Below are 57,467 nucleotides of genomic sequence, written 5' to 3' on the forward strand. Positions count from 1 at the left end.
CGGGGCTTTTCTACGACGTGCGGCGCAATCAGTCGAAGTCGAACAGGTCGAACACGGATTTCTTGCGGCGCTGGCCGTCGTGCTGGTAGCGATCGTCGTGCGTGCGGCGATCGTGCCGGTCACGGCTGTCATGCGATCGGGCGTCGCGCCCCCACCCGCCGTCGTGGCCGCGCGGTGCTTGCGCATCGTGCCGCACGGGTGGCTCGTCGCGATGCGCTGGCGCATCGCCGGTCTCGCGCGCGATCAGCTTGTCGAGCTCGCCACGATCGAGCCACACGCCGCGGCAGGTCGGACAGTAGTCGATCTCGATCGACTGGCGCTCGGCCATCAGCAGGTCGGGCGTCTTGCAGACAGGGCATTTCATCGCGCTCCTCCTTTCCGTGCGAATTTCGTCTGGATTCCAGATGACGCGCGTGACGCCGGCCGCCGCAGCGGCAGCCGTGTCACGCGCGGTGTCTCAATGGCCTTCCGTCGATGCCGAACGCTTCGCCTTCGCGCGCCGCGCCAGCATGTTCATGCCTTCGACGAAAGCCGAGAACGCCATTGCCGCGTAGATGTAGCCCTTCGGCACATGCGAACCGAAACCTTCGGCGATCAGCGTCATGCCGATCACGACCAGGAACGACAGCGCGAGCATCACGATGGTCGGGTTGCGGTCGATGAAGCGCGCGAGCGGCTGTGCAGCGAACAGCATCACGGCGACGGCGACGATCACGGCGACGAACATGATCGGCACGTGCTCGGTCATGCCGATCGCGGTCACGATGCTGTCGATCGAGAACACGATGTCGAGCATCACGATCTGGCCGATCGCGGCCCACATCGTCAGGCCGACCGCCCCGCCCGAACCGCCCGCGCCTTCACCGTCGCGCGACACGTGGTGATGGATCTCGGTGGTCGCCTTCCATACGAGGAACAGGCCGCCCGACAGCAGGATCAGGTCACGCCACGAGAACGCATGGTCGAACAGCGTGAACACGGGTTCGGTGAGGCTCGCGATCCATGCGACGCTGCCGAGCAACGCGAGGCGCATCACCAGCGCGAGCGCGATGCCGAGGCGCTGCGTGCGGGCGCGCTGCGCCTCGGGCAGCTTGTTGCTGAGGATCGAGATGAAGATCAGGTTGTCGATGCCGAGCACGACTTCCATCACGACGAGCGTCAGGAGCGCCGCCCAGACGGCGGGGTCAACGGCAAGCGTCAGCAGGTAGTCCATGAAATGGGCCGATACGAAAGTGGAAAGCCCGATCATAGGCCGCCCCGAACTTCGAAAAAATCAGAGAGAATCTGACTTTTGGTTCGGTTTTTACGAAATATCGATCCGATGCTCAATTTCCGACATCTGTACTACTTCTGGGTCGTCGTGAAGGAAGGCGGCTTCGCGCGCGCGGCCGCGCGGCTCGACATGGCCGTGCAGACCATCAGCGCGCAGGTGCGCGAGCTCGAAAAAGCGCTCGGGCACCAGTTATTGCGTCCGGCCGGGCGCGGCGTCACGATGACCGACGCCGGCCAGGCCGCGTTTGCGCGCGCGGAGGCGATCTTCGAGATGGGTCGGCTGATTCCCGACGAAGTGCGCGCGGCGGCCAGCCAGCCGACCGTGCGGCTCGCGGTCGGCCTCGCGGACGGCATCTCCAAGCTCGCCGCGCACGCGATCCTGGCCCCCGTGCTGGCTACCCCCACGCTGCGGCTGCTGTGCCATGAAGGCGAGCACGATGCGCTGCTCGCGGAGCTGGCGCTGCATCATCTCGATCTGGTGCTGGCCGGCCAGGGCGCGCCGTCCGGCTCGAACCTGCGGGTGACGAGCGAGCGGCTCGTCGCGTCGCCGGTCGACTGGTATGGCCCCGCGGCGCTCGTCACGCCGGCCGCGCGGCAGCACTTTCCGGCGTGCCTCGCCGACCTGCCCGTGCTGTTGCCGACCGCCCATTCGGCGCTGCGCGCGCGCCTCGACCGGTGGCTGGAGGATGAACGGATCGTGCCGCGCGTGGCCGGCGAATTCGAGGACAGCGCGCTGATGGCCGTGTTCGCCGCGCGCGGCCTCGGCGTGTTCCCGCTGAGCGAACTCGGCGCGAACGACGCGTCGCTGCTGCGCGGATTGCGGCGGCTCGGGCGTGCCGGCGACGTGACCGAGGAGATCCACGCGATCCGCTCGCGGCGCGGCGAACACCATCCGCTGACGTCGCAATTGCTGGCCGCGGCACGCGGCGCGTCGGCCGACTGAAGCGAGCGCGACATCAAACGAAACTATAATGACGCCCCGGCCTTACGAGATTGCCGCGCGCTTCATCCAGGCACCGCCGTTGCGCGGCCTCTCGCCAAGCCTTCTGAAAGACGCCATGCACAACCGATTTCGCCTGTTTTCCGTTTCGTGCGCGCTCGCGGCCGCGACCGTGCTGGCGGCGTGCTCGTCGCCGCCCAAGCCGATCTACCAGCAGGAACAGTTCGACGCGACCAGCAGCCCGTACGCGCACACGTTCCACTCGAAATCCGACGCGGCCTGCGAGGCCGCGCGGCGCGCGCTGCTGAGCCAGGGCTATGTGGTGTCGTCGTCGCGTAACGATGCGGTCGACGGCAGCAAGAATTTCCAGCCGAACAACGACATGCACGTCGTGATCGAGTTTCACGTCGTGTGCGCGGACGCGAACGCGGACGGCACGTCGAGCATCGCGTACGTGAACGCGGTGCAGGATCGCTACACGCTGAAGAAGTCGAATACGTCGGCCAGCGTGGGCTTGAGCGTGTTCGGCTCGCTGTCGCTGCCGATCGGGTCGAGCGACGATGCGCTCGTGAAGACCGCCAGCGAGACGATTCCCGCCGGCGTGTTCTATGAGCGCTTCTTCAATCTCGTCGAGCATTTCCTGAAGATCGACCCGGCCCGCCGCGACCGCGCGACCGTCAAGGCCGCCGAGAAGGAACCCGTCGCGCCGCTGCCCGAACCCGCGCCGACGCCGCAAGGCGAGCCGATGAAGATGACGACCCCGGTCGTGCCGACGCCGCCCGCGGCGCCGGTGCCGCTTTCGTTGCCGGCCGCCGCGTCGGCCGTGGTTGCGCCGGCGGCGATGCGGGCTGCCGCGCCGGTGGCGGGGTCGAGTGCGGGGTCGGGGTCGGCTTCGGGTGGGACGGCTGCAGCGGCCGCGCCGTCGACGCCCGCACCGGCGTCCGGGCCGGCATCCGCGCCGGTTTCGGCTCCCGTGCCGGCTTCCGCGCCTGCATCCGCTTCCGGTCCGGCATCGTCACCCGCCGCTTCGGCACCGGCCGCTGCAACGCCGACACCGGTCGCACCGGCGCCTGCGTCCACCGCTTCGGCCCCCGTATCGGCATCGGCGCCCCCGAGCGCATCGCCCGCGCCTGCCGCCGCCAACCCCGTCGCGTCGTCCGCACCGTCAGGCGCAAGCGCACCGGCCGTGCACTGACCGGGCGTCCGTATCGTCGCGCCCGGCTCCATCGGGCGCCGCGCGACGATACGCACCCTTCTCCATCATTCATCACGGGAATTTCCGCGCTGCGGGCTGCATACCCGTTGCTTCGATGCTTCGCGACGGCGTATGCGCAGCCGATGCCGACGTTCGCCGGGATCGACTGCCGTCCGGCCGTCATCCGACAGGCCAGCTAGTTCCTGCCACCCTGCCTTCTGCATCGCCGCACGCAGCGTCTGCATCGGCTCGACGGTGGCCGTCGCGTCATGGCAGACGATCGCAGAGATATTCGTCGTCGACCACCATCCGGCCGTCCCATGACAACCCGCCTGGCGCCGCCCGCCCCACCTACCGCAACGTCGCGCGCAACGCCTGCATCTGCTCGACGGTCGCCGTCACGCCGCCGCAGACGATCACGGCGATCTCCTTCGCCGCCGCCAGCACGGCCACCGGCCGCTCGAGCGCGGCCAGCGCGGCACCGCACGCGGGCTCGACGACGATCCGGTGCTCGTCGAGGAAACGCAGCGATGCGGCCACCGCCTCGGCATCGGACACGACGACCGGGTGAATCGCGTGTCGCGCCGCCCATTCGACCGCCGCGTCGCACGGCCGCTTCGCGCCGAGCGACGTCGCGATGCTCGTGATCGCCGGCAATTCGACCGCATGCCCCTGCGCGAGCGAGCGCGCATAGCAGTCGGCGCCTTCCGTTTCGGCCGCGACCACCGGCACGTCGTGCCAGCCGTTGCGCGCCAGCCCTTCGAGCACGCCGCACAGCAGCCCGCCGCCGCCCACCGCGACCACGATCGCGCCGGGCTTCGGGCCGGCCGCCGCCATCTCGTCGATCATCGTCGCGTGGCCCTGCCACAGCACGCGATCGTCGAACGGATGCACGAACGCGTCATGCTCGCCGAGCGCCGCCTGCGCGAACGCATTCGCCTCGGCCCAACTCGCCCCGTGCACGACGAGCTCGGCGCCCTCGACGCGGATCAGCTCGCGTGCGCGGGCCGACGCGCTTTCCGGTACGACGACGAGCACCGGCACGCCGAGTTCGCGGCCGCAATACGCGACCGCGATGCCCGCGTTGCCGCCCGACGACGATACGAACCGCCGCGCGCCGGCCGCGTGCCGCGCTTCGCAGACGGCGCCGATGCCGCGCAGCTTGAACGAGCCCGACGGCTGCAGCGCATCGAGCTTCAGCCGGATGGTCCTGCCGAGCCGGCGGGAGGCGATTGGCGAGCGGAGATAAGGGGTCGGGATATGAAGCGGCATGGGGCGGGACCAATGGGAACGGGGGGAACGCACGCGGCGTGCAACGGCGAGCGGCGATGGCGGTCATCGTACGGCACGCCTACCATGCTTTCCAATACCATCGAATGGCGTTTGCTATGCTCCACAGGTATATCAATGAACCTGAATGGATGCCGCATGCGCCAGATCGAATTGCGTCACCTGCGCTACTTCGTGGCCGTCGCGCGAGCCGGCAGCGTGATGGCCGGCGCCCGCGCGGCCGGCATCGTCCAGCCGGCGCTGTCGCGACAGATCCGCGAACTCGAGGACGCGATCGGCACGCCGCTGCTGGTGCGCCGCGCAACGGGCGTCACGCTCACGGCGGCCGGCGCCAGCTTCCTGCAGGACGCGACCGGCCTGCTCGCGACGCTGCAGGACAGCCGGGAGCGCGCGCTGCGCAGCGCGGCCGGCCAGTTGGGCGAGCTGCGGCTCGGTGCGTTGCCGAACTGCCTGCCGCTGCCCGTCGTCGGCACCGTCCTCAAGGCGTTTCGGGACGCGTGCCCGGACGTGAAGCTGTCGATCGCGCCGATGCTGTCGGCCGAACAGGCGAACGCGCTGATGCGCGGCCAGCTCGACGGCGGGATCATGGCGTGGCGTCGGGACGAGGCGCCGCACCTGTCGGGCGTGCGGCTGCTGAGCGACCGCTTCGTGCTCGCGATGCCCGCGCCGCCGGGCGGACGCGTCACCGCGCCGCGCACGCTGGCCGACGTCGCGAACGAACCGTTCGTCTGGTTCGACGCGCAGCGCTCCGCCGCGCACCACCGGTTCCTGATGGCGCAGTGCCAGCAAGCCGGCTTCACGCCGCGCATCGCGCAGGTCGGCAGCGACATTCCCACGTTGATCGGCCTCGTCGCGGCCGGGATGGGCTGTGCTTTCGTGCCGGAAAGCGCGTCGCCGACCTGCCCGGACACGGTCCGGCTCGTCGCGCTCGACGAACTCGCGAGCCGCTTCGACATCGAGTTCGTGTTCGACGGCGCAGCCGTGCCCCCGTCGCCTGTCGTTGCGCGGTTTCTCGAAGCCGTGCGTGACGCGACCGGCGAAGCGGGCTGAGCGGGCTGAATGTCCAGCAAGTGCGGCGGCCTCGCCCGGCACTCGAGCGAGCCGATTCGCGGTGCCGAGTGACGGGCGCAATCCCCTTCCCCCAACCGTCGCTTCGGCTGCCGAAACACGCTAAACAACCGCATCTTTTTTGCGCAAATTCTTACAAAACGACGACACCGGACGCCGCAGCACCGGTGTTTTTAAATTGGCACCAAAAACGGCCGTTTAACGTCGCTTCGAATTGTCATGACCCGAAATATACTGCGCGCGCATCCAACCCTCGTGCCAAAGAGAGGATGCGTTTCCGCCCCGGTCACGGTCCCCCTGTGATCGGGGCTTTTTTTGCCCGCGGGCCTTGTCTGCAAAGGGTTTTCGGCGACGATACGCGATTCCCCCGGCGTGATGCCGGCCGCCTGTCCGGCCCGTCCGATCCGCGCGGCCACCCATCGCCGGGCAGTCGATGAGCGGCTTCCGGATCATCCGGCGGGAGCGACCGTCAGTCCGCGTCGAAGCGCCGATGGACCGCGATCTGTCGGCCTGAAGCCACTCGCCTGACTTTACAAATATCTTTCACAAAAGCAGCGCTTTCATCCGCCGCGCCACCCGGCTTCAAGCGCCCCCTGCATTATTGACATGAAATCAAGATAATTTCGTCCGGACACGGCTTTTTCCGCAAAAGTCATGCAGGCACACTTCTTCCTGTCCTCAACGGTCCGTGCCGTTCGTTGTTTCTCGACTACAGGAGCCCATTGCGTGAACCCCACGACTCCCTCTCCTTCCCGCCCCGGGGGCAGCGCCGCGCTGCCGCTGCTGGCACTCGCCGCCGGTGCGTTCGGCATCGGCACGACCGAGTTCTCGCCAATGGGCCTGCTGCCCGTGATCGCCGACGGCGTGCACGTGTCGATTCCGCAAGCCGGCATGCTGATCAGCGCCTATGCGATCGGCGTGATGGTCGGTGCGCCGCTGATGACGCTGCTGCTCGCGCGCTGGTCGCGCCGTTCGGCACTGATCGCGCTGATGTCGATCTTCACGATCGGCAACCTGCTGTCGGCGTTCGCGCCGGACTACACGACGCTGCTGCTCGCCCGCCTCGTGACGAGCCTCAACCACGGCGCCTTCTTCGGACTGGGCTCGGTAGTCGCGGCCAGCCTCGTGCCGCGCGAAAAGCAGGCGAGCGCGGTCGCGACGATGTTCATGGGTCTCACGATCGCGAACGTCGGCGGCGTGCCGGCCGCGACCTGGCTCGGCCAGATCATCGGCTGGCGCATGTCGTTCGCGGCGACCGCGGGCCTCGGCCTGGTTGCGATCGCCGGGCTGTTCGCCGCGCTGCCAAAGGGCGAAGCCGGCAAGATGCCCGACCTGCGCGCGGAACGCTCGGTGCTGACGCGCCCCGTCGTGCTCGGCGCGCTCGGGACGACCGTGCTCGGCGCCGGCGCGATGTTCACGCTCTACACGTATGTCGCGCCGACGCTCGAACACCTGACCGGCGCGACGCCCGGCTTCGTGACCGCGATGCTGGTGCTGATCGGCGTCGGCTTCTCGATCGGCAACATCGCGGGCGGGCGCCTCGCCGACCGCTCGCTCGACGGCACGCTGATCGGGTTCCTGCTGTTGCTGATCGCGACGATGGCCGCGTTCCCGGTGCTCGGCCGCACGCATGCGGGCGCCGCCGCCACGCTGCTCGTATGGGGTGTGGCGACGTTCGCGGTCGTGCCGCCGCTGCAGATGCGCGTGATGCGGGCGGCCCACGAAGCGCCGGGGCTCGCGTCGGCCGTCAACATCGGCGCATTCAACCTCGGCAACGCGCTCGGCGCGGCGGCCGGCGGCGCGGCGCTGTCGGCGGGCTTCGGTTATGCGGCCGTGCCGCTCGTCGGCGGACTGATCGCCGCGGCCGGACTCGCGCTCGTCTTCCTGCAGATCGCGCAGCAGCGCCGCGCACCGGCCGCCGCGAATTCGTAAGCGCGACATGTCGCGCACCGGCGAGGCATGCCGGACCGCCGATCCGTACCGACACACGCTCACGGCCGCGCAATGCGGCCGTTTTCGTTTTCAACGGTCGATTTCGATCCAACGCCCCTCAATCGGGAAAAATCCCGCATCTCCAGCAATCTATCGGTGCCCCCTATTCAATACGTTTGCGGAATGACAAACGAATCAATTCAATCCAATGATTCACTTTCATTTCTTCTTCACCGCATCCGGCCCATTACTTACCCCATTCGCCTCAGGCCGACTCAACCGGCCCAACCAGTCCGCCAAATAGTCTCGAAACCCGCATGAATTACCCGTTTTTGCTGCGATGCAAGGTAATGACGGATGCGAATCACATTCGAAAAACCGAAAAACGAAACGCTCTTCACCTTTATTCAATCAATAGTCCGATTAAATGTAACAAAATGAAACATAGCGAAATTAAAGATTGAAAGAATTGCCGATTCGTATCAGGATTTGCGATAAAGCAGCACGATCAAGCGCGGCATAAATCCAACGAAAAATCGATCGATGAGGGATCAGTGTGAAAATCGCCATCGCTTCCATGACATTGTCGCTCGCGCTGTCCATCGGCCTGTCGACATCCGCCGCCGACGCAGCCACCTATTCGAACGGCACCGCGACCGCGACCTTCAACGTCACGCTCACGCTGCAGCCGAACTGCACGATCGCCGCGAACCCGCTCGCGTTCGGCACCAACGGGGTGCTGGCCACCGCGATCAACCAGCAGACGACCGTCAGCGTCACCTGCACCAATACGACGCCGTACAACGTCGGCCTCGACGCCGGCACGGTCACGGGCTCGACCGTCGCGAGCCGCCTGATGGCCGGCACGGCCACCGGCAACACGACGACGACCGTCGGTTTCCAGCTCTACCAGGACGCCGGCCGCACGACGATCTGGGGCAACACGCAAGGCACGAATACCGTGGCCGGCACCGGCACGGGCGCCGCGCAATCGCTGACCGTCTATGGCCAGGTGCCCGCGCAGGCGACGCCGAAACCGGACACCTATCAGACGACCGTCACCGCAACCGTCTACTTCTGACCGGCGCCGCATCGCATGATCGCATTCCGTCGAACGCTCGTCGCGCTGCTGTGCGCGGCCGGCGCCGCGCACGCCGCGTCGCTGCAGATTTCCCCCGTCACGATCGAGTTCGGCGCCGACGACACGGCCAGCGGCATCACGCTGCGCAATCCGGGCGAACGCCCGGTGTACGGACAGGTGCGCGTGTTCGTCTGGAACCAGACCGATGGCCAGGACGCCTTGACGCCCACGCAGGATCTGCTGGCCAGCCCACCGCTGATCGAGGTCGGCACACAGGCCGAGCAACTGATCCGCGTGGTGCGCGCATCGCGCGTGCCATCCGGCACCGAGCAGGCCTATCGGCTGCTGATCGACGAATTGCCGCCGCCCGGCGAAACGCCGGCCAACGGCGTGTCGATCCGGCTGCGCTATTCGATTCCGGTGTTCGTCGAGCCTGCCGCCGACGGCGCGCCGCGACTCGACTGGGCGCTGCTGCGCAACAACGGCGGCTGGGTGCTGCGGGTGCGCAACAGCGGCACGCGGCGCGCGCAACTGGCGTCCGTCGAACTCGTGACCGCCGACGGGCATACGGTCCCGCTCACGCGCGGCCTGCTCGGCTATGCACTCGCGGGCCGCACGGGCCAGTGGAGCGTGCCGCTGCCGGCCGGCGTCACGCTCGGCGGCAAGGTCACGGTGCGGGCAGCCGTCAATTCGCAGCCGGCCAGCGCGGTCGTCGCGGTGGAGCCGCCGGGCTAGTCCGCCGGTGCGCCGCCCGGCCCGTCCCCCTTCGCCGCACACCGGCTCGGTCCCGGCCAGCGGACGCGGTGCGCCGCGACGCTCCCCGCGCACCGCGGTCGCGGCCCTCGTGGCGGGCGGCCTCTTCGCGCTCGGCTGGGCGCATGCGGACGAACCCTCGGCGCTCGTGATGACCGACAGCACGCACGACGTGATCCTCGAAGTCAGCGTCAACGGCGAGAACACGACGCTGCTCGCGCACTTCCGCGAACGCGACGGCCACCTGTCGGCGAGCGGCGCCGACCTGCACACGATCGGCGTCGCGACCGACCGGCTCGGCATCGCCGACGCCGCGACGGTCGACCTCGACACGATTCCCGGCCTGCGCTACCGCTACGACGCGGCACGCCAGCGCGTCGAACTGCAGATGCCCGATACGCTGCGCCGCCCCTACGCGATCGACAGCCGCGCATTGCCGCCGACGCAGGCGGCCAGCGCGTCGCGCGGCCTCGCGATCAACTACGAGGCGTACGCGCAGACGCTCGGCGACCGGCAGTACTCGCTCTACACCGACGTGCGCTACTTCGATCCGGGCGGCGTGTTCGACACCACGGGCGTCGCGACCTTCTACAACGGCCAGCGGCGCTACACGCGCTTCGATACGTCATGGAGCCACTCGGACCCGGCACGGCCGAGCACGACGCAGATCGGCGACGCGATCTCGGGATCGCTCGCGTGGACGCGCTCGGTGCGCCTCGGCGGCTTCCAGTGGCGCAGCAATTTCGCGCTGCGCCCCGATCTCGTGACGTTCCCGATCCCGTCGCTCGCGGGCTCCGCGGCCGTGCCGTCGGCCGTCGACCTGTACATCAACAACGTGCGCCAGTACACCGGCAACGTGCCGAGCGGCCCGTTCATCATTCACGACGTGCCGGGCATCACGGGCGCCGGCCAGGCGACCGTCATCACGCGCGACGCGCTCGGGCGCACCGTCGCGACGTCCGTGCCGCTCTATGTCGATACGCGGATGCTGTCCGCCGGGCTGTCGAGCTATTCGTTCGAGGCCGGCTTCCTGCGCCGTAACTACGGGCTGCAGTCGTTCGACTACGACGCGCGGCCGGCCGTCAGCGGCTCGCTGCGACGCGGGATCAGCCAAGCGCTGACGGTCGAAGGGCATGCGGAAGCAACCGGCGGCGTGGTCAACGCGGGCGTCGGCGCGCTGCTGCGCCTCGGCTACGCGGGCGTCGTGAGCGGTGCGGTCGCGGGCAGCGCCGGCCGCTTTCCGGGCACGCAGGTAAGCGCCGGCTACCAGTTGATCGAACCGCGCTTCTCGATCAACGCGCAGACGATCCGCGCGTTCGGCCGCTACGGCGATCTCGCCTCGCGCGACGGCGCGACCGTGCCGGCGGCCACCGATCAGGCGACGCTCGCGCTGCCCTTCATCCGCCGCCAGACACTGTCGCTCAGCTACATCGGCTTCCGGATGCCGCAAGGCCCGAGCGCGAGGATCGGCACCGTGTCGTACACGCTGGGCCTCGGCGATCTCGCGTCGCTGACCGTGAGCGCGTACCGCGATTTCGCGCAGCAGGGCGCGAGCGGCGCGTTCGTGTCGCTGAACGTCGGGCTCGGTCGCAACACGTCGATCAACACGACCGTCGGCCGGCAGCGCGGCCAGTCGAACTACACCGTCGACGCGAGCCGCCCGCCCGACTACGACGGCGGCTGGGGCTGGGGCGTACAGGCCGGCGGCACGGGCGCGGTGCCGTACCGGCAGGCGCAAGTCCGCTATCTCGGTCATGCGGGCGAAGTCATCGCGGCCACGCAGAACATCGACCGCCGGACCGGCGCGTCGCTCGACGTCAGCGGCGCACTCGTGTTCATGGACGGCAGCCTCCTGTTGTCGCGCCGCATCACCGACGGCTTCGCGCTCGTGTCGACCGACGGCGTCGCGGGCATCCCGGTGCTGCACGAAAACCGCGTGATCGGCACGACCGATCGTGCCGGGCACCTGCTTGTGCCCGACCTGAATGCGTACCAGAACAACCGGATCGCGATCGATGCGATGAAGCTGCCCGCCGATGCGCGGATCGCCCGCACGTCGATGACGGTCGTGCCGCAGGCGCAATCGGGCGTATTCACGCATTTCGGCGTGTCACGCTATCGCGCGGCATCGGTGATCCTGCACGACGATACCGGCCGCCCGCTGCCGGCCGGCGCGCGCGTGCATCACGCCGAAAGCGGCGCGGATACGATCGTCGGCTACGACGGGCTCACGTTCATCGACGGACTGAAGGACGACAACCACCTCGCGATCGACTACGGCACGCAGCACTGTGTCGCGGCATTCGCGTTCACCGCGCCCGGCAACGGCACGCTGCCGACCATCGGGCCCCTCACGTGCCGGGCCGCGCCGTGAGGATCGCGCTGCTGGTTCTCGTCGCCTTTATCGCGTGGTGCGGTGCGCCCCGTCACGCACAGGCCGAAAGCTGCACGGCGACCGCATCGACCGTGAGCTTTGGCTCGGTCAGCCCGATTTCGAACGCGCCGGTCGCCGCGACCGGCACGGTCAGCATCACCTGCACGTGGTCGGCCGTCTCGCTGACGCCGAACGTGCTCGTGTGCCTGAACCTCGGCGGCACGAGCCCGCGCAGCCTCGTCAACGGCAGCAACGCGATGCAATACGACCTCTATCTCGACGGCGGGCATTCGGTCGCATGGGGCTCGGTGTATTCCGGCACGACACCGGCGTCCGTCACGCTGGTCAAGCCCGCGCTCGGCACGAGCGCGTCCGCGACGGTCACGGTGTACGGACAGATCACCGGGAACCAGCCGACCGTCCCGACGACCGGCAACAGCACCACGACCTACTCGCAGACCTTCGGCGGCAACACGACGTCGATCAACACCGGGTTCTACCTGCTCGGCGCGCCGACCTGCGCGTCGCTGACGACATCGAACGGGACCTTCCCGTTCAGCGCGACGGCAAATGTCGTCAACAACTGCAACATCAGCGCGACCAATGTGAGCTTCGGCACCGCGAGCCTGCTGTCGGGCTCGCTCACGGCGAGCGGTTCGATCACCGCGCAGTGCACCAACGGCGACGCATGGCAAATCGCGCTGAACGGCGGCGGCAGCGGCAGCGTGACGGCGCGCCAGATGCAGCGCAGCGGCGGTGGCGGCGCGATCGACTACGGGCTTTACACGGACGCCGCGCGCTCGATCGCGTGGGGCGACGGCACGGGCGGCAGTTCGACGGTCACGGGTGTCGGCACGGGCACGTCGCAGGTCGTGACCGTGTACGGCGCGGTGCCGGCGCAAACGACGCCTGCGCCCGGCAACTACAGCGACACGATTACCGCGACGATCAGTTTCTAGCGTTCAGGGGCATGAACGGGCGCGGGCGCACGCGCCGCGCCGCCCGCTCAAAACATGACGGTCCATGCGGACGGCGCGCCCGCACCCACGCCCACGCCGCGCGACGCCGACCGCGCATCGGGCAGCGGCGCGTGGCTGAGCATGAACGGCGTGCCGTGCGCGCAACTGACACTCGGGATGCCGGTATCGGCGACGCGCTGCGGCGCGCCGGTGCCGATCGTGCACGTTTCCGGAATGGTGAGACTGACGCGCAGCGGAATCGAGGGCTCCGTCGCGTTCGCGAGGGACCCTACGCCGGGCGCGGCCAGCGCGAGCGCGATCGCGATCGCACCGCGTCTGATTGGGTCGGCTGTCATCGTACGGCTCTCCTTCGTGCATCCATTCAGCATATGCACGAATTATCGGCGTGCGGGCGGAAAACCTGAACCCGCACGCACGTGGCCGTACCCCGCCGCGCCGGTCAGCGCGCGGCGGCGAACCCGCCGAAAAACGCCCGCGCGTTCGCGTCGAGGCTGGCGAGGTGATAGCCGCCTTCCTGCACGATCACCGTCGGCAACCCGAGCGCGCCGATCGCGCCGCCGAGCCGCCCGAAACCGTCGGTCGTGACTGCCACCTGCGATTGCGGATCGTCCTTGTAGATATCGAAGCCGAGCGCGAGCACCAGTGCATCGGGCTGGAACCGCGCGAGCGCGCGCAGCGCGTCGTCGAGCCGCTCGAAGAACGCCGACTCCGGCGCGCCGTGCGGCATCGGCAGGTTGAGGTTGAAACCGTCGCCGGCCCCGGTGCCCGTCTCTTCCTCATAGCCCGCGACGACCGGGTAGAAGTTGGTCGGGTCGCCGTGGATCGACACGTACAGCACGTCGTCGCGGCCGTAGAAGATCTCCTGCACGCCCTGCCCGTGATGCATGTCGGTATCGAGGATCGCGACCCGGCGGTGACGGCCGAGCAGCGACTGCGCGGCGATTGCCGCGTTGTTCAGGTAGCAGAAGCCGCCGGCCGCGTCGCGACGTGCGTGATGGCCGGGCGGCCGGCACAGCGCGTACGCCTCGCGCGCGCCGTCGTTGACGTCGGCCGCGGCCGCCAGCGCGCCCTGCGCGGACCAGTACGCGGCGCGCCACGTGTTCGCGCCGACCGGGCAGCTGCCGTCGGCGAGGTAGCGCGCGGCTTTCGCGAGCACGCCGCGCAGCGGGTTCGGGTCGCGCACGAACACGTTCGACATCACTTCGTCGCCCCAGTCGTCGGGCATCTGCTTCCAGTCGCGATGCGCTTCTTCCAGGAAGCGCAGGTAGTTCATGTCGTGTACGGCCGCGATCGGCGCGGTGCCGCGGTCGGCCGGCTCGCGCACGTCGAAGTCGAGCGACCGCACGGCCGCGACGAGCCGCGCCGCGCGCTCGGGGACTTCCTGTGGCTCGCGCATCTGGCCGCGCGACAGGTAGCTGCGCGGATGGTGCAGCAACTGCTCGGGATGGAAATAGGTTTTCATCGTTCGCCCTCGTCGGTGTTTCGATTGATCGGCTTGCCGGCTCGCCGCGTCATGCGTGCTGTGCGGCGGCCGCCACGGCCACGCCCGCCGCGACGCCGGCGCGCGCGAGCACCGCATGCAGCAGCACGTTCGTGCCGCGCGTCACGTCATCCGGCAGCGCATCCTCGGCTTCGTTGTGCGACAGGCCGTCGACGCACGGGATGAACACCATCGCGGTCGGCACGCAACGCGCGAGCAGGATCGCGTCGTGCCCGGCGCCGCTGACGATCCGTTCGTTCGTATAGCCGAACGCTGCCGCCGCCTGCGCGACCTGCTCGACGCAGTCGCGATCGAACGGCGTCGCCGGGCTGCGCCAGCAGGTTTCAATCGCGACCTGCACGCCGCGCGCGGCGGCGACACGCGTGCACGCGTCGCGCAAATCGCGCTCCATTGCATCGACTTGCGCATCGTCGTGATGGCGGAGGTCGACCGTGAACGTCACGTCGCCGGCAATGGTGTTGCGCGATGCGTTGCGGATGCCGACCTGGCCGATCGTCGCGAGCCCGCGCGGTGCATGACCAGCGACGATCCGTTCGAGTTCGAGCGCCATCTGCGCGCTCGCGAAATACGCGTCCTTGCGATACGGCATCGGCGTCGTGCCCGCATGCGCGGCCACGCCCGTCACCGTCACGTCGAGCCAGCGGATCGCCTGCCCACCCGTGACGATGCCGATCGTCGTACCGTTCGCCTCGAGCACGGGGCCCTGCTCGATATGGGCCTCGAAGTACGCATCGACCGCGCCGCCCATCGCACGCGCGCCGCGATAGCCGCATGCGTCGAGCGCCGCGCCGAGCGTGACGCCGTCGGCGTCCTGCTTCGCGAGCGCTTCGTCGAGCGGCAACGCGCCCGTGAACACGGCCGAGCCGAGCATCGCCGGCGCGAAGCGCGCGCCCTCCTCGTTGGTCCAGGACACGATCTCCAGCGGCTTGTCGGTCGCGATGCCCGCGTCGTTCAGCGTGCGCACGAGTTCGAGCGCGGCGAGCACGCCATAGACGCCATCGAAGCGGCCGCCTTCGGGCTGCGTGTCGAGATGGCTGCCGATCAGCACGGGAGCCGCCTGCGCATCGGTGCCGTCGCGCCGCGCGAACAGGTTGCCGACGGCGTCGACGCTCACCGTCATTCCCGCGTCGCGGCACCACTGCGCGAACAGGTCGCGCCCGCGACGATCGTCGTCGGTGAGCGCGAGGCGCCGCACGCCGCCGCGCGGCGTCGCGCCGACACGCGCCATGTCCACCAGGCTTTGCCACAAACGCGCGCCATCGATTTCCAGCAGGTCTTTCATATGTACTCCGGATGAATTCTTTTGATGAGGGTCACTGCGAGCCGAGCGCTTCGGCGGCGGCCGGCCGTGCCGCGCGGCGGGCGTCGAGCGCGACGATGCACAGCAGCGAGATGCCGGCGAGACACGTGTAGAACACCGCGAGCGGCCACCACTGGCCCGCGAAGCGATGGGCGAGCCACGTGCCGACGAGCGGCGTCAGCCCGCCCGCGATCGCACCGCAGATCTGGTAGGCGAGCGAGATCGCCGAATAGCGCACGTGCGCAGGGAACACGTCGCTCACGAAGCCCGCGATCACCGAATAAAAGCCGGCCATGCAGACCACCGCGAGCGCGATGCCCGCGATCAGCGACGCGGACGTGCCGCCCTGCACGAGCATGAACATCGGATACGGCGACAGCATCGCGAGCAGCGCCGCGAGCTTCAGGAAGCGCGCGCCGCCGATGCGCTCGGCGATCCACGCGGCGATCGGCTGCGCGACGAACTGGATGATCGCGACCGCGAACAGGCTGTCGAGGATCAGCGAGCGCGACACGCCGACGTACTGCGTCGTGTACGCGATCATGAACGTGTTCGTGAAATAGACGCCTGCGATGCCGATCGTGTTCGCGCCGATGCAGAGCGCGACGAGCCCCGATGCGGAGCGGAACACTTCCGCGACCGGCAGCTTCACCGTGCGGTGGGCTTCCTTCACGCGCGCGAATTCCGGCGACTCGTTCACGCCAAGCCGGATCAGGATGCCGACCACGAGCAGCACCGAACTCGCGAGAAACGGCAGACGCCAGCCCCACGCGAGGAAGTCGGCCTTGTCCATCGACGTGACCGCGCGGAACGCGATCAGCGACAGGATCAGCCCGGCCGGGCTGCCGAGCTGCGCGAACGACGCGAAGAACGTGCGGCGCCCCTGCGGCGCATGCTCGCCCGCCATCAGCACCGCACCGCCCCATTCGCCGCCGACCGCGATCCCCTGCACCACGCGCAGCGCGACGAGCAGCACCGGCGCGAGCACGCCGACCTTCGAATAGTCGGGCAGCAGCCCGACGCAGACGGTCGCGACGCCCATCATCATCAGCGTCGTCATCAACGCCTTCTTGCGGCCGATGCGGTCGCCAAGATGACCGAAGATCACGCCGCCGAGCGGCCGTGCGAAGAAGCCGACCGCGAACGTCGCGAACGACGCCATCGTGCTGACGAAGCGGTCATGCGACGGGAAATAGAGTTCGCCGAACACGAGCGCGGCGGCGGTCGCGTAGATGTAGAAGTCGTACCACTCGATCATCGTGCCGATGAATGCGGCCGTCGCGGCGCGCGCCGGCTGGCGGGCGGAAGAAAGGGACTGGGTCATGCGGGCTCCTGATGCGCACCGCTGCGGGCGATGCGCAAAATCGTGTGACGGCCGTCTGTCGCGGCCTTGCGCCGCACGCTGCGGCACCCCTCCTTTATCGGCGACCGCAAATCATTAGTCAAATTTTAAGTTATTATTCGCTGTATAAATTTGGCTAATACACACCTTGACGGCTCGCCCGGAGACCCGATGCGCCCCGACCTCGCCCCGTTCCTGAACGACCGCCTCGACTGGAACCTGTTGCGCACCTATCTGGTGATCATCCAGGAGCGCAGCGTGAGCCGCGCGGCCGCGCGCCTGCACGTCACGCAGCCCGCGGTGAGCCAGGCGCTGCGGCGGCTCGAGGACACGCTCGAGCGCAAGCTGATCGAGCGGCGCGGCACGCATTTCGCGCCGACGCCTGCCGGCGAAGCCGTCTACCGGATCGCGAGCGACATCTACGGCGGCATCTCGCGCCTCGAAACCGAAATCGACGACAGCACCGCCGACCTGACCGGATCGATCCGGCTGCTGACGGTGAGCCGCATCGAGTCGCCCGTCTACGACGAATTCCTCGCGGACTTCCATCGCGCGTATCCGCGCATCGATCTGCAGATCGAAGTGATGCGCTCGTCGGACATCCTGTCTTCGCTGCTGCAGAAAACGGCCACGGCCGGGCTCGGCCTGTGCCGCACGCCGCACGACAAGCTGGAGATGCGCTGCTTCCTGCGCCAGCGCTATGCGATCTACTGCGGCCGCCATCACCGGCTGTTCGGGCAGACGCAACTGCGGATGGACGATCTGCTCGCCGAGAATTTCGTGTCGTTCACGAGCGACCAGATCGGCGACAGCCTGTCGCCGCTCACCGTGTTTCGCGACCAGAAGGGCTTCACCGGGCGCATCGTCGCGTCGTCGCCGAGCCTCGAGGAAGTGCGGCGGCTGATCTTCGCCGGCTACGGAATCGGCTGCCTGCCCGAACACATCGTGCGCGACGACATCGCCCAGCAGCGACTGTGGCGGCTGCCGCCCGACGACGGGCTCGTCGATGTCGACGTGTTCCTGCTGTGGCATCGCGATCGCAAGATGAACGCGGCCGAGCACGCGTTTCTCGACGCGATGGAGCGCTGCATGCAGCGCTATTCGCTGGCGGAGCGGTTAGGGAAGTAACGGCGCGAATGCGCGGGGAAAAACGCCGGGCACACACGGCCCGGCGCGTCGGCCGCGTCAGAACCGATGCACGATCCCCAGCTGCACACCCCGTGCATTCGCCCCCGGATACGCGAGCGGCAGGCCGGGGTTCGCTGCACCGGCGAGCGTATAGCTGGCCTGCTTGCGGTTGCGCAGGTACGACAGCGCACCGTAGAAGCTCGTGCGCTTCGACAGGTCGTACTCGTACATCAGCCCGACCTGGTCCGCATGGTTGCCCTGCGACGACTGGTCGTGCAGATACGCGTAGCCGAGCGCCACGTAGTTCGCCGGATTGAACTGGTATTTGACCGACAGCCCGTACACGCGCGAATCGATGCCGAGATCGGCCCACTTCACCGCGGAGAAGCCGCCGTACACGGTGGCCTTGCCGATCTCGTACGACGCGCCGGCCATGATCGTGCGATCGGTGGTGGTCGCGGTCGCGTTCTTCAGCCACTGGCCCGCGACGAACGCGCCGAACGGCCCGTGTTCGTAGGTCAGGTCGAACTGTTGGCTGGAACCTGCCGAGCGCACGCCGCCCGCATCGCCGAATCCGAAGTACAGCCCGCCCTGGAAGCCCGCGATCTCCGGGCTCTGGTACGACAGCGTGTTGCTGGTGCGGAACGCGAACACGGTCAGGTTGTCCATGCCGGACGCCTGCGTGACGCCGCCGAACGCATCCTGGCCGCCCTGGTCATTGAACAGCGGCGAATTCTGGCGGCCCGCGCGCACCTTGCCCCACTGCCCCGCGATGCCGACCCATGCCTGCCGGTTGAAGAGTCTGCCCGCACTCGCGAGCGAACCGTCGTTCGGATTGAAGCCGTTCTCCAGCGCGAACTCGATCTTCTGCCCGCCGCCGAGATCCTCGCCGCCCTTCAGCCCGAACCGGCTGCCCCACTGGCCGCCCGAATTGATCGCCGCCGTGTAGCCGTTGCCCGTATTCACGTACTGCGCGAATTCGTCGATCACGCCGTACAGCGTGACACCGTCCTGCGCGAACGCGACGCCCGGTCCGGCGACGCACGCCATCGCGATCGTCATGCGGAAACCGGCGTGCACCATCCGCGCCCGGGAATCGCTTCCGCGCGCTGTCGTTTGTTTAGTCATACTATTCAATGGTCAGAGAATGAAACGACACCGGGCGCGGCAGTCGCGCCGCACCGGCATCGCGGGAAAGAAAACCTGGGGGAGAACCGGGCGCGGGCGGCGCCCGGCTCGCGCGACAGTCAGGCCGGCAGCCGGCCGGCCCGATGCGCGTGACGTGTCGTCAGTGGTGAACTTCGCCGCGCTCGAGCGGCAGGATCAGGCGTTCGGGAATGCTGCGGCGCGATGCGCGTGCGCCGATGTAGTACAGCACGGCCGGCACGAGCAGGCCGAGGATCCACGAGATGTCGGTGCCGCCGAGCGCGTCGACGAGCGGCCCCGTGTAGATGTGCGTCGACATGAACGGCAACTGCACGAGGATGCCGACCACGTAGATCGTGATCGCCATCACGTTCCAGCGGCCATAGCGGCCGTCCGGATCGGACAGCGCCGGCACGTCGTAGCGCGAGCGCGTGAAGCAGTAGTAATCGACCAGGTTGATCGCGCTCCACGGCGTGAAGAACGCGAGCAGGAACAGGATGAACGCAGTGAATTCCTTCAGGAACGAGTGGCGGCCCGCGAGCGCGATGAGCGTGGATACGCAGATCATCCCGAAGATGTACACGAGGCGGCTGCGCGACGACACGGCGTGCTTGCCGCGAAAGCCGCTGACGATCGTCGCCATCGACATGAAGCTGCCGTACGCGTTGAGCGCCGTCACCGTCACCTTGCCGAACGCGATGCTGAAGTACAGCAGCGCGGCCACGGCGCCCGTCGAGCCGAGACCGACGATATACGCGACCTCATGGTGCGCGAACTGGCCGCCGGCCAGCGCGGCCGCAAACACGCCGAACACCATCGCCGCCTGTGCGCCGATCACCGAGCCGAGGCCGACCGCGACGAACGTCGCGACCGACGACGTCGAGCGCGGCAGGTAGCGCGAATAGTCGGCGACGTACGGGCCGAACGCGATCTGCCACGACGCGGACAGCGACATCGACAGCAGGAAGCTCGCGAGCGAGAAATGCTTGTTCGCGAGCAGCGCGCCGATGTCGTGGTTCGCGAACAGCTGCGTGAACATGTAGACGAACGCGGCGATGCCGACCACGCTGGCGATCCGGCCGACGGCGTGGATCGCGCGATAGCCGAACACGGTCAGCACGACGATCACGGCCGCGAACAGCAGGATGCCGGCCGCGTCGTCGATGTGCAGCAGCTGCGCGACGGCCTGCCCGGCCAGTACCGAGCCGCTCGCGGAAAAGCCGATGTACATCAGGCACACGAGCACGATCGGGATCATCGCGCCATAGACGCCGAACTGCACGCGGCTCGAGATCATCTGCGGCAGCCCGAGCTGCGGCCCCTGCGCGCCATGCAGCGCCATCACCGCGCCGCCGATGAACTGGCCGAGCAGCAGCGCGACCAGCGACCAGAACACGTCGCCGCCGAGCACGACCGCGAGCGCGCCCGTGACGATGGCCGTGATCTGCATGTTCGCCGACAGCCACAGCGTGAACTGGCTCAGCAAGCCGCCGTGGCGCTCGGCATCGGGAATGAAGTCGATCGAACGGACTTCGATCAGGCCGCCGGCTTTTCCACTGGGATTCGTTGACACGGGGAAATCTCCAAAATACTCAGGATCACAAATGGTTGGAACGAGACGGGAAGCTACGAGCCGCCCTTTCGGCTCGGCGGGTGCGGGGCGCCGTGGATCGCCGGCATGCGCCACGCACGCACGGTCTGCGCACTGGCGCGCAAGCGGCACGACGTGTGCCGACATTGCCAGCGGATGATCTTGTATATACAACTTGCGAGGTATCGGTGATTACCCGGAATCCGCAGATTTTCGAAAATGTCCGAATAAACGGGCTACGTTCGGCGTGTCCAGTCGAAAGACGGATGTCGGAATAATGAAAGCTCAGGCGCGTGCGGGCGATGCCTGATCGGGCTCGGCCGTCATGTCGGCGGCGGGCAGGAGGTTCAGCATGCGCCGGGCGGCCTCGATGTCGCGCACGTGCAGCCATTCGTCGTAGTCGTCGCGGCGCAGCATCACGACGCCCCGCTTCTCTTCGCCGGGCCGATGCATCCGCGCGAACAGCGGGTGCGTATCCGCGTTGACCGTGAGCATCGCCATGCCCACGCGCTCGCGGCCGTCGTCACCTTCGTAGCGCCGCCAGATGCCGGCGACACAGTACGGTTGCCAGCCGTCGACGCCGATCCGCTGCCACACGTTGCGACCGGTTTCGTAGCAGGGTTCGAAGATCCAGCGCACCGGAATCAGGCAGCGCTGGCCATTGCGCCACGCGTTGCCGTAGAGCCGCGACGAGCCGACCGTTTCCGCGCGCGCGTTCACCGTGTCGAGCTTCTTCTTTTTACGGCCGTTCTCGTCGAGCCGCTCGGGCTGCATGAATTTCGGCCAGAAGCCGAACACGGCCGCGACGACTTCGAGGCCGTCGCCATCGGCGCGCGCGATCGGCGCCGCGTAGTCGGGATACACGTCGGGCGCCCACGGGTCGCGGCGATACAGATCGCCGATGCCGATCTTCAGTTCGCTGATGCCCGGGTCTTCGTCGGGGGCGCGGTAGTGAGTGCACACGGCTCGGCGGACGATGGATGCAATGTCTCCATCGTAGATCAGCGCAGCGGTCGCGGCCGCGCTATTGTTTGGTATGACGAAACAGTTTTACGAATCTATTTTCCCGTCGCTCGCCGCCGGCGCGATGCGTACAGGCAGATCAGTTCCAGCGCGATCGTCGCGCCGGCCAGCGACGTGATTTCCGCATGATCGTACGGCGGCGACACTTCGACCACATCCATGCCGACCAGGTTGATGCCGTCCAGATGCCGCAGGATCTCGAACGCCTGATGGCTCGACAACCCGCCCGAGACCGGCGTACCCGTGCCCGGCGCGAACGCCGGATCGAGACAGTCGATGTCGAACGTCAGGTACACGGGATGGTCGCCGACCCGCTCGCGAATGCGCGCGGCGGTCGCGGCGGGCGTCGACGCATGCACCTGGCGCGCATCCTGGATGTCGAAGCCCATCGGCTCGTCGTTGGTCGTCCGGATGCCGATCTGCGCCGATCGTTCAGGCACGACCCACCCTTCCCGCGCCGCGTGATAGAACATCGTGCCGTGATCGATGCGCTTCACGTCGCGGTCGGGCCACGTGTCGGTATGCGCGTCGAAGTGCACGAGCGACAGCGGCCCGTGCACCTTCGCATGCGCCTTCAGCAGCGGATACGTGATGAAGTGATCGCCGCCGAGCGTCAGCATCGCGCAGCCGCGCGCGAGGATCGCATCCGCATGCCGCTCGATCGCACCCGGCACCGATTCGGGCTGCCCGAGATCGAATGCGCAATCGCCGTAGTCGACCGCGGCCAGCACGTCGAACGGATCGAACGACCACGGCCACGGGCGCTCCCACGCGATGCCTGTCGACGCAATCCGCAACCCGCGCGGGCCGAAGCGCGTGCCGGGCCGATGCGACGCGGCGGAGTCGAACGGCACGCCGGTGATCGCGAGGTCGACGCCGCCGAGATCGCGGCTGAAACGCCGACGCATGAAGCTCGTCGCGCCCGCGAAGGTCGGTTCGGCCTGCGTGCCGTAGAGGCTGTCGCGCGTGAAGGCGAAATCGTTCTGGCTCATCGTCGGATTCCTGTCTGGTGGGAAACGGCCGCGCGGCTCGCGACCTCGTGCCCGATTCTGCCGTCACGGCATCCGACGAAAAATATGAACTAACATAAGTCGACTTCACGAAACGCGATGTATCGCCATGCTGACCCAATTGAGAGACATGGATTTGCAGTTGCTGCGGCTCTTTCTGACGATCGTCGAAAGCGGCGGCTTCAGCGCCGCGCAAGGCACGCTCGGCATGGCGCCTTCGACGATCAGCACGCAGATGGCCAAGCTCGAGACGCGCCTCGGGTTCCGGCTGTGCGATCGCGGCAAGAGCGGCTTCCGGCTGACGCCGAAGGGCGAGCGCGTGCTGCAGTCGACGCGGCGGCTCCTGCACGCGATGGACGTGTTCACGCGCGATACGCAGCACGTGTCGGGGACGTTGCTCGGCGAACTGCGCATCGGGCTGTCCGAGCGGCTCGCACCGGACGTCGTCGAATCGATCGCGGCGAGCGTCGGTCGCTTCCGCGAACGGGCGCCGGATGTACTGATCGAGATGATCGCGGTGCCGCCCGACGAACTGGAGCGCAGGTTGCTGAAGGGCGAACTGCAGCTCGCGATCGGCTACTTTTCCGGCCACCAGGCCGGCCTGCACTACGCACCGCTGTTCGTCGAGCACCAGTCGCTGTACTGCGGCGCGCGGCATCCGCTGTTCGCGAAGAAGACCGTGTCGGTCAACGACATTGCGAACGCGAGCAACGTCGCGCGGCTCTACAAGACGAATACGTCGGGTGCGGCTCTGCGCAACGCGCAACCGACCGCGTTCTCCGAAAACGTCGACGCCGACGTGATCTTCATCCTGTCCGGCGCGCATGTCGGCTTCCTGCCCGACCACGTCGCGGCGCCGTGGGTCGACGCGGGCAAGATGCGCCGGCTGCTCGCGAGCAAGCTGAGCCATACGGTCGAATTCCAGCTCGCGACGCCAAGGAACTGCGATGGCAGCGAAGCGCTGGCGGCGTTCACGGCGGCGCTTGCCGAACAGTTCGGCGCGCTCGACGGTTTCGCCGATCAGTGACCGGCGCACGCCGCCCGTTTTGCGTCAGACGAGTTGGTCCGACGCAATGATCTGCACGCCCGGCCGCGCGTCGAGTGCCGCGTCGAGCATCGCGCGGGCGATCCGCGACGCGGGATTCACGCGCCACTTCGTCGGCAAAACAGGCCGGGCCACGTTCAACGCCGACACCAGCAGCCGCTCGCCGAGCCTGAATTCGTCGCGGCTGCCGCCGATCAGGCCGGGCCGTACGTAAGTGAGCGACGCGAACCCGACGCCGGCGAGCGCCTGCTCGACCTCGCCCTTCACGCGGTTGTAGAAGATGCGCGACGCCGGATCCGCGCCGAGTGCGGAATTCAGCACGTAAGCCGGTGTGCCGTGGCGGTGTGCGAGCCGCGCGACCGCGAGCGGATAGTCGTGGTCGACGCGCTGGAATGCCGCCTGGGAGCCCGCAGCGCGCATCGTGGTGCCGAGCGCGCAGATCACGGCATCGGCGTGCCACCAGTCGGCCGTGTCGGGCAGATGATCGAAATCGACCTCGAGCGCACGCATTTTCGGGTGCGGCGACAACGGGCGGCGCGCGACGACGATCACCTGATCGACCCGCGCATCGGCGAGCGCGACTTCGAGGACGTGACGCCCGACGAGTCCGGTCGCGCCGACGAGCAGCAATTTCATGTCCGATCCTTGCGTGTAGAGCCTGCGTTGGCGAGCCGGGAACGGCCCGGCTTACGGCTTCCCCCATGATCGTCGGCCGACTCGGCGCCGACAACCCTCCAACATCTCCAAAAGTTACAGGGTGCGCTACAAACCCGCCGCCTGTCGCGACACGCTCGGCGCGACACCCGTCCAGCGCTTGTACGCCTGCGAGAACGACGACATGTCGCTGAATCCCAGTTCCTGCGCGATTTCCTTGATCGACAGCCGCCCTTCTGCGATCAGCGCCTGCGCGCGGGTCTTGCGCACCGCGCTCGAAATGTCCCGGAAGCACGCGCCCTCCTCCTGCAGCCGGCACTTCAACGTGCGCTCGCTGGTGTTGAGCAGCGTCGCGATGTCCTTCAGCTTCGGCGGCCGGTCGAACGGGCGCGTGGCCAGGTACTCGTTCAGGAACGACACGAGGTCGACGCGGAGCGCGCGAAGGACGGCCGGCCGATCGTGCTCTACGGACTCAGCGCCGGCGGCATGCTCACGTATCACGTGGCTGCGCTGAACGGCAAGGTCAAGGGCATCGTCGGGATGACCTTCCTCGACCAGCGCCTTCAGCAGGTGCGCGATGAAACCGCGCGCAACGTGTTCGTGAGCCGCGTCGGCGGCCCGATGATGCATCTCACCGCGATGACCCCGCTGAAATCGATGCGCGTGCCGGTGACGCTCGCCAGCAAGATGTCCGCGCTCGTCAACGATCGGGATGCGCTGAAAGTATGGCTGTCTGATCGCACCTCCGCCGGCAACGCGATGACGATCGCGTTTCTCGATTCCTACATGTCGTACCGGCCGGCGGTCGAGCCGGAGGATTTCGCCGTGTGCCCGATCCTGCTCACGCAACCGGCCGCGGACCGCTGGACGCCGTTGCACCTGAGCGAACCGTTCCTGCAGCGCGTGCGGAAAGTGCCGGTGAAGGTCGTCATGCTGGACAATGCGGGCCACTATCCGCTCGAACAGCCGGGGCTGTCGCAGATGGTCGAGGCGATCGATGCGTTCTATCGGGAGGTGACGGCAAAGTGAATGCCGGGCGCGGATCGCCTAGAACACCGTTCGAACGCCGACCCGCAACACGCCCTGCCGCGCGCCCGACGATGCGGTGAACGTACCGCACACCGATGCGATCACGTCCTCGCCGCCGCTCGCCTGTTGATACACGGCACTCATGTAGACGTCGGTCTTCTTCGACAACAGGTAATCAAGCGTGATGCCGGCCTGGTTCGAATGATTGCCGGTCAGTTGCCGGTTGCCCTTCGCGTACAGGTAGTTCGCATACGCGAAGAAATCCGGCGCGAACCGGTACAGCCCGCCGATCTCGTAGGTGTCGACGTGCGCGCCCGTCAGCGTGTTGCGCGTATTCACGTACAGCGCGTCGAGCGCGAAGTCGCCGAATGTATAGCGTCCGCCCGCGCCGGCATTGCGGATGCCGAGGTGCCCGTTGTCGATTCCCTCTTCTTTCGAATACGTGTACGCCGCATCCAGCCGCAACGGCCCGTTGTCGTAGGACACGCCGAAGCTCGACAGGCTGTTGCTGCCGGTCTGCCCGGCGATGTTGCTGAAGCCATACAACGCGCCGAACCGGAACCCGCCGTAATACGCGGACGTGAACTTGATCGCGTTCGGTGTTGCGCCCCCGCCCGCCGTACGCGTGTAGTCGAAGGTGCCGAGCGCCGCGCCCAGTTTCGAGAACGGGCCGCCCGGCAGCTGGTACAGGCTGACATACGAAATCTCGTGCCCCCAGCGATGCAGCGACAGGTTGTCGAACATGTAGTCGAACTGCCTGCCAAGCGTCACGGTGCCGTACGGCGTGACGATGCCGACATAGGACTCGCGTCCGGACAGTGCGCCGCCGCGCACCGTGCCGCTGTTGATATCGGGCTGCGACGCCATGAAGACGAGCGCCTGGAACCCGCCGCCGAGATCCTCGACCGTGCGGATCCCGATCAGGTTGGGCGCCTGGATGCCGGACATCGCCTGAACCAGCGCCTTGCCGCCCGAATTGCTCACGTACGAAATGCCGTTGTCGACCAGACCGAACAGCGTGACCGAACTCTGCGCGTGCACGTGGCACGACACCATCGCCAGCGCGACGGCCATTGTCTTCATTCTCACGGATGCTGTCTCCAAACCGTCAGTGTCCGACGCACCGTTCGCATACGAGCGAACCGCACGTCGGACTGTCATTTTTATTAGTAAAACTATCTAATTGGCGCGTGCGGGATATGTGTTCCCCGCTCGATGCGCCGCCGTGGGCCGGGTTACCCGGCGTCGACTGATGGATCGCGCGCGCCGTCGCCGGCCGAACCCGTCGATGACGGGAACGACTGGCGGCGAGTCGCGCCTGTTACAGCATCACGTTGATGACCTTCTTCTCGACATAGCTATACATTTCCTCGATCCCCTCTTCCCGGTCGACGCCGCTGTTCTTGAAGCCGCCCCATGGCACGCCGAGGAAGTGCGTGTTGCTGCCGTTGACGAACACGCTGCCCGCACGGATGCGACGCGCGGTATTGAGCGCCTGCCGGATGTCGTTGGTCCAGATCGCTGCCGAGAGCCCGTATTCCGTGTCGTTGGCCATCGCGACCACTTCGTCGACATCACGCCATCGTGCGACCGACAGAATCGGGCCGAAGACTTCCTCGCGCCACAGCCGCATCTCGGGCGTGACATCGGCATAGACGGTCGGCTCGACCCAGAAGCCTTTTTCGAAAGCGTGCCCGGGCGGGCGGCGGCCGCCCGTCATCAGCCGCGCGCCATGCGTCTGCGCCGGGTCGAGAAAGCTCATCACGTGTTCGTAGCTCTTGCGCGAATTGATCGGGCCCATGCCCGTGTCGGGCAACATCGGATCGCCGACGCGGATCGCGGCCACGCGCTCGACGACACGCGCGAGCACGTCGTCGTAAATGTCGTCGTGCACCAGCAGCCGCGAATTGGATCCGCACGACTGGCCCTGCCATGAGAAATTCATCCCGCGCACCGCGCTCTCGGCGGCCGCGTCCGGATCCGCGTCCGGAAACACGATCATCGGATTCTTGCCGCCCAGCTCGAGCGTCACGTGCTTGACGCCCACCTCCGCCGCGCTGCGCTGGATCGCCTGCCCGGTCGGCACGGACCCGATCAGCGCAAGACGCTTCACGTCCGGATGGCGCACCAGCGCATCGCCGACTTCCGCGCCCGTTCCGTTGACGATGTTGAACACGCCGGCCGGCAATGTCTCACGCGCGACCTCACCGAGCACGAGCACGGACAACGGCGACGTTTCGGGCGGCTTCACCACCACCGTGTTGCCGGTCACGAGCGCGGATGCGGTACGCGCCGCGGAGAACATCGCCGGATGATTGAACGCGGCGATCCGGCCGACGACGCCGTACGGCTCGTACACGGTCATGTGCAGATGGCGGCCGGTGGCCGGGATCGTCTCGCCGTGCAGCCCGTGCACGAGCCCCGCGTAATAGCGCAGGCTGCGCACCGTCTCGTGCATGCTCGCAAGCGTCGGCACGTAGGTGTTGCCTGAATCGAGCACCTCGATGCGTGACAACGCCTCCGCGCGTTCGAGCAAGCGCTCGCCAAACCCGCGCAACAGTTCGCCGCGCTCCTCGCCGGTGCGTTCGGCCCACGCGGGCCACGCGCGCTGGGCCGCATCCACGGCCCGCGCGACGTCCTTGCGCGAGCCGGCTGGCGCGCGGCCGATCACTTCCTCGGTAGCCGGGTTGATCGACGCCGCCCACTCGCCGGTCTCGCTTTCCACCAGTTCGCCGTCGATCAGCAAGCGGCCGGTTATCAACTGCTCGTCCATACTCGTCTCCTCGATGATTCGATTGCCGGTCAACGCGCGCCCGTGTGTTGCTCGTGCTGCACGCGCCGCTTCCACAGTGCCCACGGGCGCTCGACCTGTGTTTCGATGTTCGCGCACGCGGTCGCGGCTTCCTGCTCGCTCAGATAAACCACGTCGCCCAGTTGCAGCGCCTCGAGCTGCATGCGCGCATTCACTTCCGCATAGACCGCGCGATACACGGCCTGCTTGAGCGTCGGCGCGACCACGGTCGAACCGTGACCGCGCATCAGTACGAACGCCGCACTGCCGAGCCGCTGCGCCAGCGCCGCGCCGAGCGCGTTGTCGCGCACGAGCAGGTCCGTCGCATCGCCGGCGGTATCGCGAATCTCGAACACCGGCGTACCCGCGCCGAGAAATCCGCTCATGTGGCACACCGGCCGCAGCGGCGTGCGTTGCGTCACGCTGAACGGCAGCACGGTCGGCGAATGGCTGTGGACGATCGCCTGCACGTCCGGACGCGCTTTATAGATCTCGCCGTGGATGAAACGCTCCAGATAGACGGCGCGCCCGCCGGCATTGACCGGCACGCCGTCCAGCGTGAATTCGACGATGTCGTCGATGCCGACGGTGCCCGGCGCCATGTTGCGCGCCAGCAGGAAGCGCTGCGGATCCTTGTCGTGACGGACGCTGACGTGACCGAAGGCATCGACGATGCCCTGGTCGAACAGGATGCGGTTCGCGCAGACGAGATCCTCGACGAGCGCGGGATCCGGCGCATCGGCGGGACGCCCGGCATCGTCCGCATACGCGGCTGCGCCGCCGGATTGAAGATGAAGAGTACACATGGGTCGGCCTGTTTTCGGGTTGACTGGCAGTGCGCACGCCCGCTTCGCGTCGCGAGGCGGACCGTCAAGCACCCGGCCAGCTTAGGACCGCGCCGACCATAGGTCTATTAGCTATTGATCGCCAAACAGATAGCCCGATGACTATGAATTCGGGACGCCCGCTGCCGCGCCCGGCGACGCGGAATCGACGATGAACTGCACGAGTTCGGCCTGGAACGCCGAGAAGCGCTTGTCGTCGCGATGCACGAGATAGATCGGCACCTTCATCGACAGCTCCGGGCGATCGAGCACGACCAGCTCGCCGCGCTCGACCTCCGCACGCACCGCCGACGCGAACATGAAGCTCACGCCGAGGTTCTCGCGCACCACGTGTTTCATCGCCTCCGGATGCCCGAGTTCCATCACGACCTTGCGCTGTTCGAGGCCGCGCTCGCGCAGCAGCGCCTCTTCGAGCTCGCGGCGCGGCTGGTTGCGCGGCGTGCTCACGAACGGCACGCGGCGCAGGTCGAGATCGCCGGCCGGCTGCGCGGCCCACGGGCTCGACGCGCCGCACACGAGCAGCAGTTCGTCCTCCCACACGGGAATGGTCGCCAACCCTTCGAGATCCTGATTGGCCGCGATCAGGATGACCGCGAAATCGCAACCGCCGACACGGGTCGCATCGACGGCCGCCTGCGGCGTCAGGATCTGCACGGTCACGAGCCCGTCGGGCTGCCGCCGGTGGAACTCGGCGAACAGCGGCGGCAACGCGTACGAGCCGATCGACATCGACGTCGCCACCACCGCGGTGCCCATTTCGCCCTGTTCGAGACCGGCGAGTTCGCGCTCGACCTCGCGAGTGCGCGTGATCACCTCGGTCGCCCAGCGATAGATGCGCTCGCCGGCTTCCGTGAGTGCGATGTTGCGGCCGGCGCGCTTCACGAGCGCGTAGCCGAGCCGCTTCTCCATGCTGCGCACGTGCGCAGTCACGACCGGCTGCGCGATGCACAGGCGGTCGGCCGCGCGCGTGACGCTGCCGAGCTCGACCACCGTGCAGAACACCTCGAGCTTCTGAAAAGTGAGATACGAATCGAATCCGCGCACAGTCCCCTCGCCCATAGCCATCCGGGTATCGGATGGCACCGTAATACGTATTGGAAGATATGTTTCAGGTTACGCACAATCGAATGAACCCACAACCGAGAGGCCTGCGTTCAGGCCCACCTGGAGACATCATGGTTCGTTCGACGTCTGTTCCGGCCGGTCGCCGCGCCCCGCGTTCGCGGGTCGCGCCGGCCTGCCCTGCCGCCCGGCACCGCGAGGTGCGTCGATGAAAACCGATACGTACGACTACGTGATCGTCGGCGCCGGCTCGGCCGGTTGCGCACTCGCCTACCGGCTCGGCGAGGACCCGAACGTCCGCATCCTCGTGATCGAGGCCGGCGAGCAGGATCGCTCGCCGTACATCAAGGTGCCGCTGACGTGGGGCCAGATCCTGAAGAACCGGCTGTTCGACTGGGGCTATTTCACCGAGCCGGAAGCCGGCATGGACGGCCGCCGGATCGAATGCGCGCGCGGCAAGGTAGTGGGCGGCTCGTCGTCGATCAACGGCATGGCCTACGCACGCGGCGCGCGGGAAGACTACGAAGGCTGGGCCGACGAATTCGGCCTGACCGACTGGTCCTACGACGCGGTGCTGCCGTACTTCAAGCGCTCCGAATCGTGGGAGCGCGGCGAATCGGCGCTGCGCGGCGGCCGCGGCCCGCTCACCGTGATCCGGCTCGACTATCGCGACCCGTTGGTGGGTGGCTTCCTCGACGCGACACGTGCCTGCGGCTATCCCGAGAACGACGACTACAACGGCGCATCCGTCGAAGGCTTCGGGCCGATGCAGGCCACGATCCGCAACGGCCTGCGCTGCAGCGCCGCGGTCGCCTACCTGCGCCCGGCGCTCGCGCGCGGCAACGTCACGCTGGTGACGGGCGCCCTCGCGAAGCGCATCGTGCTCGATACCGACCGGGGCGCGCCGCGCGCCATCGCGATCGAGTATCGCCGGGGCGAATCCGACTACCGCGCCGATGCGCGCCGCGAAGTCATCCTCTGCGGCGGCGTGATCAATTCGCCGCAACTGCTGATGCTCTCCGGCATCGGCGCGGCCGACAGCCTGCGCACGCACGGCATCGCGTCGACGGTCGAATTGCCCGGCGTGGGCACGAACCTTCACGATCACATCGTGTTCGACCTGCGCTGGAGCCGCAAGGAACCCGGCCCGCTGCACCGGATGATGCGTGCCGATCGCATCGCGTTCGACGTCGTGCGCACGTTTGCCGGCGGCAACGGCTTCTCGAGCACGATCCCCGCCGCCGCGCTTGGCCTGGTCAGGAGCCAGCCTCACCTGCCGCTGCCGGACGTGCAGCTGATCCTCGCGGCCGGCGCGATGAACGCCGCGCCGTATTTCGAGCCGTTCAAGCATGCGTATGCCGATTCGTTCGCGATCAAGGGCATTTTCCTCACGCCCGAAAGTCGCGGACGCGTGTCGCTGAAGTCGGCCGATCCGGCCGAGCATGCGCGGATCGAACAAAACTTCCTCGCCACCGAGAATGATCGCATCGCTGCGCGGGAGATGTTCCGGCGCATGCGGGAAATCGGCGCGCAGGCCGGACTGCGCCCGTTCATCGACGCAGAGATCGCACCGGGCCCGCAAGTCCAGAGCGATGCAGATGTCGACGCGTTCATTCGTCGCATCGCGATCACCCTTCATCACCCGGTCGGCACGTGCCGCATGGGCCGCGACGACGATCCGGCGGCCGTGGTGGATACGCAGATGCGCGTGCGCGGCGTGGCCGGCTTGCGGGTGGTCGACGGCTCCGCGATCCCGCGCATCATCCGCGGGCCGACCAACGCGCTGGTCATGATGATGGCCGAACGCGCGGCGGATTTCATGACCGGGAAAGCCGTGCCGGTGCCGCAGGCGCAGGCACGCGCCACGGCACGGATATAGACAGTCGCGCGCGGGGCAGCGCACCACGCCCCGCTTCGATTCATTCCAATTCATTCAGGAGACACCGATGACCCATTCCTGCGGGCATGCGCATTGCCATGCGCACATCACGAATGCCGAACCGCATGCTTTTTCCCTCGCGCTCGGCAACGTCGAAATCATCCGGCTGTACGACACGACGCTGCTCGGCGAAACCGCGCAGAGCTGGCTGCCGGACTTCGACCGCGCACGCGTGGCGGAACACGAGCACTGGCTCGCGCCGACACACTACGATCCCGAAAGCGGCCGCATCCCGATGCCCGTGCACAGCTGGATCGTGCGGACCGGCCGGCATACGGTGCTGATCGACAGTTGTATCGGCAACCACAAGGAGCGGCCGGGGCTGCCGGAAATGCACCGGCTGTCGACGCGCTATCTCGACCGGATGCGCGCACTCGGCATCCAGCCCGAGGAGATCGACTACGTGATGTGCAGCCACCTTCACGCCGATCACGTCGGCTGGAACACGCAGCTCGTCAATGGTGTGTGGGTGCCGACCTTCCCGAACGCGCGCTACGTGATCTCGCAGGTCGAGCACGATCACCTGGTCCGCGCGATCCGGGGCGAAGGCCCCGCCGGCCCCGCGTGGTTCAGCCCGATGTACAACGACAGCGTGCTGCCCGTGATCGAGGCCGGCCAGGCCACGATGTTCGACGACACCTACGAGCTCGACGACACGTTCCTGATCCGCCACGCGCCGGGCCATTCTCCGGGTCACGTGCGCATCGAGCTGACGTCGCAAGGCTCGCGCGGCGTGTTCAGCGGCGACATGCTGCACTCGCCGATCCAGATCCCGTTCTGGCAATGGAGCAGCAAGGTCTGCGACGATCGCACGCTCGCCGCGAAGAGCCGCTTCGAGCTGCTCGCGCATTGCGTCGAGCACGGCGCACTGCTGCTGCCCGGTCATTTCGAGGCACCGCACGCGGGGCATATCGTCGATACGGCCGGCACGTTCGGCATCGAGTTCCTGCGCTGACGCACGCATGGCCGCCACGGCGGCCATGCCGCGCGAACCGGTGGGCTCATCCGGCGAAGCCGCCGGATGCGAGAAAGCGCGCCTCGTCGCGCGTCGTCTCGCGGCCGAGCAGCGCGTTGCGATGCGGGAAGCGGCCGAAGCGCGCGACGATCTCCCGGTGCCCGATCGCATGCGACAGCCACGGCTGGCCGAGCCTGCCGTTCAGTTCGACGGAAATCCGCTGGTCGTCGAGGTCTTCGGAATGGGCGAACGGCAAACAGAAGAACAGGCGCAGCGGCCGCTCGACCTGCGCCATCTGATCGTGCTCGTACGCGTGCATCGCGAACTGCCGTGCGAGCGCGTCGGTCGCATACATGCGCGCGGTGCCGCGAAACGCATTGCGCGGAAACTGGTCGGTGAGCAACAGCAGCGCGAGCGTCCCGTATGGCGTCGACAACCAGCCGTCCAGCTCGCGCCTTGCAGCGGCCAGGTGCGTATCGAGAAAGCGCTCGCGAAAGCGGCGATCGAAATCGGGATGTTTTGCGAACCATTGCGCGGGCCCGGCATCGATCCAGAACGTGATGACGGCCTGCGCCGGCGGCGCGGCAAACAATGGCATATCGATCTTCATGGCGAAGAGATGAACGACGGGTGAATGGAAGCGGCACGTCGACGACGGCCGTGCCCGCACCCGGCCCGTCGTCCTCCTGCGATTCAGGTGCGTTGGAACAGCAGCGTGGCAGCCACCGCAACCACGGCCGGCACGCCGAATACGATCGCGAGGATCGGCAGCTCCTCGCGTACGCCGTAGCCGGCCCGATGCACGCCAACCCACAGGTTGGCCAGCGAGACAACGAGCCAGACCGGCACGAACGCCTGAGCGGCAAACGCCAGCGATGCCGCGTGCGTGCCCCACAATTGCCCGAACAACAGGAACACGGTCAGCAACAGCACGCCGGCGACGATCGTCCAAAGTGTATGCATCGTGCCCCCGGTTACGCGAAGACGCCGAGCATCTTGCCGATGTCCTTTCCCGCATACGGCGGGAACACGTCGAGCACCGCGTCGGGATTGCCGATCAGCATCGCTTTGGTATTGCTCAACGCGTCGAAGCCGGCCTTGCCGTAGTACTTCCCCATCCCGCTGTTGCCGACGCCGCCGAACGGCAAACTGTCGATCCAGCAATGCAGGTTGGTCTGGTTCACGCATCCGCCGCCGAACGACAGGCTGTTGAGCACGCAGTCGATGCTCGCCTGCCGCTTGCTGAACACGTAGCACGCGAGCGGCTTCGGCTTGCGCTTCATGATGCCGACGATCTCGCGCAGTTCGCGGTACGGCAGCACGGGCAGCACCGGGCCGAACACTTCCTGTTGCATCGCCGGATCGTCCCAGGTCGACGGGTACAGCACGGTCGGCTCGACATAGCGTGCCGCGATGTCGTGGCGGCCGCCGTGCACGACCTTGTCGGCGACGATGTAAGACGCGACGCGTTCGGCATCGTGTTCGCTGATCATTCGCGCGAAATCGGGGCTTTGTTGCGGATCGTCGCCGTACATCGCGGTGATCGACGCCTTGAGCTTCGCGATGAAGGCCTCGGCCACCGATTCATGCACGTACACATAGCCGGGCGCGATGCACCATTGTCCCGAGATCGCGTTGTGCCCCCACGCGACACGGTCGGCCGCGATGTCGAGATTCGTGGTTTCGTCGACGATGCACGGGTTCTGCCCGCCGAGTTCCAGCAACACCGGTGTCAAATGCTCGGCGGCGGCGCGCATCACGACCTTGCCGACCGCCGAGCTGCCGGTGAAGAAGATGAAGTCGAACGGCAATTCCAGCAATGCGCCGATTTCCTGGCGACCGCCCGTGACGACGGCGACGTCCTCCGGTGAGAAGTACTGCGGCACGAGCCGGCTCAGCAGCGCGGCCGTCGCGGGCGTGGTGTTCGCCGGCTTCAGCACCACCGTATTGCCGGCTGCCAATGCCGCGATCGCCGGATCCAGCAGCAACAGAATCGGCGCGTTGAACGGGCCGATCACGAGCGTCACGCCGTACGGCTCCTTGTAGATCATGCCGGCGTTGCCGGCCGCCTCCAGCGCCGGCGGAATCGCCACTGTCTGCGGCGCCATCAGTTCGTGCAGATGCTCGCGGTAGTAGCGGATGACACCGGTCGGCACGGAGATTTCGAACAGTTGCTCGAACGGCGGCTTGCCGAAATCCTCGTACAGCGCCGCGCACAGCGCGTCCTGGTGATCGTGCAGCATCCGCTCCATCCGGTCGAGCTGCGCGATGCGCCATGCAAGGGTTTTCGTGACGTCCGAGTCGAAACGCGCACGTTGCGCGTCGAGCACGGACTGGTAGGGGTTCGACATGGTCGCGTTCTCCTTGGGGAAGCCGCCGGCCGGAGCGGCAACGGGCGGCATGCGGACGGCTCAGGCCTGCCCGATGTCGAGCCGGGTAATCCGGCCATCGGCGTCGACCCGGAACTTGAAGTACGTACGGAACGTGCCCCAGCGATCCGAATGAAACCGGCCGTGGATCTCGAGCCCGTCGTTGTCGACGCGATCGATCGTCGTGAAGCGCTCGGTCCCGATCGCGTCCCGGTTGAATGCGTGCAGGTCTCGTGGCCGGCCGTCGTCGTACAGCGTCGCATCGGGCGCGAACAGCGCGGCCCATGCCGCGCCATCGCCTTGCTGGAGCGCGTCGATCGCGCGCCGCACGACCGGATGGTGGAGTATGTCGGTGTTCACGATGCCGATCCTCGATGAAAGACGGCCGCCCGTCGTCCTGCCCCGACGCGTGACGGGCAGGCAACGCGTGCCGGGCAAAACACGGGCAGCCGAGGTGTGTTACTTGGTCGTATAGCCGCCGTTGATCAGGATCGTCTGGCCGGTGATCCACCAGCCGTCGCTGACCAGGTGACGAATGAACGGCACGACGTCCTCGATGTCGGTCAGCCCCGTCTTCGAATACTTCGACAGCGCGGCGGCCGTCTTGTGATACGCGACCGCGTCCGCCCCCTCCTCCGGATAGAAGAACGGCGTGTCCATCGGGCCGGGCCCCACTGCCGTCACCGAAATGCCGCGCTCACCGAACTCCTTCGCCGCCGCGCGCGTGTAGTGCTCGACGGGCGCCTTCGTACCCGCATACGCGGCGTAATAAGGCGTGAATGCGCCGAGCAGCGCCGTAACCAGCGAGACGATCTTGCCGTTGTCGTTCACGTGCCGCCCCGCTTCGCGCAGGAAAAAGAACGCCGACTTCGCGTTCACCGCGCTCATCTGGTCGTATTCCGCTTCGCTGATTTCGGTGAACGGCTTTTTCAGCACCTTGCCGACCGTGTTGATCGCGATGTCCGGGCGGCCGACCGCCGCAACCGCATCGGCGAACAGCTTCTCGACGGCCGCCGCGCTCGTCAGGTCCGCCTGGAATGCGACCGCCTCGGCGCCGGCCGCCTTGATCGCCGCGACCGTCGTCTCCGCGTCCGCCTTCGAGCCTGCGCTGTTGTAGTGAATCGCGACGGCCTTCGCGCCATGCGCGGCCAGATCGCGTGCGATCAGGCCACCCAGGTTCTTCGCGCCGCCGGCGATCAGTACGGTCTTGCCCTTGATTTCATGATTTGCCATTTCGCTCTCCTGATTCATTTCCTGTTCGATCCACGTCCGGGATGACGTTCCGGATCAGTGGCCACGCGCCGGCTGCGGCCGGCCGCCCGGCGCGTCACGCATTCGCTTTCGGCTGCAGCAGGTCGGACAGGCCGACGCGATGCAGCATCTCCGCACGCACGCGGTCGAGCACCGCGAAGCCGACAGCCGCGCCGTCCTGCGTCGGATCGATGTGCACGCGGAACGGACGCTTGCCGAACGGCATGCCCACGATGTCGACGATCGCACGTGCCACCTCGCTTGCATCGGCGTCGGCCGGCACGATGTCCGCAAACGCCTTCAGCACCTGCTCGCCGAAGCCCGCATACGGCCCCGCATCGTATTCGGCCGCACGCGACGCGTCGGCCGGCGCGCCCGCATGCGCGAAATGGTTGGTGCCGCCGGTAAATGCGCCCGGCACGACGATCGACGTCTCGATGCCCCAGCGCGACAGCTCGCGCGCATACTGCACCGCGATCGCATCCATTGCGGCCTTCGCCGCGAAATACGGCGCCAGGTACGGCGGCGTGCCGCCCGCCGAGCTGCTGCTGGAGACCCAGAGCAGCAGGCCTCGGGCGCTTTTCCGCATATGCGGCAACACCGCGCGGTTCACGCGCTGCGTGCTCAGCACGTTCACGTCGTACAGGTGCGCATACTGCTCCGGCGTAAACGCTTCGGCGGGACCGAACACCATGTGCCCCGCGTTGTGCACCAGCACGTCGATGCGGCCGGCCTCGGCGATCACGCTGGCGACGCCGGCGTCGACGGAATCCTGCGACTGCACGTCGATCTCGACGGTGCGCAGATCGATGCCCTGCGCTTTCGACTGCGCGGCCATCTGCGCGACGACCGGCGCATTGCGTCCGGCCGTATCGCGCATCGACGCGAACACGGTGTGGCCGGCCGCCGCCAGCGCTTCGGCCGTCAGGCGGCCGAAGCCGCTCGACGCACCGGTAATGAGAATGGTTTTGCCCATGACGATGCTCCTTGATTGACGACTGCGATCCTTCGATACGAACCGTGCGGACTCAAACCATCCCGCCGTTGCTGCGCAGCACCTGCCCGTTGATCCAGCCGCCGTCCGGACCAACGAGGAACGCGACCGCGTTCGCGATATCGGCCGGTGTACCGAGACGCTCCAGCGGATTCATCTTCGACAGGCGCTCGATCAGCTCCGCCGACTTGCCGTTCAGGAACAGGTCGGTCGCGGTCGGCCCCGGCGCGACGGCGTTGACGGTGATCGAGCGACCGCGCAGCTCCTTGGACAGGATGCCCGTCATCGCTTCGACCGCTGCCTTGGTGGCCGTATAGACGCCGTACGTCTCGGGCCTCAGTCCGACCACGCTGCTCGACAGGTTGACGATGCGCCCGCCGTTGCGCAGCCGGCGCGCCGCCGCGCGCAGCGTGTTGAACGTCCCCTTCAGGTTGATGGCGATCTGCGTGTCGAACAGCGCGTCGTCGCTATCGACCAGTGGCGCCAGCTTCATGATCCCGGCGTTGTTCACCAGCACGTCGACGCCGCCGAACTTCGCTTCGGCCACATCGAACAGCCGCGCCACGGCAGCCGGATCGCTGACGTCCGCCTGGACCGCGACCGCCTGCCCGCCCTCGCCCGCGAGATCGCTCGCCAGTTCCTCGGCCTCGCTCGCCTTGCCTGCGTAATTGATGACGACGGCCAGCCCGTCGTCCACCAGGCGCCGCGCGATTGCCGCGCCGATACCTCGCGATGCGCCGGTCACGATCGCCACGCTTGTTCGATTGTTCATGTCTGCTTCTCCACGGTTTCGCGTCCAGCGCATCCGGACGCATGCCTGGCCCGCGCGATATCGATCGCGACGAGGGCCGATTCACGACGATTCCTTCCCGTTACTTAGCACACCGATACTATTGATCCGGACCTTACCCGAACGAACCGGATACCCGCTCAGTCGCGCTGAGTCGATCGCGACACGGTTTCCCATGCGCGGATATCACGCTCGATCGATTCGGCGCGGCCGAGCATCGTTCCCACCGCATCGGCACCGAGCGCGAGATGGACCGGCGGCTTCTCCGCCTTGAGGATATCGACGATCGCCTGCGCGCCCTTTTCCGGCACATTGGGCTGCTTGCCTTGCAGTTGGCCGATGAATCCGCGGAACTGGCCGGCCGGCGTGTCCGCGTAGTCGTCGATCCGGTTCGACGTATACGCCAGCGAACGTCCGGCGAACTGGGTTTCGAAAATGCCGATCGTCAGCACCGTCACATGAATGCCGAGCGGTGCGAGCTCGCCGGCCAACGCCTCGCCGAGCACGCCGGTCGCGGCCTTGGCCGCGGCGTACACGCCCAGCCCCGGGTAGCCCGCGAACCCGGCGATCGACGAGAACTGCACGATGTGCCCCGAGCGCTGGCGGCGCATGGTGGGCAAGACCGCATGGATCAGGCGCAACCCGCCGAAGAAATTCACGTCGAAGATCTGCTGCGCATCGGCTTCGGTCGTCTCTTCGACCGCGCCGACCGTGCCGACGCCAGCATTGTTGGCGAGCACGTCGATCCGGCCGAACTGCTCGATCACACGCTGCACGCCCGCCGCTACCGTGTCGGGCTGCGTGATGTCCATCAGGACACCGAGCGCACGCCCGGGCGCAAGCCGTTCGAATTCGGCGACCTGCTCCGCGCCGCGTACGGTGCCCGCGACCCGCGCGCCTTCTGCGAGCAGCCGTTGCGCCAGTTCGCGACCGAGACCGGACGAGACGCCAGTAATCAATACGACCTTGTTTGCCATCGATGCTGTGTTCATTCGAAAACTCCGGATCACTGAAAGTATTGGGATGGATCGAGTGTAGTCGAGCCGATGGCGCGAATGAACGGGGCGCGTCGAGATGCACTATCCACGATTGACTAACAATCGGTTCAACCATATTAGCGTTCCGACCGTGCCGGTTCTTTCAAGAATGCGTACCGGAAAAATGAAAATCCGGAAGCCGGCCGAGCGGACACATCGACGTTGCCGCGCGGTGTTTCATCAGACAACACGGGCCTTCCGCGTGCAGCCGCCCGTTTGACAATTCTTGACGCACGGTGCGCCGGCAAGGTGCAATAGTGGGCACGCACGCCGGTTGCGTGCGTCCCGTCACACCGCCGCCGGCATCGAGTCGCGCCGGCATCCGTTCGGAGTGGAAACCAGCATGAGCGACCCGCTTCACAGGACGCACCGGTTTCGCAGCGACGACCCCGACGAAGTGTCCGATTTCATCGGCACGATCTATGCCGACAACCAGTTCACGGCGCAGCACGCGGTTCGTCGGAATGTCAGCATGACGGGACATGAATGGAACGGCATCGGCGTCTACGACGTCGACTACCTGATGCCTTTTCACTTCCGCTCGAACGATGCGCGTCCGAACTACCTGTTCCTGTCCTGCCGTCGTGGCCACGCTCGTTACGAAAGCAACGGTGACGATGCGGCCTGCACGACGGGTGACGTCATGCCGATTTCGTCGACTGGCCACTCGTTCTGCACGACGGGTGGCGACGGATTCGGCCATCTGTCGGTCATCATCGATGCGGACCGGGTCAACCGCTTTCTCGCACAATGGATTGGCCGGCCGGGGCTCGAGCCGGTCGAGTTCGGGCTGACACCGGTCTCGCCCGAGCTGCGGATGCAATGGAATGCCGCGGCCGGTTGCCTGCGCCGGATGATCAGGATGTCGCCCATTCCCGGCGTCGCCGTCGACGCGTTGCTCGAACACATGCTGAAGATCATGGTGGCCGGCCACGCGAACAACCACGGCGCACTGTTCGACCGCGACCATTGCACGCCCGAACACCAGACTCGCATGGCAATCCACATGCTCGAGGACGCGCCGCTGCGGTGGAAAACGCTCGGCGCGATCGCGCACGTGCTCGGCTGCGCGACCGAGGCGCTGGAGCACGGCATCCGCCGCCTGACAGGCCGGTCATCGACCGAGCTGCGCAACGAAGCGCGCTTTCGCCACGTGAACCGCGCGCTCGCGCGAGGCGACGGGCCGGATTTCGATGCGACGTTGCATGCGCATGGATTCTCGATCACGGCGCGCTTCATTCGGGAGTACTACCGTCGCTTCGGCGAACCGCCCGGCGCCACCTACCGGCGAAACCCGCACGCCGCCGATCAGCCGTTGACAGCCGACGCCGCCAGCGCGCCGCTGTGCGCACAGGCGATCAACCGGTTCATCGATGCGTCGCTGGAAAGCCGTATCGACACGGCCGACCTCTGCCGACTGGTTGGCATGAGCGAGCGCGCGACGATCGACGCATTCAGGATGCAGTTTTCCCGCACGCCGGCGCAATACATCATCGAGCGGCGGCTGGAACGCGCACGCCTGCTGCTCGAACATACGTCGGACAGCATCCTGTCGATCGCACTGGACTGCGGATTCGGCACGCAAAGCTACCTGTCGACCGCGATTCGGCGGCACTTCGGCGTAACGCCGCGGGAATTGAGGATGCGGGCGGCATCCGCCGGCCGCAGCAGGACGGACGACGGTCAATACGGTCCGGAGGACTAGGGAAACGCTGATTTATTCGGCTCGGCGGTCATCGCAGACGTAGCCGAGGACGTTTAGAAGACAGCTCACGGAACGGACCCACGACGATGAAGAGGCAGATCGGCTTCGCGGAAGCGGAAATTGCAGGCAAGAAGCGAGTGACGAGGCGCCAACGCTTCCTGGAAGAGATGGAGAAGGTCGTTCCGTGGCAGCGCTTGCTGTCGGCCATCGAACCGCACTATCCGAAGGGCACGCGAGGTCGCCCGCCGATTGGCCTTGAGCGGATGCTGCGAATCTACTTCGTGCAACAGTGGTACGGACTGTCGGACGAAGGACTGGAAGACGCGCTGTATGACAGCATCACGCTGCGAGCCTTCGCCGGCATCGATCTGGCGATCGAGAACGTGCCTGATGCAACCACGCTGTTGAAGTTCCGGCGCCTGCTGATCGAACACGAACTGACACGGAAGTTGTTCGACGAGATTGGCATCTCGCTGTGCGAGCGTGGGCTGATGATGAAGGAAGGCACGCTGGTTGACGCGACGATCATTGAAGCGCCGCCGTCGACCAAGAATGCCGGGAAGAGCCGTGACCCGGAAATGCATCAAACGAAGAAGGGCAACGAATGGCACTTTGGCATGAAAGCCCACATTGGCGTCGACGCCGACTCGGGCCTGATTCACAGTGTGGTTGGCACGGCGGCCAACGTGTCGGATGTATCGCAAGCTCATGCCCTGCTGCACGGGCATGAAGAGCAGGTGTTCGCCGACGCGGGCTACATTGGCGTCGACAAGCGCGAGGAAATGGCGGGCAAGGCCGTGAAGTGGCACGTCGCTGCCAGGCGGGGAAAGATCAAGGCGATGCAAGAAGGAGCGCTGAAGGACCTGGTGATCGCGCTCGAGCGAACCAAGGCGCAGATCCGTTCGCGGGTTGAGCATCCGTTTCATATCGTCAAGAATCTGTTTCAGCATCGCAAGACCCGATACAAGGGCTTGGCCAAGAACACCGCGCAACTGTTCAGCCTGTTCGCTCTGGCGAATCTGGTGATTGCGCGAAATCTGTTGCGATCGGTCCATGGGAGCAGTCCGTCATGCGTATGAAAAATGCGAGCAGGGGAGGCTCGCTTACGCGCCAAATTCACTGAATTGAGCGCCGATTCGCTTCGTCATCCAGAAAATTTGAAGCCATCTCGCCTGCAACTTCGGAAGTTGGTCCATTGATCAGCGTTTCCCTAGGCGAAACCCGGAGCACCGGCATCGCAGCGTGCCGGATATCGAATGAACGTGTCTGCCGTCTACCTGGCGTAAATATCGCCGCGGATACGCACGTTGCGCATCCGCGGCGCTTTTTCAGGAGGCTCGCCCGTCACACATGCACCGCGTGCCCGAGCGCACGCAGCGCGGCCTCCTGCAGCGCTTCGCCGAGCGTCGGGTGCGCATGGATCGTGCCGCCGATGTCCTCCAGCCGCGCGCCCATCTCCAGCGACTGCGAGAACGCGGCAGCCAGCTCCGACACGCCGCGCCCGACCGCCTGCCAGCCGACGATCAGGTGGTTGTCGCGCCGCGCGACGACGCGCACGAAGCCGTCGGTCGCCTGCAGCGTCATCGCGCGCCCGTTCGCCGCGAACGGGAACGACGCGCTCACGCAGTCGACATCGGCCGCCCGCGCGTCGTCCGGCGACCAGCCGGCCGTGACGATCTCCGGATCGGTGAAGCACACGGCCGGGATCGATGCGGGCATGAACTTGCGGCGCTTGCCGGCGATCAGCTCGGCCACCATCTCGCCCTGCGCCATCGCGCGATGCGCGAGCATCGGCTCGCCGGCGACGTCGCCGATCGCCCAGACGTTGCGCATCGACGTCCGGCACTCGTCGTCGATCCACAGCGCGCGGCCGTTGCGATCGAGCGGCAGCGACTCGAGCCCGAAGCCGTCGACGCGCGGCCGGCGGCCCACCGCCACCAGCACGCGATCGGCCTGCAGCGTCTGCTCCGCGCCATCGGCGGCCTGCACGCGCACCGCGCCGTGCTCCGCGAGCCCGAGCACCTTGTGGCCGAGCAACAGCCGCACGCCCAGCCGCGCGAGCGAATCGGCAACCGGCCGCGCGAGTTCGGCATCGTACGCGGGCAACACGCGCTCCGCCGCTTCGACCACGCTCACGTCGACGCCGAGCTTGCGATAGACGATCCCGAGTTCGAGCCCGATATACCCGGCCCCGACGACGACCAGCCGCTTCGGCAACGTCTCGGGCGACAGTGCCTCGGTGGACGACACGACATGCCCGCCGAACGGCATCGACGGCAGCGCGACCGGCTCGGAGCCGGTCGCGAGCAACAGGTGCTCGCAGCTGATGCGCGTCGTATGGCCGCCGCCAACGACGTCGACGGTCTTGCCGTCGACCACCCGCGCATCGCCGTGCAGCACGCGCACGCCGTTCTTCTTGAGCAGCGCGCCGACCCCGCGCGTCAGCCGGTCGACGATGCCGTCCTTCCAGGCGACGCTTTTCGCGATGTCGATCTCGGGCGTGCGCACGCGGATCCCGAGTGCGCCCTCGCCCGCGTGGCCGCGGGCCTGTTCGAATGCATCGGCCACGTGGATCAGCGCCTTCGACGGAATGCAGCCGATGTTCAGGCAGGTGCCGCCGAGCCGGTCGCGCTCGACGAGCACGGTCGGAATGCCGAGCTGGCCGGCGCGAATCGCGGCGACGTAGCCGCCCGGGCCGCCGCCGATCACGAGCAGCGTGGTGTGTTCGTTCTTCATTGCGTGATCACTCCACGAACAGCAGTGCCGGGCGCTCGAGCACCGCGCGCACGGCCTGGATGAATTCGGCCGCATCCGCGCCATCGACGACGCGATGGTCGAACGACGACGACAGGTTCATCATCTTGCGCGCGACGACCGCGCCGTCGCGGATCATCGGCCGCTCGACGATGCGGTTCACGCCGACGATGCCCACTTCAGGATGATTGATGACCGGTGTCGACACGATGCCGCCGAGCGCGCCGAGGCTCGAGATCGTGATCGTCGAGCCGCTCAGCTCGTCGCGCTGCGCGCGGTTCGTGCGCACCGCATCGGCGAGCCGCGCGATCTCGGCGGAAATCGACCACACGTCGCGCGCTTCCGCATGACGCAGCACGGGCACCGTGAGGCCGCCGTCCGTCTGCGTCGCGACGCCCATGTGCACCGCGCCGTAGCGCGTGACGACACCCGCTTCGTCGTCGAAACGCGCATTGATCTGCGGGAAGTCGCGCAACGCGATCACCATCGCGCGGATCAGCAGCGGCAGCGGCGTGAGCTTGCCGCGCGTGTCGCCGTGGCGGCGATTCAGTTCCGTGCGCAACGATTCGAGCTCGGTGACGTCGATCTCCTCGACGTAGCTGAAGTGCGGAATGCGGCGCTTCGCTTCCTGCATCTTGCGCGCGATCGCGCGCCGCAGGCCGATCACCGGTACGTCCGTTTCGTCGTTGCGTTCGGCGTAGCCTTGCGCGTGCGATCCGCGCGCCGCGCCGCTGCCGGTACCCGCATACGCATCGAGGTCCGCATGCAGGATCCGCCCTGCTTCACCGGTGCCGCGCACATAGCGCAGCTCGATGCCCATGTCCCATGCGCGCTGGCGCACGGCCGGCGACGCGAGCGGCCGTTCGCCCGGCGCGAGCGCCGCGCGCGGCGGCTCCGCTTTCTCCGCATGCCCGGCATGCTTCGCACGACGCGGCTCTGCCGGTGCGTGCTTCGCGGCCGGCTTGGCGGACGATTCGGCCGGCGCCTCGACCACCGACTTCGACGGCGCCGAAGCGACCGGTGCGGTTGCTACCTTTGATTCCCGCACCGGTGCGCCGGCCTTCAGGTTGCCGTCGCCTTCGACCTCGAGGCGAATCAGCTCACTGCCGACCGCCATCATCTCGCCGATCCGGCCGCCGAGCTCGATCACCTTGCCCGTCACCGGTGACGGAATCTCGACCGCCGCCTTGTCGGTCATCACATCGGCGAGCGGCTGGTCTTCCTTGATCGTCTGCCCGACTTCCACGTGCCAGGCCACCAGCTCGACCTCGGCAATCCCTTCGCCGATATCCGGCATCTTGATGACATGAATCCCCATCTCACGCCTCCATCACGCGTCGCAACGCTTCACCGACCCGGGCCGGGCCCGGAAAGTACGCCCACTCCTGCGCATGCGGATACGGCGTATCCCAGCCCGTCGTGCGCTCGACCGGCGCCTCGAGGTGGTAGAAGCAATGTTCCTGGACCAGCGACACCAGTTCCGCACCGTAGCCGCAGGTGCGCGTCGCCTCGTGCACCACGACGCAGCGCCCGGTCTTGCGCACCGACGCGACGATCGTGTCGAGATCGAGCGGCCACAGCGTGCGCAGGTCGATCACCTCCGCATCGATGCCCGTCTCCTCGGCCGCGGCGAGCGACACGTGCACCGTCGTGCCGTAGGTCAGCACCGTCACGTCGTTGCCGGGGCGCACCACGGCGGCCGTATCGAGCGGCACCGTGTAGTAGCCTTCGGGCACCGCGCTGGCCGGATGCTTGAGCCACGACGTGACCGGCCGGTCGTGATGGCCGTCGAACGGCCCGTTGTACAGCCGTTTCGGCTCGAGGAAGATCACCGGATCGTCGTTCTCGATCGACGCGATCAGCAGCCCCTTCGCGTCGTACGGATTCGACGGCATCACGGTGCGCAGCCCGCACACCTGCGTGAACATCGCCTCCGGGCTCTGGCTGTGCGTCTGGCCGCCGTAGATGCCGCCGCCGCAGGGCATGCGGATCGTCATCGGCGCGATGAACTGGCCGGCCGAGCGATAGCGCAGCCGCGCGCCTTCCGACACGATCTGGTCGGACGCCGGATAGAAATAGTCGGCGAACTGGATCTCGCACACCGGGCGCAGCCCGTATGCGCCCATCCCCACCGCCGCGCCGACGATCCCGCTTTCGGAGATCGGTGCGTCGAACACGCGCGACTTGCCGTATTTGTTCTGCAGTCCTTCGGTGCAGCGGAACACGCCGCCGAAATAACCGACGTCCTGCCCGAACACGACCACGTCGCTGTCGCGCCCGAGCATCACGTCCATCGCCGAGCGCAGCGCCTGGATCATCGTCATCGGCTGCGTTGCCGTGCCTGCCTCTTGTTGCGCCATGATCACGCTCCCAGTTCCTGGCGCTGACGGCGCAGGTGCGCGGGCAGCTCCTTGTATACGTCGTCGAACATCGACGCCGGCGACGGAATCCGGTCGTCGGCCAGCGAGCCGTATTTCTCCGCTTCCTTCTGCGCGGCGATCACCTCGGCCTCGAGCTCGGCCGTCAACGCTTCGTGTGCGCTGTCGGACCAGATGCCCTTGACGATCAGGTGGCGCTTGAAGCGTTCGATCGGATCGCCGAGCGGGAAATGGGACCAGTCGTCGCTCGGCCTGTACTTGGTCGGATCGTCCGACGTCGAGTGCGCGCCCGCACGGTAGGTCACCCACTCGATCAGCGTCGGGCCGAGATTGCGGCGCGCGCGTTCGGCCGCCCAGCTCGACGCCGCGTAGATCGCGAGGAAGTCGTTGCCGTCGACGCGCAGCGACGCGATCCCGCAGCCGACGCCGCGCCCGGCGAAGGTCGTGCCCTCACCGCCCGCGATCGCCTGGAACGTCGAGATCGCCCACTGGTTGTTGACGACGTTCAGCACGACCGGCGCGCGGTACACGTGCGCGAACGTGAGCGCGGTATGGAAGTCGGATTCGGCCGTCGCGCCGTCGCCGATCCACGCGGACGCGATCTTCGTGTCGCCCTTGATCGCCGACGCCATCGCCCAGCCGACCGCCTGGATGAACTGCGTCGCGAGGTTGCCGGAGATGGAGAAGAAGCCCGCTTCGCGGTCCGAATACATCACGGGGAGCTGGCGGCCTTTCAGCGGGTCGCCTTCGTTCGACATCAGCTGGCAGATCATCCGTTCGAGCGGGACGTCGCGCGTGATCAGGATGCTTTGCTGCCGGTAGGTCGGGAAGCACATGTCGCCGTCGCGCAGCGCCATCGTGTGCGCGGTGCCGATCGCCTCTTCGCCGAGGCTCAACATGTAGAAGGAGATTTTCTTCTGACGCTGCGCGATCATCATGCGCGCGTCGAAAATGCGGGTCTTGAGCATCGCGCGCAGGCCGGCGATCAGCCGCGCATCGTCGAGATCCGGTGCCCACGGGCCGACGGCCTTGCCGCTGTCGTCGAGCACGCGCACGAGGCTGCGGGCGAGATCGGCGGTGTCCGCCGCGGCAACGTCGATCGGCGGGCGGCGAACGGCGCCGGCCGGCGATAGATGCAGATAGGAAAAGTCCGTCTTGCAGCCCGGGCGCCCGGTGGGCTCCGGCACATGCAGACGCAATGGCTCTGACAGGCTCATCGTGTCGTCTCCACGCTCGATTGTGTCTCACGCTGTTTGGGAACGCGCAGGCCGGTTGCCGGCCTGCGCGCGGGCTGGCGTGCGGATAGGCACGTCAACCTTGGAAATTTATGCCTTGCGGCAGCGGACGTCGATGCCCAAGCCGCTCGATTGCGGTGAGCAGATTTGCCATGGGGAATCGCTGCGGCGCATCGGGGCGACCGGCGGCATCGGCGCAGCATGGGTTTGCTGCGGCGCAGGGTCGCCGGGTAGACGGCGATCGGGCATCGGGCCGCGCACGGGTCGGCGCGCGGCGGTCATGCGAAGGTACGACGCAACAGACCCCGCGAAATCGTCGATCTCGGCGGGGTCTTTCGGGGGCGGGTGCGGCCGGGCCGGCGGCCCGCCTTGCCGGCTTACTCCGGCACGCGACCGGTCACGCGTCGGGGCGGAAGATGTCGAAGCGGCTGTCGGGCTTCACGTGCACGTAGGCCGACGGGCCGCCCGCACGAAGAATGATGCCGGCGCCGAACGTGTCGAAGATGCCGTCCTTCAGCAGGTCATGACGGATATGGACCGCGACGACCTCGCCTAGCACCAGCGTGGCCGGCGTCTCGACGCCATGATGATCGCGCAGCCGGATCACGTCGGTCACCTTGCATTCGAAGTTCACGCCGCTTTCCGCGACGCGCGGCACGTTGACGACCCGCGACGGCACCGCGGTCAAGCCGCCGAGTTCGAATTCGTTGACCTCGTACGGCACGGCGGCGCAGGTCTGGTTCATCCGCTCGGCGAGATCGCGCGTCGCGAGATTCCACACGAACTCGCCGGTCTCCTGCACGTTGCGCAGGCTGTCCTTCGCGCCGGTACTCGAAAAGCCGATGATCGGCGGACGATAGTTGAACGCGTTGAAGAAACTGTAGGGCGCGAGATTGAGCGTGCCGTCGCCGCCGCGGGAAGCGATCCAGCCAATCGGGCGCGGGCCGATGATCGCGTTCAGCGGATCGTGCGGCAGGCCGTGGCCTTGCGAGGGTTCGTAATAGTGGTGGGTCGAGTCGTTCATGACAGGTGGTGTGGCGAGGCGCAAGCGATGGCGGAATCGGCCGGCGCGCTGCGTTCGCCGGGGGCGGCGAACGCGTGCGGCGCGACGTGCGTGCCAGTATCACATGGCGCCGTTTTCGCCGCAGCGAAGCGGCACGGACGGTGAAGGCGTCACGTGTCACACCCACAAAAAAACCCGCGAGGGCTTCATTTCTCGCGGGTTTTTTACACCTTCGTCAAATCGAATCGCGTCAATGCAATCGATGGTGCCGGGGACCGGACTCGAACCGGCAAGCCAGTTAAGGCGGCGGATTTTCGTCACACTGCTTCTTTCAAAGCCGGCGTCGCGTGCGCGATGCCGTTCGTGCGCTGGACTATGCCTTCGCCGTCGCGCGCGGGCTTGCCTGCTGCCCATGCGCCTTAGGCGCCCCCCGTCTAGTCTCTACACCTTCCTCGCGGCGGCCGCGAGGCTTGGCTCGGCGTTGCCTCGATGCGCGCATCAGGGGTTTCGCCGAATTTGAAGGGTTCTGCACCGACCGTTTCCGACCGGGCACTCAATCGTTTAAGTCCGCTATGTTTACCAATTTCATCACCCCGGCAAGAGGGCGGACGCGATTCTACCATTGCTTGCCCATGCGTTCCCTTATTCCGCGGCGCCGCATCGCGATGCCCCCGCCGTCGCGCGGCATCGTCACGCGTAATCGCCGACCGCCACACCGCCGCCAACGATTTCCTCCCGCGCCGCACCATCCCCGATACAATCGAATCCGCGTCGTCCGACGGCCCTATCCGTCAGACGTTTGTGTCGTGCCTTTTGCGAAACAAACGTCGCCCAAGTCATCGCGAAGTCACAAACGTTTTCGATAATTTCCCGGCCGAAAACGTTTACATCGCAAGCTTTCATGACCTCGACCATCAAGGACGTCGCTGCCCTCGCGGGCTTCTCGATCGCCACCGTCTCGCGCGCGATCAACGCCCCGCACACCGTCAGCCCCGCCACGCTGCAAACGATCCGCACTGCGATCGACACACTGCAGTTCCGCCCGAGCCCGCTCGGCCGGCAACTGCGCGGCGAGCGCACGCGGCTCGTCGGCGTCGTCGTGCCGACGTTGTCGAACCCCGTGTTCGCCGACTGCCTGCAAGGCATCGACGAACTCGCGACCGCGGCCGGCTTCAAGCTGATCCTGATGACGACGGAATACGACGCGGCGCGCGAGCGCCACGCGATCGAGACGCTGCGCGAGCAGCGCGTCGAAGGGCTGATCCTCACCGTCGCCGATGCGGATACCCACCCGCTGCTCGACATGCTCGACCACGACGGCCCGCACTACGTGCTGATGCACAACGACACGCAGCGCCGCCCGTCGGTGTCGGTCGACAACCGCCGTGCCGCGTATGACGGCGTGCGGCTGCTGACCGCGCGCGGCCACCGCCGCGTGCTGATGCTGGCCGGCTCGCTCGCCGCGTCGGATCGCGCACGCCAGCGTCATCTCGGCTATGCGCAGGCGCTCGAGGAAATCGGCGTCGCCCCGCTGCCGCCGGTCGAAGTCGATTTCAACGCGCCCGAGTTGCCCGATGCGGTGCTCGCGCATCTCACCGCGCACGCGACGCGCCCGACCGCCCTCTTCTGCAGCAACGACCTGCTCGCGATGGTCGTGATGCGCGGCCTGCGCCGCGCGGGCTTCTCGATTCCCGACGACCTGTCGGTGCTCGGCTTCGACGGGATCGCGCTCGGCGAACTGCTCGCACCGCCGCTCGCGAGCGTCGCGACACCGAACCGCGACATCGGCCGCCACGCATGGCAGCGTCTCGTCGAATGCATCGGCGGCGCAGCGATCGAACGCACGTCGCTGATCCTGCCGCACGTGGTGCGCGACGGCGCAACCGTGGCGCCGCCGGCCACCGACCTGCAATTGCGCAAGGCCTGAACCCGCGCCGCACACCCTGCACACCACCACACCACCCCAGCGCCTCACCCTCGCCCGGAGACCTACCGTGTCCTTTCGCCTGACCTCGCTGCTGCGCGCGCTTGCAGCGCCCGTCGCCTGCGCCGCGCTCCTCGCCGGCGCGCCCGCCGCCCACGCCGACGAAACGGCGATCTGCTACAACTGCCCGCCCGAATGGGCCGACTGGGCCGCGCAGATCGCGGCGATCAAGCAGAAGACCGGCATCCGCGTGCCGTTCGACAACAAGAACTCGGGCCAGTCGATCGCGCAGCTGATCGCCGAGCAGAAGAGCCCGGTCGCCGACGTGGTCTACCTCGGCGTGTCGTCGGCGTTCCAGGCGAAGGACAAGGGCGTGATCGCGCCGTACAAGCCCGCGCACTGGAACGACATCCCCGCGAACCTGAAGGACCCGCAAGGCTACTGGTTCGCGATCCATTCGGGCACGCTCGGCTTCTTCGTGAACAAGGATGCGCTCGACGGCAAGCCGGTGCCGCGCTCGTGGGCCGACCTGCTGAAGCCGGAATACAAGGGCATGGTCGGCTATCTCGACCCGTCGAGCGCGTTCGTCGGGTATGCGGGCGCGGTCGCCGTGAACCAGGCGCTCGGCGGCAGCCTCGACAACTTCAAGCCGGCGCTCGACTGGTTCAGGAAGCTGAAGGCGAACGCACCGATCGTGCCGAAGCAGACCGCGTACGCGCGCGTGCTGTCGGGTGAAATTCCGATCCTGCTCGACTACGACTTCGACGCGTATCGCGCGAAGTACAAGGACAGCGCGAACGTCGAGTTCGTGATTCCGAAGGAAGGCACGATCGCGGTGCCGTACGTGATGAGTCTCGTGAAGGGCGCACCGCACGACGCGAACGGCAAGAAGGTGCTCGACTTCGTGTTGTCCGACGAAGGCCAGAAGCTGTGGGCCAACGCGTACCTGCGCCCGGTGCGCGCGCAAGCGCTCGGCGCCGACATCGCATCGAAGTTCCTGCCGGCGAGCGAATATGCGCGTGCGAAACCGGTCGACTTCGGCAAGATGGCAGCCGGCCAGCAGGCATTCGGCCAGCAATACCTGCAGGTCATGCAGTAAGCGGCGGACCTCATCGATGCTTGACCTGACTTTCCCGCTGCGCTGGCGCGTCGCGCTCGTCGCGCCGGCGCTCGCGGTGTTCGCCGCGTTCTGGCTGCTGCCGATGGCGGCGCTCGTGCAGGTGTCCGCCGACGGCGCGTTCTTCTCGCACTACGCGGCGCTGCTCGGTAATGCGCGCTACATGAAGAGCCTCGGCGAAACCATCGCGCTGTCCGCGGGCGTCACGCTCGCGACGCTCGCGCTGTCGACGATCTCGGGCCTCCTGCTCGCACGCCGCGAATTCGCGGGCAAGCGCGTGCTGCTCGCGCTGCTCACGTTCCCGCTCGCGTTCCCAGGCGTCGTCGTCGGCTTCATGGTGATCATGCTCGCCGGCCGGCAGGGGCTGATCGGCATGCTGTCCGCGAAGCTCACCGGTGACAAGTGGGTGTTCGCGTACTCGGTCGCCGGGCTGTTCATCGGCTACCTGTACTTCTCGATTCCGCGCGTGATCGTCACCGTGATCGCGGCGGCGTCCAAGCTCGACGCGTCGCTCGAGGAAGCCGCGCGTTCGCTCGGCGCATCGCCGTGGCGCATCTTCGTCGACATCGTGCTGCCCGCGCTCGCGCCGGGCCTGATCGCGGCCGGCGCGATCTGCTTCGCGACCGCGATGGGCGCGTTCGGTACCGCGTTCACGCTCGCCACCGACCTGAACGTGCTGCCGATGACGATCTATACCGAGTTCACGCTGAACGCGAACATCGCGACGGCGGCCGGCCTGTCGATCGTGCTCGGCATCGTCACCTGGGCCGTGCTCGCACTCGCGCGCCGCTTCACCGGCCACACCGCCGCCGCCGCGGCCTGAGGATTCCTGCATGCAATCGCTTTCCGGCTCTTCCGCGCCGTCGCCGGCCCCGGCTCCCGCTCCCGCGCAGGCGAACGGCGTCGCCCGCCGCGCGCCGCGCGTCACCGGCGCGCGCGCGATCGCCGCGCTGCAATGGGGCGTCACGCTGCTGCTGTGCGCGTTCCTGATCGTGCCCGTCGTGATGTCGGTGCTCGCGGGCCTCACCGTCAACTATTTCCGCGGCCTGTCGAGCGGCCTCACGCTGCGCTGGCTCGAACAGGTGTGGCAGCAGTATCACGGCTCGGTCGCGCTGTCGCTCTATGTCGCGTTCGCGACGCTCGCGATCGTGCTCGCGGTCGGCGTGCCGGCCGGCTATGCGCTCGCGCGCAGCAAGAGCCGCGCCGCGCGCGCGATCGAGGAGGCGCTCGTGCTGCCGGTCGCGCTGCCCGGCCTCGCGTCGGCGCTCGCGCTGCTGGTCGTGTACGGCGGCTTCACCGCGTTCCGGATGAGCCTGTGGTTCATCGTCGTCGGCCACGTCGTGTTCACGCTGCCGTTCATGGTGCGTGCGGTGGCAGCCGTCGCGGCCGGCGCCGACCTGCGCACGCTCGAGGAAGGCGCGGCGAGCCTCGGTGCATCGTTCGTCACGCGCTTCGTCACGATCGTGCTGCCGAACCTGCGCCCCGGCATCGTCGCGGGTGCGCTCGCGGTGCTCACGCTGTCGATCGGCGAATTCAACCTCACGTGGATGCTGCATACGCCCGACACCAAGACACTGCCGGTCGGGCTCGCCGATACGTATGCGTCGCTGCGTCTCGAAGTCGGCAGCGCGTACACGATCCTGTTCCTGCTGATGACGCTGCCGCTGCTCGTCGCGATGCAGTGGCTCGGCGTCGATCCGTCCGGCACGCGGGCACTCAAGAAGCGCCCGCGCTGAATTTCTCGCAGACATGAAACTCGATTCCACTCCCATCACCCTGACCCGCTGCGCGAAGACGTTCCGCGGCACGCGCGTGCTCGAACCGCTCGACCTGTCAATCGGCGCGGGCGAAACGCTCGTGCTGCTGGGGCCGTCGGGCTGCGGCAAGACCACGACGCTGCGCCTGATCGCGGGCCTCGACACGCCGGACGCCGGCGGCACGATCGCATTCGGCAACGACGACGTCACCGCGCTGCCGATCGAGCGCCGGCAGGTCGGCATGGTGTTCCAGAACTACGCGCTGTTTCCGAACCTGACGGTGCGCGGCAACGTCGGCTACGGGCTGAAGATCCGCAAGACCGAGCCGCGCGCGCTGCGCGAGCGCGTCGACGAGTTGCTCGCGATGATGCGGCTCGACGCCCATGCGGACAAGCCGATCGACCAGCTGTCGGGCGGCCAGCGCCAGCGCGTCGCACTGGCCCGCGCACTGGCGGTGCGACCGCGCGTGCTGCTGCTCGACGAGCCGCTGACCGCGCTCGACGCGAAGCTGCGCGACACGCTGCGTCGCGAGATGAATACGCTGCTGCGCGAGCTCGGCGTGACGACGGTCTACGTGACGCACGACCAGGCCGAAGCGATGGAGCTCGGCGACCGGATCGTCGTGATGGGCGCGGGCCGCATCGAACAGATCGGCACGCCGCGCGACATCTACTACCACCCGGCCAACCGCACGGTCGCGCAGTTCATCGGCACGCTGAACCGGCTCGCCGGGCAATGGCGCGACGGCACGCTGGTGACCACGGGCGGCGCGATCGCGACGCCGCACGCCGCCGACGAGTGGTTCTTCCGCCCCGAGGATGCGCAACTCGCCGATCCCGCGCATGCGCCGCTGCGCGGTGCCGTGAGCGCATGCGCATTCCTCGGCGAGCGCACGCGGCTCACGATCGAGCACGCGGCTCCCGACGCGCTCGTCATCGACGTGCCGGGCCGCATCGCGCTCGCACGCGGCACGGCGGTCGGCCTCACGGTCGCACCTGAGGGCCTGATCGCGCTCGGCGCCTGATCCGTCATTCCGGCATCATTCATGCAGCACCCCACCGCGGCGCACGACGCCGCGACAACAATCACACAATTCCGAGGAACGACGATGCTGCTTGCTCAAATCAGCGATCTCCACATCAAGCGTCCGGGACAGCTCGCGTACCGGCGCGTCGACACCGCGGCCGCGCTCACGCGCTGCATCGAAAAACTGAACGCGCTCGTGCCGCGCCCGGATGCGGTGCTCGTCACCGGCGACCTGACCGATTTCGGCCACGACGAGGAGTACGGCAACCTGCGCGGGCTGCTCGCCGCGCTCGAGATTCCGTACTACCTGATGATCGGCAATCACGACGACCGCGCCGGGCTGCGCCGCGCGTTTGCCGATCGCGCCGAGCTGCAGGCGGGCGAATTCGTGCAATACGCGCTCGACGTCGGCGCGGTGCGCGTGCTCGCGCTCGATTCGCAGGTGCCGGGCGCCAGCTACGGCGACCTGTGCGATGCACGGCTCGCCTGGCTCGCCGCGCAGCTCGACGCCGCGCGCGACCGTCCGGTGATCGTCGCGCTACATCACCCGCCGTTCGCGTCGGGCATCGGCCACATGGACAAGCTGCGCCTCGCGCCTGCGGCTTCCGCGAAACTCGACGCGCTGCTGCGCGGCCATCCGAACGTCGAGCGCGTGCTGTGCGGCCACGTGCATCGCACGATGTTCACGCGCTTCGGCGGCACGCTCGCCGCCGCGGTGCCGTCGCCCGCGCATCAGGTCGCATTCGACCTGCGGCCCGATGGGCCCTCCGCGTTCCGGCTCGAACCGCCGGCGTTCGCGGTCCATCACTACGTGCCCGATGCGGGGATGACGTCGCATCACGTATATGTCGATGAAGGCGCCGGGCCTTATCCGTTCTATGAACCGACGGGTGAGCTGGTCGACTGACGGGTTGACGCACGCTGACGGGCAGCGGCCGGTCGGTTACGCAGGTTCGGCCGGGTTGGCCGGTCTGCCCTCGTCCGGCAGGATTCCCGTCGCTCCGGTATGATCGGCAGCCTCGACGGCGCCCCGCCGGCCTGCGCACCCGCCGCGTGCGCCGCGCGCCGCGCCGCCCCACTTCCGTTCGCGCCGCCATGTCCACCGCCTCCACCGACCGTCCGACCGACGCCGCCTCGCCCCACTATTCGCGCAGCCTGCTGTTGCTGCTGGCAACGATCGCGGGGGTGTCCGTCGCGAACATCTACTACAACCAGCCGCTGCTCGACAGCTTCCGCTCGGCGTTTCCCGCCGGCGCTTCGTGGATCGGCGCGGTGCCCACCGCGACGCAGCTCGGCTACGCGGCCGGCATGTTCCTGCTCGCGCCGCTCGGCGATCGCTTCGACCGCCGCGGGCTGATCCTGATGCAGATCGCCGGCCTGTCGGTCGCGCTGATCGTCGCGGCCACCGCGCCGTCGCTGGCCGTGCTCGCCGTGGCGAGCCTCGCGATCGGTATTCTCGCGACCATCGCGCAGCAGGCCGTGCCGTTCGCCGCCGAGATCGCGCCGCCGGCCGAGCGCGGGCATGCGGTCGGCACCGTGATGAGCGGCCTGCTGCTCGGCATCCTGCTCGCGCGGACGGCCGCCGGCTTCGTCGCCGAGTATTTCGGCTGGCGCGCGGTGTTCGCCGCGTCGGTCGCGGCGCTCGTCGCACTCGCCGCCGTGATCGTGCTGCGGCTGCCGCGCAGCTCGCCGACGTCGACGCTGTCGTACGGCAAGCTGCTCGGCTCGATGTGGCATCTGGCAGTCGAATTGCGCGGGCTGCGCGAAGCCTCGCTGACGGGTGCCGCGCTGTTCGCGGCATTCAGCGCGTTCTGGCCCGTGCTCACGCTGCTGCTCGCCGGTGCGCCGTTTCATCTCGGCCCGCAGGCAGCCGGCCTGTTCGGGATCGTCGGCGCGGCGGGCGCGCTCGCGGCACCGTACGCGGGCCGCTTCGCGGACAAGCGCGGCCCGCGCGCGATCATCTCGCTCGCGATCGCGCTGCTCGCGCTGTCGTTCGTGATCTTCGCGCTGTCGGGCTCGAGCCTCGTCGGGCTCGTGATCGGCGTGATCGTGCTGGACGTCGGCGTGCAGGCCGCGCAGATCTCGAACCAGTCGCGCATCTATGCGCTGAAGCCCGAGGCACGCAGCCGCGTCAACACGGTGTACATGGTGTGCTATTTCATCGGCGGCGCACTCGGCTCGTCGGCCGGCGTCGCCGCATGGCACGCATTCGGCTGGATCGGGATGTGTGCAACCGGGCTGGTGTTCACCGCGCTCGGGGGCTGGTTCCACCATCGCGGCGGCCGGCGCGACTGAGCGCGACCGGCCACGGCCGCGTCACGCGTCGGCGCGCGGTGCGGCCGGTTCGACGGCGGGCGGCGTAGCGAACGCGGGTGCCGGTTCAGCGGCGGGCGGCGGCGCGAACGCCGGTGCCGGTTCGGCGCTGGGCGGCGTGGCGAACGCCGGTGCCGGTTCAATGACCGCGGCTGGATCCATCACGGCGCCCGGTGCCGGCACGGCCAACTGAACGGCGGAAGGCGCCAGGATCGGCGCCGCATCGGGCACCGCGATCGGTTCGGGCGCCGCTGCCGCCTCCACCGTCGATGCGGCTGCCGCGGCCGCCGAACTGGCAGCCGCCGCGCGCGCCGCGGGCCGGCGCGCCGGATCGAACACGAACGACAGCCCGACGCTGCCGAGGATCGCGACGGTCGCGACCACCGTCGCCATCGTCACCGGCTCGCCGAGCAGCAGCGCACCGAGCGCGACCGCGACGATCGGGTTCACGTACATGCAGCTGCTCGCGATGATCGGGCTCGTGTGGCGAATCAGGTAGCCGTACGCGACGTACGCGGCCATCGTGCAGAACACCATCAGGTACAGGAACGCGAACACCGGCCCCACC

At 67.5% G+C, this 57,467-nt stretch carries 53 protein-coding genes (1 of these 53 running past the window's edge); 22 read left to right on the top strand and 31 right to left on the bottom strand.

Annotation, left to right across the window (positions count from 1 at the left end; all coding sequences use genetic code 11):
- Positions 1-28: 28 nt before the first annotated feature.
- Positions 29-364 carry a zf-TFIIB domain-containing protein gene (locus tag CFB34_RS17855; protein ID WP_089439675.1) on the bottom strand — a complete coding sequence of 112 codons (336 nt, stop codon included), beginning with the start codon at positions 362-364 and terminating at the stop codon, positions 29-31.
- A 93-nt stretch (positions 365-457) separates the two neighbouring features.
- Complete coding sequence (locus CFB34_RS17860; RefSeq protein WP_089439674.1) at positions 458-1,213, bottom strand: TerC family protein; 756 nt, start codon at positions 1,211-1,213, stop codon at positions 458-460.
- Positions 1,214-1,321: 108 nt separating this feature from the next.
- Between CFB34_RS17860 and CFB34_RS17865 the strand changes: the two genes are divergently transcribed.
- A complete protein-coding gene (locus CFB34_RS17865) occupies positions 1,322-2,215 on the top strand; it encodes a LysR family transcriptional regulator (RefSeq protein WP_089439673.1) in 894 nt (297 codons plus the stop codon).
- Positions 2,216-2,330: 115 nt separating this feature from the next.
- Positions 2,331-3,407: a DUF2242 domain-containing protein gene (locus tag CFB34_RS17870; RefSeq protein ID WP_089440378.1), complete on the top strand. Its 1,077-nt coding sequence runs from the start codon at positions 2,331-2,333 to the stop codon at positions 3,405-3,407.
- A 351-nt stretch (positions 3,408-3,758) separates the two neighbouring features.
- On the opposite strand, the gene CFB34_RS17875 is transcribed toward CFB34_RS17870, so the two are convergent.
- Positions 3,759-4,679 carry a pyridoxal-phosphate dependent enzyme gene (locus CFB34_RS17875; RefSeq protein ID WP_089439672.1) on the bottom strand — a complete coding sequence of 307 codons (921 nt, stop codon included), beginning with the start codon at positions 4,677-4,679 and terminating at the stop codon, positions 3,759-3,761.
- Positions 4,680-4,835: 156 nt separating this feature from the next.
- Here CFB34_RS17875 and CFB34_RS17880 point away from each other — a divergent pair, with 156 nt between their 5' ends.
- From CFB34_RS17880 to CFB34_RS17905, 6 genes are all read left to right on the top strand, one after another.
- Positions 4,836-5,747 (top strand): LysR family transcriptional regulator, encoded by a 912-nt coding sequence (locus CFB34_RS17880; protein WP_089439671.1) that lies wholly within the window; start codon positions 4,836-4,838, stop codon positions 5,745-5,747.
- A 744-nt stretch (positions 5,748-6,491) separates the two neighbouring features.
- Positions 6,492-7,697, top strand: a complete 1,206-nt coding sequence (locus CFB34_RS17885; RefSeq protein WP_089439670.1) for an MFS transporter — start codon at positions 6,492-6,494, stop codon at positions 7,695-7,697.
- Positions 7,698-8,274: 577 nt separating this feature from the next.
- Positions 8,275-8,778 (top strand): spore coat U domain-containing protein, encoded by a 504-nt coding sequence (locus CFB34_RS17890; protein WP_089439669.1) that lies wholly within the window; start codon positions 8,275-8,277, stop codon positions 8,776-8,778.
- A gap of 15 nt (positions 8,779-8,793) precedes the next feature.
- Entirely contained in the window at positions 8,794-9,513 is a 720-nt protein-coding gene (locus CFB34_RS17895; protein WP_089439668.1) for a molecular chaperone, read from the top strand.
- 7 nt (positions 9,514-9,520) lie between these two features.
- The gene (locus tag CFB34_RS17900; RefSeq protein WP_089439667.1) at positions 9,521-11,905 is read left to right on the top strand and encodes a fimbria/pilus outer membrane usher protein; all 2,385 of its coding nucleotides are present in this window, start codon (positions 9,521-9,523) and stop codon (positions 11,903-11,905) included.
- Positions 11,902-12,864 carry a spore coat U domain-containing protein gene (locus CFB34_RS17905; protein ID WP_089440377.1) on the top strand — a complete coding sequence of 321 codons (963 nt, stop codon included), beginning with the start codon at positions 11,902-11,904 and terminating at the stop codon, positions 12,862-12,864. The genes CFB34_RS17900 and CFB34_RS17905 overlap by 4 nt, the downstream gene beginning before the upstream one ends.
- Positions 12,865-12,911: 47 nt before the next feature.
- Here the strand turns inward: CFB34_RS17905 and CFB34_RS17910 are convergent, their stop codons facing one another.
- The 4 genes from CFB34_RS17910 to CFB34_RS17925 form a co-directional block, all read right to left on the bottom strand.
- Positions 12,912-13,220 (bottom strand): hypothetical protein, encoded by a 309-nt coding sequence (locus CFB34_RS17910; protein ID WP_089439666.1) that lies wholly within the window; start codon positions 13,218-13,220, stop codon positions 12,912-12,914.
- A gap of 104 nt (positions 13,221-13,324) precedes the next feature.
- Complete coding sequence (locus tag CFB34_RS17915; protein WP_089440376.1) at positions 13,325-14,347, bottom strand: histone deacetylase family protein; 1,023 nt, start codon at positions 14,345-14,347, stop codon at positions 13,325-13,327.
- A 49-nt stretch (positions 14,348-14,396) separates the two neighbouring features.
- Positions 14,397-15,668: a Zn-dependent hydrolase gene (locus tag CFB34_RS17920; protein ID WP_089439665.1), complete on the bottom strand. Its 1,272-nt coding sequence runs from the start codon at positions 15,666-15,668 to the stop codon at positions 14,397-14,399.
- A 31-nt stretch (positions 15,669-15,699) separates the two neighbouring features.
- Positions 15,700-17,010, bottom strand: a complete 1,311-nt coding sequence (locus CFB34_RS17925; RefSeq protein ID WP_089439664.1) for an MFS transporter — start codon at positions 17,008-17,010, stop codon at positions 15,700-15,702.
- Between the two features lie 189 nt (positions 17,011-17,199).
- Between CFB34_RS17925 and CFB34_RS17930 the strand changes: the two genes are divergently transcribed.
- On the top strand, positions 17,200-18,156 hold the full coding sequence (locus tag CFB34_RS17930; RefSeq protein WP_047850454.1) for a LysR family transcriptional regulator: 957 nt from the start codon (positions 17,200-17,202) through the stop codon (positions 18,154-18,156).
- 57 nt (positions 18,157-18,213) lie between these two features.
- On the opposite strand, the gene CFB34_RS17935 is transcribed toward CFB34_RS17930, so the two are convergent.
- The 4 genes from CFB34_RS17935 to speB form a co-directional block, all read right to left on the bottom strand.
- Positions 18,214-19,284, bottom strand: coding sequence for a porin (locus CFB34_RS17935; protein ID WP_089439663.1), 1,071 nt, complete (start codon positions 19,282-19,284; stop codon positions 18,214-18,216).
- Positions 19,285-19,444: 160 nt separating this feature from the next.
- Entirely contained in the window at positions 19,445-20,875 is a 1,431-nt protein-coding gene (locus CFB34_RS17940; RefSeq protein WP_089439662.1) for a cytosine permease, read from the bottom strand.
- 303 nt (positions 20,876-21,178) lie between these two features.
- Positions 21,179-21,856 (bottom strand): SOS response-associated peptidase family protein, encoded by a 678-nt coding sequence (locus CFB34_RS17945; RefSeq protein WP_089439661.1) that lies wholly within the window; start codon positions 21,854-21,856, stop codon positions 21,179-21,181.
- Positions 21,857-21,951: 95 nt separating this feature from the next.
- Positions 21,952-22,908, bottom strand: a complete 957-nt coding sequence (speB, locus tag CFB34_RS17950; protein WP_089439660.1) for an agmatinase — start codon at positions 22,906-22,908, stop codon at positions 21,952-21,954.
- A gap of 127 nt (positions 22,909-23,035) precedes the next feature.
- Here speB and CFB34_RS17955 point away from each other — a divergent pair, with 127 nt between their 5' ends.
- Positions 23,036-23,953 carry a LysR family transcriptional regulator gene (locus tag CFB34_RS17955; RefSeq protein ID WP_089439659.1) on the top strand — a complete coding sequence of 306 codons (918 nt, stop codon included), beginning with the start codon at positions 23,036-23,038 and terminating at the stop codon, positions 23,951-23,953.
- Between the two features lie 24 nt (positions 23,954-23,977).
- Here CFB34_RS17955 and CFB34_RS17960 read toward each other — a convergent pair whose 3' ends face one another.
- Complete coding sequence (locus tag CFB34_RS17960; protein WP_089439658.1) at positions 23,978-24,607, bottom strand: NAD(P)H-binding protein; 630 nt, start codon at positions 24,605-24,607, stop codon at positions 23,978-23,980.
- 126 nt (positions 24,608-24,733) lie between these two features.
- Positions 24,734-25,045 carry a helix-turn-helix transcriptional regulator gene (locus tag CFB34_RS17965; RefSeq protein ID WP_242808678.1) on the bottom strand — a complete coding sequence of 104 codons (312 nt, stop codon included), beginning with the start codon at positions 25,043-25,045 and terminating at the stop codon, positions 24,734-24,736.
- A 39-nt stretch (positions 25,046-25,084) separates the two neighbouring features.
- Between CFB34_RS17965 and CFB34_RS17970 the strand changes: the two genes are divergently transcribed.
- Entirely contained in the window at positions 25,085-25,654 is a 570-nt protein-coding gene (locus CFB34_RS17970; protein ID WP_242808679.1) for an alpha/beta hydrolase, read from the top strand.
- Between the two features lie 18 nt (positions 25,655-25,672).
- On the opposite strand, the gene CFB34_RS17975 is transcribed toward CFB34_RS17970, so the two are convergent.
- From CFB34_RS17975 to CFB34_RS17990, 4 genes are all read right to left on the bottom strand, one after another.
- Positions 25,673-26,737, bottom strand: a complete 1,065-nt coding sequence (locus CFB34_RS17975; protein WP_226273644.1) for a porin — start codon at positions 26,735-26,737, stop codon at positions 25,673-25,675.
- Between the two features lie 238 nt (positions 26,738-26,975).
- Entirely contained in the window at positions 26,976-28,427 is a 1,452-nt protein-coding gene (locus CFB34_RS17980; RefSeq protein ID WP_089439656.1) for an aldehyde dehydrogenase family protein, read from the bottom strand.
- Between the two features lie 29 nt (positions 28,428-28,456).
- Entirely contained in the window at positions 28,457-29,251 is a 795-nt protein-coding gene (locus tag CFB34_RS17985) for a class II aldolase/adducin family protein (RefSeq protein WP_089439655.1), read from the bottom strand.
- A 141-nt stretch (positions 29,252-29,392) separates the two neighbouring features.
- Positions 29,393-30,349, bottom strand: coding sequence for a LysR family transcriptional regulator (locus CFB34_RS17990; RefSeq protein ID WP_241025879.1), 957 nt, complete (start codon positions 30,347-30,349; stop codon positions 29,393-29,395).
- A gap of 211 nt (positions 30,350-30,560) precedes the next feature.
- On the opposite strand from CFB34_RS17990, the gene CFB34_RS17995 reads away from it, so the two are divergent.
- Positions 30,561-32,231 (top strand): GMC family oxidoreductase N-terminal domain-containing protein, encoded by a 1,671-nt coding sequence (locus CFB34_RS17995; RefSeq protein ID WP_089439654.1) that lies wholly within the window; start codon positions 30,561-30,563, stop codon positions 32,229-32,231.
- Between the two features lie 67 nt (positions 32,232-32,298).
- Complete coding sequence (locus tag CFB34_RS18000; protein WP_089430852.1) at positions 32,299-33,246, top strand: MBL fold metallo-hydrolase; 948 nt, start codon at positions 32,299-32,301, stop codon at positions 33,244-33,246.
- 46 nt (positions 33,247-33,292) lie between these two features.
- Here the strand turns inward: CFB34_RS18000 and CFB34_RS18005 are convergent, their stop codons facing one another.
- From CFB34_RS18005 to CFB34_RS18040, 8 genes are all read right to left on the bottom strand, one after another.
- Complete coding sequence (locus CFB34_RS18005) at positions 33,293-33,856, bottom strand: DUF924 family protein (protein WP_089424953.1); 564 nt, start codon at positions 33,854-33,856, stop codon at positions 33,293-33,295.
- Positions 33,857-33,939: 83 nt separating this feature from the next.
- Complete coding sequence (locus tag CFB34_RS18010; protein WP_089430850.1) at positions 33,940-34,209, bottom strand: hypothetical protein; 270 nt, start codon at positions 34,207-34,209, stop codon at positions 33,940-33,942.
- A gap of 11 nt (positions 34,210-34,220) precedes the next feature.
- Complete coding sequence (locus CFB34_RS18015) at positions 34,221-35,597, bottom strand: aldehyde dehydrogenase family protein (protein WP_089439653.1); 1,377 nt, start codon at positions 35,595-35,597, stop codon at positions 34,221-34,223.
- A gap of 60 nt (positions 35,598-35,657) precedes the next feature.
- Complete coding sequence (locus CFB34_RS18020; RefSeq protein WP_069353673.1) at positions 35,658-35,975, bottom strand: nuclear transport factor 2 family protein; 318 nt, start codon at positions 35,973-35,975, stop codon at positions 35,658-35,660.
- A 99-nt stretch (positions 35,976-36,074) separates the two neighbouring features.
- Entirely contained in the window at positions 36,075-36,848 is a 774-nt protein-coding gene (locus CFB34_RS18025) for an SDR family oxidoreductase (RefSeq protein WP_089425877.1), read from the bottom strand.
- 94 nt (positions 36,849-36,942) lie between these two features.
- Entirely contained in the window at positions 36,943-37,842 is a 900-nt protein-coding gene (locus tag CFB34_RS18030) for an SDR family oxidoreductase (protein ID WP_069353672.1), read from the bottom strand.
- A gap of 52 nt (positions 37,843-37,894) precedes the next feature.
- Positions 37,895-38,632 carry an SDR family oxidoreductase gene (locus tag CFB34_RS18035; RefSeq protein WP_069353671.1) on the bottom strand — a complete coding sequence of 246 codons (738 nt, stop codon included), beginning with the start codon at positions 38,630-38,632 and terminating at the stop codon, positions 37,895-37,897.
- A 158-nt stretch (positions 38,633-38,790) separates the two neighbouring features.
- The gene (locus CFB34_RS18040; protein ID WP_089439652.1) at positions 38,791-39,642 is read right to left on the bottom strand and encodes an oxidoreductase; all 852 of its coding nucleotides are present in this window, start codon (positions 39,640-39,642) and stop codon (positions 38,791-38,793) included.
- A gap of 388 nt (positions 39,643-40,030) precedes the next feature.
- Between CFB34_RS18040 and CFB34_RS18045 the strand changes: the two genes are divergently transcribed.
- Positions 40,031-41,392 (top strand): helix-turn-helix domain-containing protein, encoded by a 1,362-nt coding sequence (locus CFB34_RS18045; protein ID WP_089439651.1) that lies wholly within the window; start codon positions 40,031-40,033, stop codon positions 41,390-41,392.
- A gap of 86 nt (positions 41,393-41,478) precedes the next feature.
- Entirely contained in the window at positions 41,479-42,471 is a 993-nt protein-coding gene (locus tag CFB34_RS18050; protein WP_006412423.1) for an IS5-like element ISBmu2 family transposase, read from the top strand.
- A gap of 265 nt (positions 42,472-42,736) precedes the next feature.
- On the opposite strand, the gene lpdA is transcribed toward CFB34_RS18050, so the two are convergent.
- The 5 genes from lpdA to CFB34_RS18075 all read right to left on the bottom strand — a co-directional run bounded on the left by lpdA (position 42,737) and on the right by CFB34_RS18075 (position 48,783).
- Entirely contained in the window at positions 42,737-44,128 is a 1,392-nt protein-coding gene (gene lpdA / locus CFB34_RS18055) for a dihydrolipoyl dehydrogenase (protein ID WP_089439650.1), read from the bottom strand.
- Positions 44,129-44,135: 7 nt separating this feature from the next.
- Complete coding sequence (locus tag CFB34_RS18060; RefSeq protein ID WP_089439649.1) at positions 44,136-45,464, bottom strand: dihydrolipoamide acetyltransferase family protein; 1,329 nt, start codon at positions 45,462-45,464, stop codon at positions 44,136-44,138.
- A 1-nt stretch (position 45,465) separates the two neighbouring features.
- Entirely contained in the window at positions 45,466-46,506 is a 1,041-nt protein-coding gene (locus CFB34_RS18065; protein ID WP_089439648.1) for an alpha-ketoacid dehydrogenase subunit beta, read from the bottom strand.
- Positions 46,507-46,508: 2 nt separating this feature from the next.
- Complete coding sequence (locus tag CFB34_RS18070; protein WP_089439647.1) at positions 46,509-47,741, bottom strand: 3-methyl-2-oxobutanoate dehydrogenase (2-methylpropanoyl-transferring) subunit alpha; 1,233 nt, start codon at positions 47,739-47,741, stop codon at positions 46,509-46,511.
- A gap of 415 nt (positions 47,742-48,156) precedes the next feature.
- Positions 48,157-48,783: a flavin reductase family protein gene (locus tag CFB34_RS18075; protein WP_089439646.1), complete on the bottom strand. Its 627-nt coding sequence runs from the start codon at positions 48,781-48,783 to the stop codon at positions 48,157-48,159.
- Between the two features lie 880 nt (positions 48,784-49,663).
- Here CFB34_RS18075 and CFB34_RS18080 point away from each other — a divergent pair.
- From CFB34_RS18080 to CFB34_RS18110, 7 genes are all read left to right on the top strand, one after another.
- Positions 49,664-50,689 (top strand): substrate-binding domain-containing protein, encoded by a 1,026-nt coding sequence (locus CFB34_RS18080; RefSeq protein ID WP_089439644.1) that lies wholly within the window; start codon positions 49,664-49,666, stop codon positions 50,687-50,689.
- Between the two features lie 67 nt (positions 50,690-50,756).
- On the top strand, positions 50,757-51,785 hold the full coding sequence (locus tag CFB34_RS18085) for an ABC transporter substrate-binding protein (RefSeq protein WP_089439643.1): 1,029 nt from the start codon (positions 50,757-50,759) through the stop codon (positions 51,783-51,785).
- Positions 51,786-51,801: 16 nt separating this feature from the next.
- A complete protein-coding gene (locus tag CFB34_RS18090) occupies positions 51,802-52,626 on the top strand; it encodes an ABC transporter permease (RefSeq protein WP_069247587.1) in 825 nt (274 codons plus the stop codon).
- Between the two features lie 10 nt (positions 52,627-52,636).
- Positions 52,637-53,539: an ABC transporter permease subunit gene (locus CFB34_RS18095; protein WP_089439642.1), complete on the top strand. Its 903-nt coding sequence runs from the start codon at positions 52,637-52,639 to the stop codon at positions 53,537-53,539.
- Positions 53,540-53,552: 13 nt separating this feature from the next.
- Positions 53,553-54,584, top strand: a complete 1,032-nt coding sequence (locus tag CFB34_RS18100; RefSeq protein ID WP_039352318.1) for an ABC transporter ATP-binding protein — start codon at positions 53,553-53,555, stop codon at positions 54,582-54,584.
- Between the two features lie 84 nt (positions 54,585-54,668).
- On the top strand, positions 54,669-55,493 hold the full coding sequence (locus tag CFB34_RS18105; protein WP_089439641.1) for a phosphodiesterase: 825 nt from the start codon (positions 54,669-54,671) through the stop codon (positions 55,491-55,493).
- Between the two features lie 188 nt (positions 55,494-55,681).
- On the top strand, positions 55,682-56,881 hold the full coding sequence (locus CFB34_RS18110) for an MFS transporter (protein ID WP_089439640.1): 1,200 nt from the start codon (positions 55,682-55,684) through the stop codon (positions 56,879-56,881).
- Positions 56,882-56,902: 21 nt separating this feature from the next.
- On the opposite strand, the gene CFB34_RS18115 is transcribed toward CFB34_RS18110, so the two are convergent.
- A protein-coding gene (locus tag CFB34_RS18115; protein WP_089439639.1) for an EamA family transporter crosses the window boundary here: on the bottom strand, positions 56,903-57,467 show its 3' end. The gene runs 680 nt beyond the window's last position; 565 of the gene's 1,245 nt are visible here — the last part of the coding sequence; the start codon falls outside the window, past its right edge; it ends in the stop codon at positions 56,903-56,905.

Origin of the sequence: Burkholderia sp. HI4860 (genome assembly GCF_002223045.2) — a bacterium.
In the GTDB taxonomy this organism is placed as follows: domain Bacteria; phylum Pseudomonadota; class Gammaproteobacteria; order Burkholderiales; family Burkholderiaceae; genus Burkholderia.

Excerpts from the sequence above, each read along its gene's own strand:
- CFB34_RS17855 (WP_089439675.1), bottom strand. The coding sequence starts at position 364 with ATGAAATGCCCTGTCTGCAAGACGCCCGACCTGCTGATGGCCGAGCGC.
- CFB34_RS17860 (WP_089439674.1), bottom strand. The coding sequence starts at position 1,213 with ATGGACTACCTGCTGACGCTTGCCGTTGACCCCGCCGTCTGGGCGGCG.
- CFB34_RS17865 (WP_089439673.1), top strand. The coding sequence starts at position 1,322 with ATGCTCAATTTCCGACATCTGTACTACTTCTGGGTCGTCGTGAAGGAA.
- CFB34_RS17870 (WP_089440378.1), top strand. The coding sequence starts at position 2,331 with ATGCACAACCGATTTCGCCTGTTTTCCGTTTCGTGCGCGCTCGCGGCC.
- CFB34_RS17875 (WP_089439672.1), bottom strand. The coding sequence starts at position 4,679 with ATGCCGCTTCATATCCCGACCCCTTATCTCCGCTCGCCAATCGCCTCC.
- CFB34_RS17880 (WP_089439671.1), top strand. The coding sequence starts at position 4,836 with ATGCGCCAGATCGAATTGCGTCACCTGCGCTACTTCGTGGCCGTCGCG.
- CFB34_RS17890 (WP_089439669.1), top strand. The coding sequence starts at position 8,275 with ATGACATTGTCGCTCGCGCTGTCCATCGGCCTGTCGACATCCGCCGCC.
- CFB34_RS17895 (WP_089439668.1), top strand. The coding sequence starts at position 8,794 with ATGATCGCATTCCGTCGAACGCTCGTCGCGCTGCTGTGCGCGGCCGGC.
- CFB34_RS17910 (WP_089439666.1), bottom strand. The coding sequence starts at position 13,220 with ATGACAGCCGACCCAATCAGACGCGGTGCGATCGCGATCGCGCTCGCG.
- CFB34_RS17915 (WP_089440376.1), bottom strand. The coding sequence starts at position 14,347 with ATGAAAACCTATTTCCATCCCGAGCAGTTGCTGCACCATCCGCGCAGC.
- CFB34_RS17920 (WP_089439665.1), bottom strand. The coding sequence starts at position 15,668 with ATGAAAGACCTGCTGGAAATCGATGGCGCGCGTTTGTGGCAAAGCCTG.
- CFB34_RS17925 (WP_089439664.1), bottom strand. The coding sequence starts at position 17,010 with ATGACCCAGTCCCTTTCTTCCGCCCGCCAGCCGGCGCGCGCCGCGACG.
- CFB34_RS17930 (WP_047850454.1), top strand. The coding sequence starts at position 17,200 with ATGCGCCCCGACCTCGCCCCGTTCCTGAACGACCGCCTCGACTGGAAC.
- CFB34_RS17935 (WP_089439663.1), bottom strand. The coding sequence starts at position 19,284 with ATGACTAAACAAACGACAGCGCGCGGAAGCGATTCCCGGGCGCGGATG.
- speB (WP_089439660.1), bottom strand. The coding sequence starts at position 22,908 with ATGAGCCAGAACGATTTCGCCTTCACGCGCGACAGCCTCTACGGCACG.
- CFB34_RS17955 (WP_089439659.1), top strand. The coding sequence starts at position 23,036 with ATGCTGACCCAATTGAGAGACATGGATTTGCAGTTGCTGCGGCTCTTT.
- CFB34_RS17960 (WP_089439658.1), bottom strand. The coding sequence starts at position 24,607 with ATGAAATTGCTGCTCGTCGGCGCGACCGGACTCGTCGGGCGTCACGTC.
- CFB34_RS17975 (WP_226273644.1), bottom strand. The coding sequence starts at position 26,737 with ATGAAGACAATGGCCGTCGCGCTGGCGATGGTGTCGTGCCACGTGCAC.
- CFB34_RS17980 (WP_089439656.1), bottom strand. The coding sequence starts at position 28,427 with ATGGACGAGCAGTTGATAACCGGCCGCTTGCTGATCGACGGCGAACTG.
- CFB34_RS17985 (WP_089439655.1), bottom strand. The coding sequence starts at position 29,251 with ATGTGTACTCTTCATCTTCAATCCGGCGGCGCAGCCGCGTATGCGGAC.
- CFB34_RS17990 (WP_241025879.1), bottom strand. The coding sequence starts at position 30,349 with ATGGGCGAGGGGACTGTGCGCGGATTCGATTCGTATCTCACTTTTCAG.
- CFB34_RS17995 (WP_089439654.1), top strand. The coding sequence starts at position 30,561 with ATGAAAACCGATACGTACGACTACGTGATCGTCGGCGCCGGCTCGGCC.
- CFB34_RS18000 (WP_089430852.1), top strand. The coding sequence starts at position 32,299 with ATGACCCATTCCTGCGGGCATGCGCATTGCCATGCGCACATCACGAAT.
- CFB34_RS18005 (WP_089424953.1), bottom strand. The coding sequence starts at position 33,856 with ATGAAGATCGATATGCCATTGTTTGCCGCGCCGCCGGCGCAGGCCGTC.
- CFB34_RS18010 (WP_089430850.1), bottom strand. The coding sequence starts at position 34,209 with ATGCATACACTTTGGACGATCGTCGCCGGCGTGCTGTTGCTGACCGTG.
- CFB34_RS18015 (WP_089439653.1), bottom strand. The coding sequence starts at position 35,597 with ATGTCGAACCCCTACCAGTCCGTGCTCGACGCGCAACGTGCGCGTTTC.
- CFB34_RS18025 (WP_089425877.1), bottom strand. The coding sequence starts at position 36,848 with ATGGCAAATCATGAAATCAAGGGCAAGACCGTACTGATCGCCGGCGGC.
- CFB34_RS18030 (WP_069353672.1), bottom strand. The coding sequence starts at position 37,842 with ATGGGCAAAACCATTCTCATTACCGGTGCGTCGAGCGGCTTCGGCCGC.
- CFB34_RS18035 (WP_069353671.1), bottom strand. The coding sequence starts at position 38,632 with ATGAACAATCGAACAAGCGTGGCGATCGTGACCGGCGCATCGCGAGGT.
- CFB34_RS18040 (WP_089439652.1), bottom strand. The coding sequence starts at position 39,642 with ATGAACACAGCATCGATGGCAAACAAGGTCGTATTGATTACTGGCGTC.
- CFB34_RS18045 (WP_089439651.1), top strand. The coding sequence starts at position 40,031 with ATGAGCGACCCGCTTCACAGGACGCACCGGTTTCGCAGCGACGACCCC.
- CFB34_RS18050 (WP_006412423.1), top strand. The coding sequence starts at position 41,479 with ATGAAGAGGCAGATCGGCTTCGCGGAAGCGGAAATTGCAGGCAAGAAG.
- lpdA (WP_089439650.1), bottom strand. The coding sequence starts at position 44,128 with ATGAAGAACGAACACACCACGCTGCTCGTGATCGGCGGCGGCCCGGGC.
- CFB34_RS18060 (WP_089439649.1), bottom strand. The coding sequence starts at position 45,464 with ATGGGGATTCATGTCATCAAGATGCCGGATATCGGCGAAGGGATTGCC.
- CFB34_RS18065 (WP_089439648.1), bottom strand. The coding sequence starts at position 46,506 with ATGGCGCAACAAGAGGCAGGCACGGCAACGCAGCCGATGACGATGATC.
- CFB34_RS18070 (WP_089439647.1), bottom strand. The coding sequence starts at position 47,741 with ATGAGCCTGTCAGAGCCATTGCGTCTGCATGTGCCGGAGCCCACCGGG.
- CFB34_RS18075 (WP_089439646.1), bottom strand. The coding sequence starts at position 48,783 with ATGAACGACTCGACCCACCACTATTACGAACCCTCGCAAGGCCACGGC.
- CFB34_RS18080 (WP_089439644.1), top strand. The coding sequence starts at position 49,664 with ATGACCTCGACCATCAAGGACGTCGCTGCCCTCGCGGGCTTCTCGATC.
- CFB34_RS18090 (WP_069247587.1), top strand. The coding sequence starts at position 51,802 with ATGCTTGACCTGACTTTCCCGCTGCGCTGGCGCGTCGCGCTCGTCGCG.
- CFB34_RS18095 (WP_089439642.1), top strand. The coding sequence starts at position 52,637 with ATGCAATCGCTTTCCGGCTCTTCCGCGCCGTCGCCGGCCCCGGCTCCC.
- CFB34_RS18100 (WP_039352318.1), top strand. The coding sequence starts at position 53,553 with ATGAAACTCGATTCCACTCCCATCACCCTGACCCGCTGCGCGAAGACG.
- CFB34_RS18105 (WP_089439641.1), top strand. The coding sequence starts at position 54,669 with ATGCTGCTTGCTCAAATCAGCGATCTCCACATCAAGCGTCCGGGACAG.
- CFB34_RS18110 (WP_089439640.1), top strand. The coding sequence starts at position 55,682 with ATGTCCACCGCCTCCACCGACCGTCCGACCGACGCCGCCTCGCCCCAC.